Source organism: Aquidulcibacter sp. (assembly GCF_020253525.1).
Classification (GTDB): domain Bacteria; phylum Pseudomonadota; class Alphaproteobacteria; order Caulobacterales; family Aquidulcibacteraceae; genus Aquidulcibacter.
On record NZ_JADCBK010000032.1, the window covers coordinates 1 to 56,721 of the forward strand.

Annotated in this window: 50 protein-coding genes; 17 read left to right on the forward strand and 33 right to left on the reverse strand. The window is 56.3% G+C overall.

Annotated elements, in window-relative coordinates; all coding sequences use genetic code 11:
* Positions 1–296 precede the first annotated feature (296 nt).
* Entirely contained in the window at positions 297–968 is a 672-nt protein-coding gene (locus IOB61_RS04235) for an MBL fold metallo-hydrolase (protein ID WP_290812689.1), read from the reverse strand.
* A 70-nt stretch (positions 969–1,038) separates the two neighbouring features.
* On the opposite strand from IOB61_RS04235, the gene IOB61_RS04240 reads away from it, so the two are divergent.
* A complete protein-coding gene (locus IOB61_RS04240; protein ID WP_290812692.1) occupies positions 1,039–2,322 on the forward strand; it encodes a hypothetical protein in 1,284 nt (427 codons plus the stop codon).
* 22 nt (positions 2,323–2,344) lie between these two features.
* Here IOB61_RS04240 and murC read toward each other — a convergent pair whose 3' ends face one another.
* The 11 genes from murC to IOB61_RS04295 form a co-directional block, all read right to left on the reverse strand.
* Positions 2,345–3,745 (reverse strand): UDP-N-acetylmuramate--L-alanine ligase, encoded by a 1,401-nt coding sequence (murC, locus tag IOB61_RS04245; RefSeq protein WP_290812695.1) that lies wholly within the window; start codon positions 3,743–3,745, stop codon positions 2,345–2,347.
* A 40-nt stretch (positions 3,746–3,785) separates the two neighbouring features.
* Positions 3,786–4,883, reverse strand: coding sequence for a glycosyltransferase (locus IOB61_RS04250; RefSeq protein WP_290812698.1), 1,098 nt, complete (start codon positions 4,881–4,883; stop codon positions 3,786–3,788).
* Positions 4,884–4,995: 112 nt separating this feature from the next.
* A complete protein-coding gene (locus IOB61_RS04255) occupies positions 4,996–6,165 on the reverse strand; it encodes an FtsW/RodA/SpoVE family cell cycle protein (RefSeq protein WP_290812701.1) in 1,170 nt (389 codons plus the stop codon).
* 29 nt (positions 6,166–6,194) lie between these two features.
* Positions 6,195–7,634 (reverse strand): UDP-N-acetylmuramoyl-L-alanine--D-glutamate ligase, encoded by a 1,440-nt coding sequence (murD, locus tag IOB61_RS04260; protein WP_290812703.1) that lies wholly within the window; start codon positions 7,632–7,634, stop codon positions 6,195–6,197.
* A gap of 19 nt (positions 7,635–7,653) precedes the next feature.
* Positions 7,654–8,739: a phospho-N-acetylmuramoyl-pentapeptide-transferase gene (mraY, locus tag IOB61_RS04265; protein ID WP_290812706.1), complete on the reverse strand. Its 1,086-nt coding sequence runs from the start codon at positions 8,737–8,739 to the stop codon at positions 7,654–7,656.
* Complete coding sequence (gene murF, locus IOB61_RS04270) at positions 8,739–10,142, reverse strand: UDP-N-acetylmuramoyl-tripeptide--D-alanyl-D-alanine ligase (RefSeq protein ID WP_290812709.1); 1,404 nt, start codon at positions 10,140–10,142, stop codon at positions 8,739–8,741. Before murF ends, mraY begins: the two co-directional genes overlap by 1 nt.
* Entirely contained in the window at positions 10,135–11,586 is a 1,452-nt protein-coding gene (locus IOB61_RS04275) for a UDP-N-acetylmuramoyl-L-alanyl-D-glutamate--2,6-diaminopimelate ligase (RefSeq protein WP_290812712.1), read from the reverse strand. The genes murF and IOB61_RS04275 overlap by 8 nt, the downstream gene beginning before the upstream one ends.
* Positions 11,583–13,325: a penicillin-binding protein 2 gene (locus IOB61_RS04280; protein WP_290812715.1), complete on the reverse strand. Its 1,743-nt coding sequence runs from the start codon at positions 13,323–13,325 to the stop codon at positions 11,583–11,585. Before IOB61_RS04280 ends, IOB61_RS04275 begins: the two co-directional genes overlap by 4 nt.
* Positions 13,322–13,756: a hypothetical protein gene (locus IOB61_RS04285; RefSeq protein WP_290812718.1), complete on the reverse strand. Its 435-nt coding sequence runs from the start codon at positions 13,754–13,756 to the stop codon at positions 13,322–13,324. Before IOB61_RS04285 ends, IOB61_RS04280 begins: the two co-directional genes overlap by 4 nt.
* On the reverse strand, positions 13,753–14,730 hold the full coding sequence (gene rsmH / locus IOB61_RS04290; RefSeq protein WP_290812721.1) for a 16S rRNA (cytosine(1402)-N(4))-methyltransferase RsmH: 978 nt from the start codon (positions 14,728–14,730) through the stop codon (positions 13,753–13,755). Before rsmH ends, IOB61_RS04285 begins: the two co-directional genes overlap by 4 nt.
* Positions 14,727–15,209 (reverse strand): hypothetical protein, encoded by a 483-nt coding sequence (locus IOB61_RS04295; protein ID WP_290812724.1) that lies wholly within the window; start codon positions 15,207–15,209, stop codon positions 14,727–14,729. The genes rsmH and IOB61_RS04295 overlap by 4 nt, the downstream gene beginning before the upstream one ends.
* 329 nt (positions 15,210–15,538) lie before the next feature.
* Here IOB61_RS04295 and IOB61_RS04300 point away from each other — a divergent pair, with 329 nt between their 5' ends.
* The 5 genes from IOB61_RS04300 to IOB61_RS04320 all read left to right on the forward strand — a co-directional run bounded on the left by IOB61_RS04300 (position 15,539) and on the right by IOB61_RS04320 (position 20,811).
* Positions 15,539–16,756 (forward strand): pilus assembly protein TadG-related protein, encoded by a 1,218-nt coding sequence (locus IOB61_RS04300; RefSeq protein WP_290812727.1) that lies wholly within the window; start codon positions 15,539–15,541, stop codon positions 16,754–16,756.
* A 189-nt stretch (positions 16,757–16,945) separates the two neighbouring features.
* On the forward strand, positions 16,946–17,413 hold the full coding sequence (gene rplM / locus IOB61_RS04305; protein ID WP_085338284.1) for a 50S ribosomal protein L13: 468 nt from the start codon (positions 16,946–16,948) through the stop codon (positions 17,411–17,413).
* Positions 17,413–17,895 carry a 30S ribosomal protein S9 gene (gene rpsI / locus IOB61_RS04310; protein WP_085338283.1) on the forward strand — a complete coding sequence of 161 codons (483 nt, stop codon included), beginning with the start codon at positions 17,413–17,415 and terminating at the stop codon, positions 17,893–17,895. Before rplM ends, rpsI begins: the two co-directional genes overlap by 1 nt.
* Positions 17,896–17,982: 87 nt before the next feature.
* Entirely contained in the window at positions 17,983–19,032 is a 1,050-nt protein-coding gene (argC, locus tag IOB61_RS04315; protein ID WP_290812733.1) for an N-acetyl-gamma-glutamyl-phosphate reductase, read from the forward strand.
* Positions 19,033–19,128: 96 nt separating this feature from the next.
* Positions 19,129–20,811, forward strand: coding sequence for an endonuclease/exonuclease/phosphatase family protein (locus tag IOB61_RS04320; RefSeq protein WP_290812736.1), 1,683 nt, complete (start codon positions 19,129–19,131; stop codon positions 20,809–20,811).
* A gap of 16 nt (positions 20,812–20,827) precedes the next feature.
* Here the strand turns inward: IOB61_RS04320 and IOB61_RS04325 are convergent, their stop codons facing one another.
* From IOB61_RS04325 to IOB61_RS04360, 8 genes are all read right to left on the reverse strand, one after another.
* Complete coding sequence (locus IOB61_RS04325) at positions 20,828–21,673, reverse strand: squalene/phytoene synthase family protein (protein ID WP_290812739.1); 846 nt, start codon at positions 21,671–21,673, stop codon at positions 20,828–20,830.
* A gap of 63 nt (positions 21,674–21,736) precedes the next feature.
* The gene (locus IOB61_RS04330; protein ID WP_290812742.1) at positions 21,737–22,357 is read right to left on the reverse strand and encodes a urate hydroxylase PuuD; all 621 of its coding nucleotides are present in this window, start codon (positions 22,355–22,357) and stop codon (positions 21,737–21,739) included.
* Between the two features lie 61 nt (positions 22,358–22,418).
* The gene (locus IOB61_RS04335) at positions 22,419–22,820 is read right to left on the reverse strand and encodes an MTH938/NDUFAF3 family protein (protein ID WP_290812745.1); all 402 of its coding nucleotides are present in this window, start codon (positions 22,818–22,820) and stop codon (positions 22,419–22,421) included.
* Positions 22,821–22,825: 5 nt separating this feature from the next.
* Positions 22,826–23,770 (reverse strand): protein translocase subunit SecF, encoded by a 945-nt coding sequence (gene secF / locus IOB61_RS04340; protein WP_290812748.1) that lies wholly within the window; start codon positions 23,768–23,770, stop codon positions 22,826–22,828.
* Positions 23,771–23,781: 11 nt separating this feature from the next.
* Positions 23,782–25,431 carry a protein translocase subunit SecD gene (gene secD / locus IOB61_RS04345; RefSeq protein ID WP_290812751.1) on the reverse strand — a complete coding sequence of 550 codons (1,650 nt, stop codon included), beginning with the start codon at positions 25,429–25,431 and terminating at the stop codon, positions 23,782–23,784.
* 59 nt (positions 25,432–25,490) lie between these two features.
* Positions 25,491–25,841 carry a preprotein translocase subunit YajC gene (gene yajC, locus IOB61_RS04350; protein WP_085338275.1) on the reverse strand — a complete coding sequence of 117 codons (351 nt, stop codon included), beginning with the start codon at positions 25,839–25,841 and terminating at the stop codon, positions 25,491–25,493.
* A gap of 186 nt (positions 25,842–26,027) precedes the next feature.
* Entirely contained in the window at positions 26,028–26,579 is a 552-nt protein-coding gene (locus IOB61_RS04355; RefSeq protein WP_290812756.1) for a histidine phosphatase family protein, read from the reverse strand.
* A gap of 22 nt (positions 26,580–26,601) precedes the next feature.
* Positions 26,602–27,183, reverse strand: coding sequence for a VOC family protein (locus IOB61_RS04360; protein WP_290812759.1), 582 nt, complete (start codon positions 27,181–27,183; stop codon positions 26,602–26,604).
* A 141-nt stretch (positions 27,184–27,324) separates the two neighbouring features.
* Between IOB61_RS04360 and IOB61_RS04365 the strand changes: the two genes are divergently transcribed.
* Positions 27,325–28,680 carry an amidohydrolase gene (locus tag IOB61_RS04365; RefSeq protein ID WP_290812762.1) on the forward strand — a complete coding sequence of 452 codons (1,356 nt, stop codon included), beginning with the start codon at positions 27,325–27,327 and terminating at the stop codon, positions 28,678–28,680.
* A 26-nt stretch (positions 28,681–28,706) separates the two neighbouring features.
* Here the strand turns inward: IOB61_RS04365 and IOB61_RS04370 are convergent, their stop codons facing one another.
* The 4 genes from IOB61_RS04370 to miaA form a co-directional block, all read right to left on the reverse strand.
* On the reverse strand, positions 28,707–29,462 hold the full coding sequence (locus IOB61_RS04370) for a histidine phosphatase family protein (RefSeq protein WP_290812764.1): 756 nt from the start codon (positions 29,460–29,462) through the stop codon (positions 28,707–28,709).
* Positions 29,459–30,553, reverse strand: a complete 1,095-nt coding sequence (locus tag IOB61_RS04375; RefSeq protein ID WP_290812767.1) for a CaiB/BaiF CoA-transferase family protein — start codon at positions 30,551–30,553, stop codon at positions 29,459–29,461. Before IOB61_RS04375 ends, IOB61_RS04370 begins: the two co-directional genes overlap by 4 nt.
* Before the next feature lie 94 nt (positions 30,554–30,647).
* Entirely contained in the window at positions 30,648–31,325 is a 678-nt protein-coding gene (locus IOB61_RS04380) for a class I SAM-dependent methyltransferase (RefSeq protein WP_290812770.1), read from the reverse strand.
* On the reverse strand, positions 31,322–32,191 hold the full coding sequence (gene miaA / locus IOB61_RS04385) for a tRNA (adenosine(37)-N6)-dimethylallyltransferase MiaA (RefSeq protein WP_290812773.1): 870 nt from the start codon (positions 32,189–32,191) through the stop codon (positions 31,322–31,324). The genes IOB61_RS04380 and miaA overlap by 4 nt, the downstream gene beginning before the upstream one ends.
* Positions 32,192–32,261: 70 nt before the next feature.
* Between miaA and serB the strand changes: the two genes are divergently transcribed.
* Positions 32,262–33,125 (forward strand): phosphoserine phosphatase SerB, encoded by an 864-nt coding sequence (gene serB / locus IOB61_RS04390; RefSeq protein WP_290812776.1) that lies wholly within the window; start codon positions 32,262–32,264, stop codon positions 33,123–33,125.
* 105 nt (positions 33,126–33,230) lie between these two features.
* A complete protein-coding gene (locus IOB61_RS04395; RefSeq protein ID WP_290812778.1) occupies positions 33,231–34,607 on the forward strand; it encodes an alpha/beta fold hydrolase in 1,377 nt (458 codons plus the stop codon).
* Between the two features lie 25 nt (positions 34,608–34,632).
* On the opposite strand, the gene IOB61_RS04400 is transcribed toward IOB61_RS04395, so the two are convergent.
* Together IOB61_RS04400 and IOB61_RS04405 are read right to left on the reverse strand one after the other, a co-directional pair.
* Entirely contained in the window at positions 34,633–36,303 is a 1,671-nt protein-coding gene (locus tag IOB61_RS04400; protein WP_290812781.1) for a phosphate ABC transporter substrate-binding/OmpA family protein, read from the reverse strand.
* 88 nt (positions 36,304–36,391) lie between these two features.
* On the reverse strand, positions 36,392–37,762 hold the full coding sequence (locus IOB61_RS04405; RefSeq protein ID WP_290812784.1) for a trypsin-like peptidase domain-containing protein: 1,371 nt from the start codon (positions 37,760–37,762) through the stop codon (positions 36,392–36,394).
* A 94-nt stretch (positions 37,763–37,856) separates the two neighbouring features.
* Here IOB61_RS04405 and IOB61_RS04410 point away from each other — a divergent pair, with 94 nt between their 5' ends.
* A complete protein-coding gene (locus IOB61_RS04410) occupies positions 37,857–40,043 on the forward strand; it encodes a TonB-dependent siderophore receptor (RefSeq protein WP_290812785.1) in 2,187 nt (728 codons plus the stop codon).
* Between the two features lie 16 nt (positions 40,044–40,059).
* Here the strand turns inward: IOB61_RS04410 and IOB61_RS04415 are convergent, their stop codons facing one another.
* The 3 genes from IOB61_RS04415 to kdsA form a co-directional block, all read right to left on the reverse strand.
* Positions 40,060–41,841 carry a peptide MFS transporter gene (locus IOB61_RS04415; RefSeq protein WP_290812786.1) on the reverse strand — a complete coding sequence of 594 codons (1,782 nt, stop codon included), beginning with the start codon at positions 41,839–41,841 and terminating at the stop codon, positions 40,060–40,062.
* A gap of 122 nt (positions 41,842–41,963) precedes the next feature.
* A complete protein-coding gene (locus IOB61_RS04420; RefSeq protein ID WP_290812787.1) occupies positions 41,964–43,808 on the reverse strand; it encodes an ABC transporter ATP-binding protein in 1,845 nt (614 codons plus the stop codon).
* Positions 43,809–44,142: 334 nt separating this feature from the next.
* On the reverse strand, positions 44,143–44,988 hold the full coding sequence (gene kdsA / locus IOB61_RS04425; protein WP_290812788.1) for a 3-deoxy-8-phosphooctulonate synthase: 846 nt from the start codon (positions 44,986–44,988) through the stop codon (positions 44,143–44,145).
* Positions 44,989–45,164: 176 nt separating this feature from the next.
* Between kdsA and IOB61_RS04430 the strand changes: the two genes are divergently transcribed.
* The 3 genes from IOB61_RS04430 (at position 45,165) to IOB61_RS04440 (ending at position 46,713) form a co-directional block, all read left to right on the forward strand.
* Positions 45,165–45,362, forward strand: a complete 198-nt coding sequence (locus tag IOB61_RS04430) for a hypothetical protein (RefSeq protein WP_290812789.1) — start codon at positions 45,165–45,167, stop codon at positions 45,360–45,362.
* Between the two features lie 63 nt (positions 45,363–45,425).
* Positions 45,426–46,175 (forward strand): DUF6065 family protein, encoded by a 750-nt coding sequence (locus tag IOB61_RS04435; RefSeq protein WP_290812790.1) that lies wholly within the window; start codon positions 45,426–45,428, stop codon positions 46,173–46,175.
* Between the two features lie 106 nt (positions 46,176–46,281).
* Positions 46,282–46,713: an MmcB family DNA repair protein gene (locus tag IOB61_RS04440; RefSeq protein ID WP_085338301.1), complete on the forward strand. Its 432-nt coding sequence runs from the start codon at positions 46,282–46,284 to the stop codon at positions 46,711–46,713.
* Here the strand turns inward: IOB61_RS04440 and IOB61_RS04445 are convergent.
* On the reverse strand, positions 46,710–47,390 hold the full coding sequence (locus tag IOB61_RS04445) for a DJ-1/PfpI family protein (protein ID WP_290812791.1): 681 nt from the start codon (positions 47,388–47,390) through the stop codon (positions 46,710–46,712). The two genes, IOB61_RS04440 and IOB61_RS04445, sit on opposite strands and share 4 nt — an antisense overlap.
* A 164-nt stretch (positions 47,391–47,554) precedes the next feature.
* Here IOB61_RS04445 and IOB61_RS04450 point away from each other — a divergent pair, with 164 nt between their 5' ends.
* Positions 47,555–48,247 carry an SCO family protein gene (locus tag IOB61_RS04450; protein WP_290812792.1) on the forward strand — a complete coding sequence of 231 codons (693 nt, stop codon included), beginning with the start codon at positions 47,555–47,557 and terminating at the stop codon, positions 48,245–48,247.
* Between the two features lie 243 nt (positions 48,248–48,490).
* Complete coding sequence (locus IOB61_RS04455) at positions 48,491–49,771, forward strand: polyhydroxyalkanoate depolymerase (RefSeq protein WP_290812794.1); 1,281 nt, start codon at positions 48,491–48,493, stop codon at positions 49,769–49,771.
* Here IOB61_RS04455 and IOB61_RS04460 read toward each other — a convergent pair.
* Both IOB61_RS04460 and IOB61_RS04465 read right to left on the reverse strand, forming a co-directional pair.
* Complete coding sequence (locus tag IOB61_RS04460; protein ID WP_290812796.1) at positions 49,750–51,786, reverse strand: hypothetical protein; 2,037 nt, start codon at positions 51,784–51,786, stop codon at positions 49,750–49,752. The two genes, IOB61_RS04455 and IOB61_RS04460, sit on opposite strands and share 22 nt — an antisense overlap.
* Positions 51,787–51,897: 111 nt before the next feature.
* The gene (locus IOB61_RS04465; RefSeq protein WP_290812798.1) at positions 51,898–54,066 is read right to left on the reverse strand and encodes a transglycosylase domain-containing protein; all 2,169 of its coding nucleotides are present in this window, start codon (positions 54,064–54,066) and stop codon (positions 51,898–51,900) included.
* Positions 54,067–54,202: 136 nt separating this feature from the next.
* On the opposite strand from IOB61_RS04465, the gene IOB61_RS04470 reads away from it, so the two are divergent.
* On the forward strand, positions 54,203–54,565 hold the full coding sequence (locus IOB61_RS04470; protein WP_290812800.1) for a hypothetical protein: 363 nt from the start codon (positions 54,203–54,205) through the stop codon (positions 54,563–54,565).
* Between the two features lie 19 nt (positions 54,566–54,584).
* Here IOB61_RS04470 and ppa read toward each other — a convergent pair whose 3' ends face one another.
* Positions 54,585–55,136 (reverse strand): inorganic diphosphatase, encoded by a 552-nt coding sequence (gene ppa, locus IOB61_RS04475; protein ID WP_290812802.1) that lies wholly within the window; start codon positions 55,134–55,136, stop codon positions 54,585–54,587.
* 304 nt (positions 55,137–55,440) lie between these two features.
* Here ppa and IOB61_RS04480 point away from each other — a divergent pair, with 304 nt between their 5' ends.
* Positions 55,441–56,529: a fatty acid desaturase gene (locus tag IOB61_RS04480; protein ID WP_290812804.1), complete on the forward strand. Its 1,089-nt coding sequence runs from the start codon at positions 55,441–55,443 to the stop codon at positions 56,527–56,529.
* Positions 56,530–56,721 lie beyond the last annotated feature (192 nt).

A 56,721-nucleotide genomic window follows, 5' to 3' on the forward strand; every position in this document is an offset into this window, starting at 1 on the left:
CGGTTCGCGTCGTATTCGGGCCAGTCCGTTAATCTGGCCCACTTCATTGACGCGCTCTTAGCGCCCCGGCCCTCCTGCCCTTATCCCAAGGGCAAAAGCCGAACCCCCGGAGGTCTTTCCTCGCGGGGCTATAGGTGTTGGGTGTCATTCAAAGAAACGATGTCATCCCGGACGGCGCAGCCGATCCGGGACCTCCTGCCGCAAAGTCCCATGGGGTCCCCGCTCTCCACTGCGTTCCGGCGGGGATGACATCGTGGGGGTGGGGAGAGTTTTTATCTAGAAGCGTTTTGGTGCCCCTACCCGCGCCCGAGGGCCAAGTCGCTCACATAGGGGTTGGTTTTGCGTTCCCAGCCGAAATTGCTGATCTCGCCATGGCCCGGCACGAAATGGACATCATCGCCAAAAGGCCAGAGTTTGCCGGTGATGGAGGCAACCAGATCGTCGAAATTGCCTCTTGGGAAGTCGGTGCGGCCGATGGAGCCCTTGAACAGCAGGTCGCCGACAAAGGCGAGCTTGGCGTCCTTATTGATGATCGCGACATGGCCGGGCGTGTGGCCGGGGCAATGGACGACATCAAATTGATGCCCCGCAAGCTCTAGCTTGTCGCCATCTTTCAAATAGCGGGTCGGGACGCAATTCTCATAGCCAGAGGTCTGCCCATATTTGGCCCATTGCGCCACGATATCATCCAAGAGCCATTGGTCGTCCTCATGCGGGCCAATGATGTCGACGCCCAAGGTGCGCGACAATTCCTGCGCACCACCGGCATGGTCTAAATGGCCATGGGTCAACCAGATCGCGACCACCTTTACCCCCAAATGCTTCACCGCCCCCAACAAGCGCGGCACCTCGCCACCTGGATCGACAAACACCGCCTCTTTCGTGGCCTGCGACCACAGAAGCGTTGTGTTCTGCTGAAACGGCGTGACAGGGATGATGGAGGCTTGCAGGTCAGATGGATTGGGCATGGTGGGGTTTATGAAAGAAGCGAGGGCGGGTGGCAAGCAGGAAGGGCGATATCAGCGTGGAAATCGGGAGTTGAGCAGAGATGATTCATGCCTTAGGATAATGCCTCTGCATGGGCTTATCGGAAGTCAAAATGGGGGAGGACTGGCTGTGATCCACACGTGGTTTGCCAAAGCTGGATTAGCACTTCTGCTCCTCGCCTTGACCACAACACAGGGCCAAGCCCAATCCTTAGATTCCGCTGATATTGATGCTTTTCAAGTCGCAGACCAAGTGGGCACGCGTGACTCCTACCAAGCCTATCTGAATAGATTTCCAAACGGCATATTCCGTGTCGTCGCACAAGAACGAGTGCGGCCACCGCTTCTAACAGACCTCCTGCCGCGACTAAGCCCTAGAAGTCAGTGGCCAAGGCCATCGCAAAAAGTATGGGAGGAGGCGTGGAACCGCGTGAGGGCGAGCGATACTGAAGCAGGCTATCTTGAATATTTAAGCATTCAAACACCGAACAATTTTAAGAGGCCCGGGGAAGACGTCGCGCTCGCAAGATATGAAGAGCTAACCCAGCTTCATGCTGCCAGTGTTCCAGCGACCGTTTCTTGCTCCATAAAGGAGGCAGACCCGAAAGTCGCTATTCCTGTCAAAATCGAAAGTTCATTCCCCCAAAAGGCCATCGACAGGGGGGAGTCAGCGATCATTCGCGGCTATCATGTCGTTTCGCCCAATGGTCTTCCCTTGGCCTATGTAACCTTATTCTCCACGAGTCCACTCTATCTCGACTGGAACAGAAATCTTGCGATGCAGATGGGCTTTTACCCGGCGCGGCGCAACTGCGTGAATGTAGCCGCGCGCCATATGTTCGAACCCCGATATCGTCTTTTGTTCGGCGACTGGGATTATGGTGACGAGGGGAAAATCAAAGATAGCCGACCAACACGAGAGAAATCGATTGGCCTACTTGCGATCGATGGCGGGGCTTATGAAATCAATTTACCGGCCGACAAGGCCCTTATTGCCGACTTACCGCCCGTGCCCAAGGACCGCAACCAAATCTGGAGGTTCCAAATATGGTCGAATATACCTATCTTTGTCAATGTGTTAGATGGTGCTGGACAACCCCAAAATCTATTGGTCGAAGGCTTGATCCTGGTTCCGTCCGGTTGTCAAAGTTTTAGGCTTCGCTTTAGCGCGCCGGATAATCCTGCACCCTATGCGGAATCGTACAAAAAAATGACATGGAATGGGCAACCGCTGTCTGGCAAGTTTAAGATTGCCTTGAGTCTTGCCTACGATGGCCCTGCAATCCCAAGGGTTACAGGTCCACCGCCAAACTGCAGCACAAAGAAGCCATCCTAACGCGCTGAAGCCAGCCCACGCCTCACAACTTCGCCTGCAGGCCATTGGCCCAAGCGGTGATGTCGCCCGCGCCGAGGCAGACGAAGATGTCGCCAGCGCTGCATTCGGCCTTAAGGAGGGCGGGAAGATCGTCGGGGGAAGCGAGTTTCAAGGCGCGCTTATGGCCATGATCGCGGGTGGCGCGCACCAAGGCATCAGCATCCACCCCCTCAATCGGGGCCTCGCCCGCGGTATAGACGTCGGCGATGGCAACAACGTCAGCATCGTTGAAACAGCGGGCAAAATCTTCAAACAAGGCTTGCAAACGGCTAAAGCGGTGCGGCTGGACCACGGCGACAACTTTGCCAGTCGTGACTTGGCGGGCGGCTTTGAGGACGGCCGCAATCTCGACCGGATGGTGGCCATAATCATCGATAATGCGCACACCCTGCCACTCACCCACTTTGGTGAAGCGGCGCTTGACGCCTTCAAATTGATGCAAGCCTTTGGCGATCTGGGCATCGCTTGCGCCCAATTCCCGCGCCACACTGATCGCGGCCAAAGCATTGGTGACATTGTGGAGGCCGGGCATCGGCAAGTGTAGGCCATCGATCTGGTGGGCTGGGCTGCCGCGCTTGGCGGCAAAAGCGACACTAAAGCGGGAGCCGTCTGGGTCGGCTTCTAAGTTCAGAGCCCGCACATCGGCCTGCGGGTTAAAGCCATAGGTCACGACGCGCCGATCGGTGGCCCGCGCCACAAGGCCTTGCACGCCTGGATGGTCGATACACATGACGGCAAAACCATAAAATGGCACAGACGCCACAAAGGTCTCAAAGGCTGCCTCCATCGCCTCGGCCGTGCCATAAAAGTCCAGATGCTCGGGGTCCATATTGGTGACAATGGCGATGGTGGGGCGCAATTTGGTGAAGGTGCCGTCGCTCTCATCGGCTTCAACCACCATCCAATCGCCCGAGCCCACGCGCGCATTGGTGCCATAGGCATTGATGATGCCGCCATTAATCACGGTGGGGTCCTTATCTGCCGCATCGAGAAGGGTGGCGACCATGCTGGTTGTGGTGGTCTTGCCGTGGGTACCGCCAACCGCAATCGTCCAGCCCAAGCGCATAAGTTCAGCAAGCATCTCTGCGCGGCGCACCACGGGGATGCCGAGATCGCGGGCAGCCACAACTTCCACATTATCAGGCTTTACCGCTGAAGAGATCAGCACAATCCCGGCCTCGGCCACATGCGCCCCTTCATGGCCGACAAAGACTTTGATACCTGCCTTGCGCAAGCGGTCGAGATTGGCGCTGTCCTTAGCGTCCGAGCCCTGAACCTTATGGCCCCAATGGGCAAGCACTTCAGCAATCCCACTCATCCCAATCCCGCCAATGCCGACAATATGAATGGCGCCGATATCAAGAGGGATGGAATTGGTTCGCATGGCTTAGGACTTTCAGTCAAATCAGAGGGGGTACTTGGGGTTAGGCAGCTTTTTCAGGCACCATTGTGATCGCACGATAGACCAGATCGGCCAAGGCTTCTGCCGCATCGGGTTTGCCGACGCCTCGGGCGGCTTTGGCGCGCTTTTGCAACTCATCAGGAGCGGTCAGGCGGTTTTCGAGCAATTGGGCCAAGGCATCGACGGTGAATTCCGACTCCTTGATGACATCGGCTGCACCCACACTCGCCAAGGCTTCGGCATTGTAGGTCTGATGGTCATTGGTTGCCCCGGGCAGCGGGACCAAAATGGCAGGTCGACCGACGACCGCCGTCTCTGAAATGGTTGAGGCCCCTGCCCGGCCGATCACCAAATGACATTTGGCCAGACGGTCAGCCATATCTTTGAAGAAGGGCCAAACCTCACACTGAACGCCAGCCTCGGTATAGGTGTCGCGGGCAAAGTCGCATTGCTCTTCACGTACTTGGTGGGAGACGAACAAGCGGGCGCGCAAATGCTCTGGCAAGGACGCAATGGCTTGCGGCACAATGCTGCCCAAAACGCGCGCGCCTTGGCTGCCGCCCGTCACCAGAATGCGCAAATTGCCGCTGGAGAGATCGGGATAGCCGTCCAGACGCGCATCGACGATCGGCTGGCGCACGGGATTACCCACAACGGCGTGTTTGTCGGGATGCTCCAACCCGTCCAATTGGGCAAAGCCAGAAGCAATCGAGACAGCCTTGCCTTGGAACAATCGATTGACGCGGCCTAGGACGGCATTTTGCTCATGCACGATAACAGGCACTTTGCCGCTGGAAAACAGGACTGGAAAGGTTGGATAGCCGCCAAAACCCACAATGGCGGAGGGGTCGTGACTCTTGATAAAGGGGCCAACAAGGTTGAGGCTTTTCATCACGGCAAAGCCTGCATCAATCTTGCCCTTAATCCCGCCTTCATCGGCATTGGTCACCGGCAAGATCAAAACTTCTTCGGCGGGAAAGCCTTCGGTATAGCGCTTGCCCCGTGGGTCGGTCACCAAAGCGACGCGGCCACCTCGGGCGACAATTGCATCAGCAAAAGCGCGGGCAGGAAACATATGACCGCCCGTGCCACCGGCAGCAATAATAATTAGAGGACCCATGCGTGTACTCAATCCTTGGAAAGGTAATTAGCCCGTTCTTTAGGGCGCTTTGAGTACAGATTGAAGCGATTTGGGCGGTGAGTGACTGCTGAATAAGGTGGGTCCTGCGTGCCTACCAGCCGACCCAACCCGTTGCCTTGCCATTGCGCAAATCTTGTCCGGGTCGCTTGCGGGTCAAGGCGAGCGCCAGACCAATGGTAACGGCAGAGCCCAGAATGGACGAGCCGCCATAGGAAATGAAGGGCAAAGTCATGCCCTTGGCCGGCATCAGATTGAGGTTCACCGCCAGATTGATCGCAGCCTGATAGCCGATCAAGGCGAACAGGCCTGTTGCGGCCAATTGTGGGAAATTCTCGCTTTGGCGATTGGCAATCAGAAGGCCGCGGACCACCAGTGAGCAGAACAGAACCACAAGACCCACACTGGCGATCAGCCCAAACTCTTCAGCCGCGACCGAATAGATAAAGTCGGTATGGGCGTCAGGCAGGAAGTGTTTGATTTCGCCTTCACCAGGCCCTCGCCCCAAAAAGTCGCCGGCAGCAATGGCATCAAGGGCGCGGTCAGTTTGATAGGTTTCGCCCGCTTCCGGGTTCAAAAAGCCCTGAACGCGCTTTTGCACATGTTCAAAGGCAAAGTATAAAACCCCGCCGCCAACCACTGCTGCACTGGCAAAAGCGGCAATCCAAACCCACGACATGCCAGAGATCAAAAATACTGTCAGAAAAGCCATGGTCAAAAGACCAGTCTGGCCAATGTCGGGCTGGGCAATCAACAGCGCCACCGGCAGCACATAGAGCGCCATGCCAATGCGCGCTGCGGGGAAGGAAGGGTTCTCCATCCGCTTGGAGAACAACCACGCTGCCAAGACAATCAAGGACGGTTTGAGGATCTCTGAAGGCTGGAACGAGAAGCCGCCAATGCGCAGCCAACGTTGCGCCCCTTTGGCCTCATGCCCAAACATCAGAATATAAATCATCAAGGCAATGGCCAGCAGATAGAAGAGCCCAGCAGCCCGTCGCGCGCCGGTGGGACTTAAGAAAGACAAAGCCACCACAACGCATGCGCCAATGGTCACAAACATGGCTTGGCGCAACACAAAGAAATACTCATTATTGAAGCCAAGCCGACCGGTTGCAGCGCCGGAGGAGGCAAAACTAAACACCAGCCCCATCGTCATCAACACGGCCGCGATCAAGACAACCGGGCGATCAATGGTGCGCCACCAGTCCGAGATAAAGGAAAATTCAGCGCGTGGCAGTCTGACAGAAGCGAGCATCGCCATTGGGTGGCTCCAAAAAGGACGTGGTCGCGCTAAGCCGTTTCAGCGGCAGGCAGCGCTTGCGCCGATAGGCCATCATCAGGGTTAATGAGTCCTTTCACACAGGCTGTAAAATGCCGCCCACGTGCTTCAAAATCTGGAAATTGATCGAAACTGGCGCAGGCCGGTGACAGCACGATGATTTCTTCACTCATCGTCTCTTGCGCATCGGCATAAGCACGCGCGGTTGCTACTTCGATTGTGCCGCATCGCTCAAACTCGATATGGCCTTCCAACGTCTTGGCAAAGGCCTCACTAGCCTCGCCAATCAGATAAGCCTTGGTGACATGGTCAAACAAAGAGGCAAGACTGTCGATCCCACCCACCTTGGCTTGTCCGCCGACGATCCAGCGCAGCTTAGGAAAGGCAGCTAAGGCCTGTGCGGCGGCATCCGCATTGGTGGCTTTAGAGTCATTATAAAAGCGGATCGGGCCGATTTGACCAATTTCCTGCAGGCGGTGTTCAAGGCCCGGAAAGCTGATCAGTGCCTTGGTGATCGCTTGCGCGCTGAGGCCCAAGGCGCGCGCTGCGGCATAGGCTGCTGCGGCATTTTGAGCATTATGAGAACCGGGAAGCGCATGGGCATGAGCGAGGTCGACCACCATTTGGCTGCGACCATCCAAGTTATCCCACAGCATCGAACCCAAAGCGCAAACGCCTTTGCCGAGGGCTTGGCAGGCAGAAACCGGCACGACAACGCGTTGGGCACCCGCGTTCATACGCGTGCACAAAGCCATGCCCCAATCATCATCGACGCCAACAATCGCCCAATCGCTTGCCACCTGATTGTTGAAAATGCGCCGTTTGGCGGCGGCATAGCGTTCCATCGTGCCATGGCGCTCAAGATGGTCGGGCGTCAGATTGAGGTGGACGGCTGCCTTGGCACGCAGGCTTTCGACCAGATCAAGCTGATAAGAGGAAAGCTCCAGCACATAAATGGCTTCTGGGCGAGGTGGATCTAGCGCGAGCACGCCGGTACCAATATTGCCGCCCATCCGGACATCTTTGCCATTGGATGACAAGATATGGGCGATCAAAGCCGTGGTGGTAGATTTGCCATTCGTGCCTGTTATGGCGACAACCATCGGGCGTTGGCTTTCAGGAATAGCATTAAGCTCACGCGCAAAAAGTTCCACGTCCCCAATCACAGGCACTTTGGCTTCATTGGCTTTGGTTACGGTCCAATGCTGCTTTGGGCCATAAATCGGCACACCTGGGCTCATGACCAGCGCGGCTATATCGGCAAAATCCGTGGTTGACAGATCAATGGGTATCAAGCCTTGCGCACTAGCTGCTGCCCGGCCCGCCTCGCCATCGTCCCAAGCCAAAACCTGCGCGCCACCAGCCTTCAAAGCCAAGGCTGCCGCAATCCCTGTGCGAGCCAAGCCGAAGACGGCAACTTTTTGGCCTTTGAACGTGGTGACAGGGAACATGGGCTTCGGTCCTTAAGTTCTAACGCAGCTTCAATGTGGTCAGACCGATCAAGGCCAAGATGGTGGCGATGATCCAGAACCGGATCACCACAGTAGGCTCACTCCAACCCAATTTCTCAAAATGGTGGTGGATGGGCGCCATACGGAAGACCCGTTTGCCGGTTAGCTTAAAGCTGGTGACTTGTACGATGACTGAGACCAATTCTAAGACGAACAGGCCGCCAACAATGGCGAGGACAAACTCATGCTTAGTCGCAACCGCGGTGATGCCCAATAGGCCGCCAAGCGCCAATGAACCCGTGTCGCCCATAAAGATTTGGGCAGGCGGCGCATTCCACCACAGAAAGCCTAGGCCCGCGCCCAAGACCGCACCAAGGATAATGGCAATCTCGCCCACACCTTGGACAAAATGAAGCTGGAGATAGTCCGCGAAGACAAAATTGCCGACGAGGTAAACGATGAGTCCAAAGGTAGCCGAGGCAATCATGACAGGCATAATGGCTAAGCCATCAAGGCCGTCGGTCATGTTAACGGCATTGCCGAAACCAACCACTACAATCATGCCAAAAATCAGCGTGAACCAGCCCAAGTTCAAGAGCAAATCCTTGAAGAAGGGAAAGGCAATCGAGGTCCCAAAGCCCGGGGGCGCATTATCTCCGGCGTTTTGCAGCTGGGCGACAAAATAGACCGCAATGAAGGCGATCACAAACTCCCCCGCCAATCGGAACAGCGAGGAAACACCATCGGTTTTTTGCTTGGCGACTTTGGCATAATCATCCAAAAAGCCTATAAATCCATAGCCGCCAGTGACGCCTAAAACGATCCAGACATAGGGGTTCTTTAGGTCAGCCCACAGAAGCGCTCCAACAAAAATGGAGAGCAAGATCATCGCCCCACCCATAGTTGGGGTTCCGGCTTTCTTAAAGTGCGTCTCAGGCCCTTCGGTCCGGATCGGCTGGCCCTTGCCCTGCTTAACCCGCAACCAGCCAATCATCGGCTTGCCAAACACAAACATGATGAGGGCCGCCGTCACCACAGCACCTGCCGTACGGAAAGTTAGATAGGTGAAGATGTTAAAGTGGGGGTGCAGCAATTCGTACAGCATCAGCTCTCTCCAGCGGGGGCTTCAAGTGCTTGCAGCGCACGCACAACTTCGGCCATCTTCGACCCATTTGATCCTTTGACCATCACAACATCCCCCGCTTGGACCGCTTGGGCGAGCACAGGGGCAAGCTCTGCAGCGGTGGCGGCATAGGCCCCGCGCTGTGCTTCTGGCAGGGCATCCCATAAGTGCCTCATGCGCGGACCCGCGCAAAAGACGAGGTCAATTCCAGCGCGGATAACGTCTTCAGCAATCTCGGCATGATAGGCGTTTTCGCGAACGCCCAATTCCAACATGTCGCCCAAAGCTGCAATCCGGCGCAGGCCGGCGCGGCTAGAAAGCGTAGAAATGGCTTCAGCCATCGAAGCAGGATTGGCATTATAGGCTTCATCCACCAGCACGAAGAAGCCGCCCGAAGCGAGCTGGATTGGCCGAGACACGCCGCGACCATCAATCGCGCCAAATTGCGACAGGGCCGCCGCTGCGGCTTGCCCGTCGCCACCGGCTAGCACCGCCAATGTCAAAGCACACAAGCCATTATGCACCCAATGCGCACCCGGCTCTTGAATGATCCAGCTCAATTGCTGCCCCAAGATGTCTGCGGTCACGCGGCGGCCCTGCTCCATCTCGTCAATCGATACAATATGGGCATCAAAGCCGGCCTGCATGCCAAACGTCAAAATGGAGATACCATCGCGGTCGCGCGCACGGGCGGCCAGCCGGGCGGCGTGGCGATTCTCGCCGGGGATCAGGGCTGTCCCACCCGCATCAAGGCCTAAGAAGATTTCTGCTTTGGCATCGGCAATGCCGGTCTCATCGGCAAAATGCTCGATATGCACGGGTGCGACCATGGTGATGGCAGCAATATGGGGTCTGACTTGTGGCGACAGGCGCGAGATTTCCCCGCCATGGTTCATGCCGATCTCAAACACGCCAAAGCGGGCGTCCCCCGGCATCCGGGCCAAAGTCAAGGGCACGCCCCAGTGGTTATTGTAGGATTTAACCGATCGGTGGGTTTTAGCGGTAGCCGACAATGCCATCGCCGTCATTTCCTTGACCGTCGTTTTACCAACGGAACCGGTGATGGCGACGCGGGTTGCAATCACATTACGGCGGCGGGCTTGGGTGCCAAGGTTCTCAAGCGCCAACAGCGTGTCGGGCACTATCAACAAGGGCGCACCGGCATCCGCACAAGTCGGATCAACGACCATGGCAGCAGCAGCACCAGCTGCCAGCGCATTGCGCACAAAGCTATGGCCATCGCGTTCGGCTTTGAGGGCCACAAACAAATCGCCCGGCTCTACCGCACGGCTATCAATCGAAATGCCATTGACGGCCCATTGGCCTTGCGCCTTACCCGATACCGCCAAGGCGGCAGCCGCCGAAGTCCAGAGGGGATCAGTCAAGAGTACCTCCCCGCGCCAAAAGTGCCGAGGCGGCAGCTTCTTGATCTGAGAATGGCAGAACTTGGCCCATGACCAATTGCCCGGTTTCATGACCTTTGCCGGCGATCAACAAACAATCGCCTTTCTTGAGCAGGCCGACGGCATGGGCAATCGCCTCGCCCCGGTCACCAATCTCCAGCGCATCGGGGCAACCGACCATGACTTCTTTGCGGATTTGAGCCGCATCTTCAGTACGGGGATTATCGTCTGTGACGATCACGACGTCGGCGAATTTGGCCGCTAAGCCGCCCATCAATGGCCGCTTGCCCTTATCGCGATCCCCGCCGCAGCCAAAAACCAGCACAACGCGACCTGGCGCATGCGGACGGGCGGCGCGCAACAGGACATCGAGGCCGTCTGGCGTATGGGCGTAATCGACAAACACATGGGCCCCGTCTTCGGTACTGCCAATATGCTCCATCCGACCTTTGACCGTTTTAAGGCCAGCTAGACCCTCAAACACTTTCGTCGGATCTTCGCCCAGGGATAGAGCAAAGCCCGCTGCCATGACGGCATTCAGCGCCTGAAACTCGCCAATCAGCGGAATTTCGACAGGATAGGTCTTGTTTGCAAAGCGCAAATCTACGCGTTGGCTGGCAGGCTTGGGCCAAAGCTCTTCAATCTTGAGGAAATCTCCGCGCCACCCGACGAGCTTCAGATCCAAGGATTTGGCTTTCGCGGCCTCTTCAAAGGCTGGTGCTTCAGCTGCATCGGCATTGACAATGGCGGGCTGGCCTGCGCTCAACAGATCGTTGAACAGCCGCAGCTTTGCTTGGCGATACTCCGCCATGGTGCCGTGATAGTCCAGATGGTCTTGGGTCAAATTGGAAAAACCGGCTGCCGCCAAGCGCACACCATGCATGCGGCGCTGGTCCAAGGCATGCGAGGAACTTTCCATCGCAATATGGGTGATGCCATCATCTGCTAGGCTTTGAAGCGTGGCATGCAGGGCGATCGGGTCGGGGGTTGTAAAGCCCAAATCAATCCGGCCCTTTGGACCAATGGCGCCTAAAGTGCCGACACTGGCTGCTGCCCGGCCCGCATGGGTCCAAATCTGACGCAAGAAATCAACCGTTGAGCTCTTGCCATTGGTGCCCGTAATCGCAACCACACAGCCTGGCTGGCGGGGATAAAAGCGCGAGGCCACCGTGGAAAGGGCAGCCCGCGCGTGGGGCACTTCAATCACAGGCACGCCACACTCGGCCAATCCAGGCTCTGCCAGAATGGCAACAGCACCCGCGGCAACCGCTTGAGACACGAAGGCGCGGCCATCGCTTTGGATACCGGTTAGGGCGGCGAATAAGTCCCCTGGCTTGGTCTTGCGACTGTCGGATGAAAGGCCAGTAATGGTGAGGTTTGCAGCTGGATGTCCCGACTCAAGGTCGAGGAGATCGGCGAGTTTCATGGCTCCCCCTGCGTCGCTTTCTGCGACGGATTGGTCTTTGGTGGTGGCGCTGACACTTGGGTCGGCGCGCGCGGCGGCTCCATCTGAGCTAACGCGCGCGTTGGCGCAATCCCCAGAAGCGGTGCAGAGCGTGCAACAATTCGCGAGACAGAGGGTGCAGCCGCATAAGCCGCTGTGGCAACACCGCCAGATTGCGCATTGCCCTTTGGCTCATCCAATAAGAAAACAATGGCGTAACGCGGGTCTGAGGCCGGGAAGACACCCGCAAAGCTCGACACCCGACGGTTTGAGTCATAGCCGTTCGGCCCTGCTTTCTCTGCCGTCCCGGTTTTGCCGGCAACCTCATAACCTAGGGCATCGGCATTCTTGCCTGTGCCATTGGTCACCACTTCCCGCATCAGTTTCACGACGGTCTTAGACGTGGCAGGCGTGAGCACCGCGCGACTGGAAACCGGCACGGCTGGGTCGCGCGCAATAAAGGTCGGGCGGATATAATGGCCGCCATTGGAGACAGCCGCATAGCCGCCTGCCACCGCCATCGGCGAAACAGCAATGCCATGACCGAAGGAAGCGGTTGCGGCTGTAATTTCACTCCACCTTTTCGGTAAAAGCGGCCGCGCATTTTCAAAAAGTTCGCCACCCGCGGCTTCCATCAGCCCGAGACGCGAGAAAAACTCCCGCACGCGCGGTGCACCAACAGAGCGCGCGATGCGAACCGTTCCGATGTTAGAAGAATGCGCCAAAATCTCAGACACAGAGACAATCTTATTCATCGCGTGAAAGTCTGAAATCATTTCAGAGCCGATCCGCATTGGGGCGCGGGCGTCAAACACCGATTCTGGCGTAATAATATTGTCTTCAAGGCCAATAGCGACGGTGAAGACTTTAAAGGTCGAGCCCATTTCAAAGCGCGAATTGGTCACCCGATTATTCTGTTGATTGGGCGTATTCGCCTCGGGCCGGTTTGGGTCCATGAAGGGCCAAGAGGCCGAGGCAATCACCTCACCTGTTCTGGCATCCAACATCACCGCAGCCCCGCCATCGGCGCGGAAAGCGGTAGCCGCCTCGCCCAATTCGCGCTCAAGAATGTATTGAATGCGCATATCGAGCGAAAGACGAACCGGTTCTGTGCCCGCCCCGGTAGTAAGGCGGTCATTGAGGGCTCGTTCAATGCCATTAATCCCCGAACCATCAGGGTGCATGGAGCCAATCACATGGCCTGCCAAATGGCCCATGGGATAAATGCGCTCGGACTCTTCGATAAATTCCAAACCAGGCTGAGCCAATTCCCACACGGCTTGCTTCTGTTTGGGCGTTAGACGGCGCTTGATCCAGACAAAGCGCGAGCGGCTGGAAAGCTTTTCAACCAATTCCGCTTCATCCATTTCTGGGAAGACTTTGCGTAAGGCGCGCGCGGCCTCCACTGGATCCCAAACTCGTTTAGGGTCGGCATAAAGGGAATGGGCAACCAGCGAAGTTGCCAGCAATTGACCATTTCTGTCGACAATATCGGCGCGTTTTGAAGGCGGGGCGACAGCGGCACGTGCAGCGGTAGCAGCCTCATCGACGGGGCGGAATAGACCGATTTGGACAGCCCGCAGGCTCAACAAGCCAAAACCTGCACAAAAGGCTACAGCCAAAGCGATGGTCCGCCCGCGCATGGTCCCGATGCCGCCTTGATCCCGTGGGGCGGGGCGGGGCCAATCGAAGCTGGGCTCTGGGCGGCGCGGGTCGCTCATCGGCCAACCACCGTAGCAACTGGGGCAGGTTTTGCAGCAAGGGCCTTAGACGCGTCGGCGCCAGAGTCTGCTGGTTTTTCTACGACGGCGGCGGGTGCATTTGGCTTTCCGCCAGAGTCCGGGGTTGGGGCTGGCGAGGCTGTGCGCAAAGGCGCTATTTGATCCATCTCGTTTAAGGTTGCGATACGATCTGCCGTCAACGGCACAAGGCCTAGATGCCGTTTAGCGGCAGCCTCCAAACGATCTGGGCGCTCAACCCAGGTCAGCTCCGCTTCCAATGTTCGCACAGCGCGGCGTTCATTATCGACTTCTTCTTGCAGGGCGATAACTTTTTCGCGCACGGCTTGGGCCTCTGCTTTCGCCCAATAAAGGGCAAAGGCCAAAGCCACGAGGCCGACAAATCCAAACAGATGGGTTCGGGTCAGTGTCATGCGGCCCTCTTAATCTGATCAAGGGTTGGAACACCGCTAAGGCCGGTAACCCGCCCAGCCCGTGCGGGCGCACTTGTCCGGATGGCCGCCCGCAATTTGGCAGAGCGCGCGCGTGAGTTGCTTGCCACTTCCGCCTCAGTTGCACTTAAGGGCTTGCGATTAATCAGCGTGAAACTTGCCGCTGGACCCGCTTGAGCTGGCGCATGGCGAGAGCCTGCTGCCTCCTTGCTGCGATCATTGAAAAAGGTTTTGACGGCGCGATCTTCTAGTGAATGGAAGGTTACCACCACCAATCGACCCCCGGGCGGCAGGACTGCCTCTGCCGCAACCAGAGCCCTTTCCAACTCACCAATCTCATCATTGACATAGATGCGCAGCGCTTGGAAGACGCGGGTGGCGGGATGAATATGGTCTTGGTGCTTGCGACCGATCACGCGCGAGACGACGCCCGCCAGTTCCGATGTTCGCAGATAGGGCGTGGCAACCCGGTCTGTCACAATGGCGCGTGCAATTCGGCGCGCTTCACGCTCTTCGCCATAGACATGAAATAAGGTGCTGAGCTCTGCCTCGCTCAAATGCGCGACGACATCGGCGGCACTGGGGCCATCCTTGCCCATGCGCATGTCGAGTGGGCCATCCTGCATGAAGGAAAAGCCCCGCTCTGGCTGGTCGATCTGAAAGGATGAGACGCCAATATCCAGCACAATTGCATCAATCGGGGCTTGCAGCTCGTCCAGTTTGGAAAACTGCGTCTCGATTATGGTGAAGCGACCGGGCATTTCCTGCTCAAGCGCTTTCCCTCGCACCACGGCGTCGGGATCGCGATCAAGGCCAATGACCTGACAGGGAGCCGCTGCAAGAATGGCGCGTGTATATCCGCCACCGCCAAAGGTCCCATCCACAATCACCTGACCCGCTTGTGGGGCGAGGGTTTCCAGCACTTCAGCTAACATGACGGGGAGATGGCCGCTCATTGCCCATCCCCTTCCCGCACCTTGCGCCGGGCCATGGCAAAAATCTTGGCTTTGGTCGCCGCCGTCCGATCCCGCGCAGCTTGCGCCATGCGCCCAGCTACTTCAGGGCTTGCAATACGGAAGTAAGGTCCAAGACCGATGAAACTAATGCGCTCACCGAGGCCCGCATGAGACACAAAGGCTTCCGGCAGAACGATCCGGCCAGCCCCATCCAAAGCCAACTTCCGAGAGCCACCCAAAATCGCCAAGGTGGCAGCCTCAGCAGCTTCTGGATCATCTTGCGCCAAATCTTCAGCTGATTGCGACAGCGCCGCTATAAACCGGTCATCGGCACCTTCCAGCCAGTCGCCATCACCGGGCCATACGCGCACATGGTCCTGCGCATCACCTTCAGCTTTCAACCCGGCGCGGAAGTCAGCCGGCAGGGTCACCCGCCGCTTGTCATCCAATCCCGCGTCATAGGTCGAAACAAAACGCATAGAGCCCCCAATGCAATCAGCAAATGGGATAACATGGGATTTGGCCCCATTCAATGGGATTATGTGGATTCAACGCTACTGAATCTGCGCGGCTCGCAGAGGGGACCGCCAATCTGGCCAAACTACACTTTCACCGCAAAATTTTGGGCAAGAAAAAGATGCCCTAAACTTGTTAGTTAAAAGTGTAGATCCATTGTTTTGATAAAACCCATGAAGAGTAATTAAAGTTTCGCCAATTTGTCTCTGATACAACTTTACCCCGGTTGGGAGTGAGTGTTTTGCGTTTTCGGGACAAGTTCCTTTCGCGTCCGATCAGGGCAGGCCGTCCTGTGCAGTCACGCGGCAACCTGACTATCATGACAGGGCTCTTGGTGTTGCCGAGTGCGATTGCGGTGGTCATGGCTGTAGAAATGGTAGCCTTGACCAATGAGCGAGCCTTGATGCAATCGGCAGCCGACGCGGCAGCACTGGCAGGTGCACGCGATTTGATGGTTTCGGGCTCAAGCCAGCGCAGCGCCAAAAACTTTGCTGAGCATTTTGCTATGACCCAAGTCGGCAATTACACCCAACGCGCCCGCGTGGCCTTTAGCGCACGCGTGGAGAGAGAAGGCGTCTTCGCCGTTGATGGCTTTGCGGTTCGTCCATCGTTTTTCGGAAATTTGGTCCCCAAAGGTGGCTTTAAGATCCGCGTGCGCGCCGTGGCAGAAAATATGGTCCGCCAACCCCTGTGCATACTCGGCCAAAATGAAGCGATCGGCGAAAATGCCATATCCGGCGACGGCACCAGCGGCTTGGTGGCCAAAGGCTGCGTAGTACACGCCAATGGCGACATCGTCCTGAAGGATCGTGCAAATGTCACGGCAGGGACGGTACGGACGAGTGGATCAAGCCAAGGCGGTACGATCTCGCCTACCCCAAATGTCGGTGCCCTGAAAATTCCTGACCCCTTCTTGGACCGCGCGATTAGCCCGCCCAAAGCTTGCAGTTCAGTTCCTCATGGCGGCACAGATGTTTGGACAAAGGGCACGCTGACATTGTCACCTGGTATGCACCGCACACAATTTGTCATGCGAGGCACCTCGACGATGAAGCTTCTGCCCGGCGAGCATTATTTTTGTTTGCCAAGCATCTTCAGCGAAAACTCGCGCCTTGAAGGGCAAAATGCGGTCATGATGCTGATTGAGGGCGAATTGACGGTGCGCGCACCAGCCTCAACTTCCCTTAAAGGCCGCGAGACGGGCCCGTGGGCAGGATTTGTCATTGTGGCAAGCCGTACTAACGCCAGTTCGGTCAGCTTTCTTTCGCCCAATGTCGATGAGCTTTTGGGGACAATTTATCTGCCCAACTCACATCTATTGGTGAATTCGCCCGGAACCGTGGCGGAAGCCTCGCAATGGAGCGTGATTGTCGCTTATCGCCTCATCGTCAATAATGCCGCCCAATTGGTCATTAATTCTGACTATGAAGGCTCCCCCGTGCCTGTACCGACGGGCGTGGGCAGCAATGTGGGCGGGGCCAATGACATTCCCTTGCGGTTGCGGCAATAAGGTGAAATTGCCAAATGCGGGCCGAAAGACGCCACTCCATTCATACGGTAACATAATACCATATATCCAATACTCTGTTTTTAAACCAATTTCAGCAAGGCTGTTGACATTGATTGGCCCGCCGCCTAGAAGCGCCGCTCTCAAGTGGCCGCCCCTTTCGGGCGGTCGCGTTCATTTGGAACAAACTCCATGAAGACCTTCAGTGCCAAGACGCACGAAGCCGACCGTAAATGGATCGTGGTAGATGCCGAAGGGGTGGTTGTTGGCCGCCTCGCGACCTTTATCGCCATGCGTTTGCGCGGCAAGCATCGTCCAGATTTCACGCCTCATGCTGATGTTGGCGACCATGTTGTCGTCATCAATGCAGAAAAGGTTGTTTTCACCGGCAACAAGCTGCGTGACAAAGTTTATTATCGCCACACCGGCTATGCTGGCGGCATCAAGGAAACCACAGCTGCGCGTTTGCTCGGCGGTCGCTTCCCAGAGCGCGTGCTGGAAAAGGCCGTTCTGCGCATGTTGCCAAAGGAAAGCCCCTTGGCTCGCTCGCAATTCGGCAAGCTGCGCGTTTACGCCGGTGCTGAACACCCACATGAGGCCCAATCTCCAGAAGTGGTAGATTTCAAGGGTCGTAACCGCAAGAACGTCGGGGCCGCATAATGGAAGAAGTAGCAAAGAGCTTCGAAGACCTCGCCTCCATGGGCACCGGTGAAGGTGTTGTGGAAGTCGTCGTTCGTGAACCCGAAATCGACTCCTTGGGTCGTGCTTATTCGACCGGCAAGCGCAAGAACGCGATTGCACGCGTTTGGGTAAAGCGCGGCACCGGCAAAATCACCATCAATGGCAAAGACCAAGGCGCTTATTTCGCGCGCCCTGTGCTGCGCATGGTGATCAACCAGCCAATGCAAGTAACCGACCGCGCCACGGAATTTGACGTGATCGCTACCGTAAAGGGCGGCGGTCTGTCGGGCCAAGCTGGTGCCGTTCGTCACGGCATCGCAACCGCTTTGACCCGCTTTGAGCCAGGTCTGCGTCCAGTTCTGAAGCCATTTGGCTATCTGACCCGTGACAGCCGTGTGGTTGAGCGTAAGAAGTATGGCCGCGCGAAAGCACGCCGTAGCTTCCAGTTCTCCAAGCGCTAAGACCTACGCGTCGAACATCTCCATGTTTCAAGCGGGCGGCCTTAGCGGGCCGCCCGTTTTTCGTTTTGGACTTTGAAGGCAAATCCCATGACCACCCAGACCTTGAATGCCGTAATCCTTGGTGCCTCTGGCTATACGGGGGCGGAGACCATTCGCCTGCTCGCCCACCATGGGAATGTCCGCATCGGCGCGATTACGGCCAATGCGCAGGCTGGGCGATCCTTGGGTGACCTCTTCCCACACCTTCACCCTTTTGCTGATCGCACGTTGGTGAAGGCCGAAGACGTCAAGTGGGATGGTGTCGATGTCGCGTTTGGCTGTTTACCGCACGGAGCCAGCGAAGAGCTATTGGGGGAATTGCCTGCTCATGTGACGGTGATTGATCTGTCGGCCGACTTCCGGTTCCGTGACCCAGACGCCTATGCGAAAGTCTATGGCCGCAACCATCTGCACCCCGAAAAGACCCGCAACGCCGTGTATGGCCTGACCGAGTTTGCGCGCAATGAACTGGCTCAAAGACCCGCTATCATCGCTTGCCCCGGCTGTTATCCTACTGCGACGCTCTTGGCCGTGAAGCCCTTGGTGGCTGCTGGAATTGTGCTGCCCAACGACATAATCGTCGATGCAAAGTCGGGCGTGTCAGGGGCCGGGCGCGGTCTCAAAGAAGGCAATCTCTTTTGTGAAGCGGCTGAAGGCCTGCATGCCTATAGCGTCGGCAACCACCGCCACGCGCCAGAAATTGAGCAGGAATTGTCTCTTGCGTCAGGCAGCGAAGTTTTGGTGAACTTCACGCCACATCTGGTGCCCATGGCGCGCGGGGAACTTGTAACCTGCCATCTGAAACTGGCTGATGGCGCAACCGTGGACGATGTGCGTGCCGCTTTGGCCAAAACCTATGAGGGCGAGCGCTTTATCAAGCTTGCAGCCAAAGGGGCTTCGCCAGATACGCGTTGGGTCCGGGGTTCGAACCTATGTATCCTCGCCGTCTTCCCTGACCGCATCCCGGGCCGGGTGATCGTGGTCGGCGTGATCGACAATTTGGTCAAAGGGTCTGGCGGGCAAGCCATTCAAAACATGAATGTTGCCTTTGGCCTGCCTGAGTCACAAGGATTGACGATGGAGCCTTTGTTTCCGTAAAGGAGACCTTGGCTCTGCGCGAGCCTTGATGGGTGCACGCCACAGATTGCGCGCAAGCTTTTAGCCTTGTTTGGCGGATGAGAGAGTCGGGCAAATATGGCAAAACCGATCCTGCGACTGGGGCCTGTTGATGAGCTGGACGACGAGTTCGACCCGCTTTTGGGCCGCACTGTCCGCGACGAGCCGATGCCCGTAGCCACCAGTCCTGCCGCGCCGCTGGACCCAGATCAGAGCATATTTGACGAGCCAGAACCTGTCGTCGCACCGAGTTTGGTTGAGGCGGCGAGCCAAGCGCCTGCAAAGCCAACCAAACCGTCCGATCAGCCAAGCCTATTAGACTGGATGGAAAATCCGGTTACCGACAAGACCTCGTCTGCGGACGCAGTGGAAGTCCTTGAGGCTGAAATCGAAAATCAGCGCGAAGTCCAGAATGATCCAGAACCCGTTGAATGGGTGCAGGACGTAGCAAGCCCAGTCGAAGCTGATGCTGCCACACATGAAGCTGAGCCTCAGCCTGAGGCCACAATGGCCGAGCCAGTGCCGGAAGCTGCGACGCCCCTGCCGCCAAGTGAGCAAATTGAGCGTGTGGATGAAGTTGCACAAGCGTCATGCCTTGAAGAAAACGCTCTTCTTGTGGAGCCAAAGCCAGAACCAGAAATGGGCTCGCCCCGCTACGTCCACATAGATGAGCCTGTGGCAGTGGCCGAAGCCCGCGAGTTTGACGCGCCTAGTTCTGAGCCAGACCGCCCACCCTTCCACGAAAACATCCAAGCTGGTGCGGCGGCAACCGTCACAGCCAGGGGGCTGTCTCGGGCGGCACAACGTCGCGCCACCATGAAGCGCAGCCCCATTGGGCGTCGCAAGGCGGCACAAAAGCTGGCCGCGACCGTGGCAGGAACAACACTTTTTGCCGTCGCCCTGTTTTTCACCTTGTTGTCGTTCCTTGCGCCATTAGGCTATCCGTTTGATGCCGTATCCAGTTATCGCTGGTATTGGACCCTTTTGGCTCTCGCTGCCGGATTGTCATGGGCGGTCGTTCGCGGCCGCACGATGATGATTGCGTCTGCCTTGGTTGGTGCCATCAATCTACTGGTTGTCGTGCCGGCTCTGGGCGCTGCTCCAAAAGGCGGGCAAATCTCAAATGCCGTGGTTGCTTGGGCGAACGTAGCAGGTGAGGAAAAGGCACTTGAGAGAGTCTTAAGTGAGGCAGAGCGACAAAAAGCTGGCCTTGTGTTGATCGCGAAGGCACCCAGAAGCGTGGTGACCCCACCTTCGGGATGGAAGTTGATTGAGGCACCAAACTTTGCAGATCCCACCAGTATTGCCGTTTTATCGCGCGGTCGTTGGCAGTCTTCGACGATCCCGGGCGAGCCAACGATTGCGCGCACCGCGGCTGGTGACCTGACCATCATCGCCACCCTGCCCCCACCCTCCAGCGGCGGTAACGGCGCTGGCGCAGCGCGCGAGTCGCAGCTGAACCGGGCGGCCGTTCGCGCAGGCGATCAAGATGGCCCCGTTGCCGTATTGGGCGACTTTGGCGTGGCACCTTGGGACGGCGCGATGAGCCAGTTCCGCAAATATGGCAATGTGACGCGGGTGCGGTGTGGCGGCTTTATGGGCACAACGGTCAGCCAAGCCTTTGGTCTGATTGGCGTCACCCATGACCATGCCTATGTACGCGACGTGAAGGTGACCCATTGCCGCTTGGGCAGCTCGTTAGCCGGTGGAGGCCATCGCGCAATTTATTTGTATCTCGCGCCCCTCGATACGGCAAAATGAATGGGCCCAGCAACTTTCAGAGCCGTTGGCGGGCAACCGACCAAACAAGGCGCACCTGGCGTTCGAGCAAGCTTAAGCTGACGACTTGGCGAAACGGGTCATTCAGGGTTTGAAACGCTTTCGCATAGGGCAAGCCGAGCGTAGCGTAGGCTATAGCGGGGAACGCCTGCCCGAAAGCGGCTTTCCGACAAGCTTGGTTGGTGGCTTTGTGGGCCGACACGACATGGTGGTGAGCCTCTCTCAAGACACGGGTAAGTTCAGGGCTGGTCTTCCCAGCGAAAACAGCCTCAAGGTCTAGGCCCGCTCGCGCCTCCACAGGTAGCCACAACTGACGGCGATGGGTCCAGCGCGGCCATTGGGCCATGAGGTCGCAGATGCGCCATAGAATACCCGCCTGACGGGCTGCTTGGTCTAGCGCAGCGGAAATAGCAGGGGCACCCGCGATCAAGAGGGCGAGGCGATTGAAATTGCCATAGGTCTGATCGCTGTGGTCAGCCAGTTCCGCCCAAGTTTCAAACGGCACGTCATCTTGTTCAATACCAAACCCATCCACGAGGGCATCCAGCCGCGCTCGAGGCAGATCAAACATATGGATCGTTGCAGATAACGCTTGCGCCGTCGGCTGGGCTCGGAGGGTCTTGCCGGTATAAATCTCGTCCAGCGCCTCACGCCACCATTGCAGTCTTATGGCTGCCAGCATGGGCTCTGAGACAACTTGGCGGGCACGGGCGACTTCATGCGTAAACAAGATCAGCGCGATCATCCCGGCCCGCGCCTCTGGTGCCAGAAAGCTTGTTGCCAAAGTCTGGTCTGGAGCGACTTGGGCAGCTTGTTCAATCATGTCAGGACTAAGAGGGATCATAGCGGCTCTCATACAAAAGCGGCCCGCACGAGGGCGGGCCGCTTTCACACAATGGAAATGGGCTTAACCCCACATGGTTTGGCGCATCGTCATGGCGACCAGCATGGGCAGCGACAACAAAAGATTGGTGCGCGAGAACAACATGGCGGTGCGTGCAGCCTTTGGCTTGGCTTCAGCTGGGGCTTCAACCAAGCCCAATGCGATTTTCTGGTTTGGCCAGATCACGAGCCACACATTGAGGAACATGATGATGGCAAGCCACATACCGATGCCAATGAAAACATGACCATCGTCGAGCGCGAAGCCATTCGCAGCGTTCAGCGTCATGGCTTGAACCAGATAGCCACGTGCCCAAGCAACCAGAATACCCGTAACCAGCGTGCCAACTGCAGCCCAACGGAACCAGAACAATGCTTCAGGCGCGATGAACTTACCGATAGCTGGCTTCAGCTCGTCTGGGATTTTCGGCATGGTGCGGATCTGTACGAAGTTGAAATAATAAAGCAGCCCGATCCACAAAATGCCGAAGAAGACGTGCAGCCAGCGCATCGCCGCGTGGCCCATTAATTCGTGCATATTGCCGGTTGTGTTATTGGGTTGACCGGCGAAGACGGCGATCAAAACAATTGCCAGCACCACACTGACGATGAATGTGTTTCTGAAGTTAGAGAGAAGCGCGCCCATAGTTTCCCCTTTAAGTACGGTTGCCTCGACTAGCCTCTATGTAGCCTATTTCCGCGCCATGTCACGTGACAGGTAACATTGCCACTGCAAAGTGACGGCCCTCGGTCGCTAAGTGATTATAGGTACGACAAGCCGCAGGCGTTGCCATAAGCTCCAGACCGATGCCCGCCCCCTTTAGCAGGTCGCGTAAGCCAGAGGGTGGGGGTACCAGATCAGGGCCGGTGCCCAATAACAGGAATTCAATTTCGCCCGTGAGCGCCAAGATTGGTGCCACATGGTCGGCCAAATTCCCAGCCATCAGGTCCGCCATGGTGAGAGGGCCCCAAGCAGAAGGAGTATCCGCTAAGATCAGAACTGAACCCTCAAGCCGCACATCGCCTGTCTCCAGACCAAAGCGAAAGCCACCCGCGCCATAAGCCGTAATGAGTGGGCGGCCTTTGCCAGTTGCGGGTACTAATTGCATGGTTCCTAGGGCCGCGCGTCAGCTTCAGTTCTGGCTGCTGCCTTTTCAGCGCCGCGCTTGGGCGGCCATAGGATAAGCACGGGTGCGGCGACATAGATCGACGAATAGGTACCGATGAAGACGCCAAACAGCATGATGACCGTAAACACCTGCATGGTTTCACCGCCCACGACAGTTAGACCCAACAGGGCGAGGAAGGTGGTCAAAGCGGTAATGATGGTGCGCGACAACGTCTCATTGGTCGACAGGTCAATAATGTCACCTAAGGGCATCTTCTTATATTTCCGCATGTTTTCACGCATGCGATCAAACACCACGACGGTGTCGTTCATCGAATAGCCAATGATGGTCAACAAAGCGGCAATCGTCGTCAGCGAAAAGTCGAGCTGGGTGATCGACATAAAGCCAAGGGTGAGAATGATATCGTGCGCCAAAGCCACGATAGAGCCAAAGCCCATCTGCAATTCAAACCTGGTCCAGATGTAAAGAACAACCAGCAAAATCGCGATGCCAAGCGCCAAAGCGCCATTGACACCCAATTCTTCAGAAACCTTGGGGCCCACGACTTCTACACGCGGGAACTTTACGCCCGGCATAATCGCACGCAACTCTGCTTTCACCGCATCAACTGTCGCCGAAGCGTCCGCCCCTTCAGGTGGCAAGAAGCGGATCATGGCTTGGTTCGGCTCTTGGAAGTCTTGTACGCCGACGTCGCGCAAATTCATATTGCCTACGCGTTCGCGAACTTGAGCCAAATTGATTGGCTTATCCCAAACTGCCTCAACCACCGTGCCGCCCTTAAAGTCGATCCCGAAATTCAGCCCGAGGGTGAAACAGGAAACCAGTGAAGCGATACATAGAACCACCGAGACGATGGCTGCAGGCATAGAAAAACGAACAAACCCGAACTTGGTGTTCTTAGGGATGAGCTTGATAAAGGGCCATTTCATGTTCGTATTCCTCAGATCGGCAGGCGCTTAGGTTTGGTCTGCCGATACCAGGCAGCAACCAGAACCTGCGTCATCAGGATGGCGGTAAAGAGCGACGTGATCACGCCGATAGAAAGGGTCCAAGCAAAGCCGCGGACGGGGCCTGCACCGAAGTAGAACAGGATCAATGCGGTCAAGAGGGCTGTGACGTTGGCATCCATGACAGTCACAATGGCTCGTTTAAAGCCGGCATCAATCGCCAAGGCCGTAGATCGGCCCGCCAATTCCTCTTCTCGCATGCGTTCATAAATCAGCACGTTGGCGTCCACAGCCGCACCAATGGTCAAGATAAGACCAGCGATACCGGGCAAGGTCAGGGTAGCCCCCACCATGGTCATGGCTGCCAAGATCAAGATCAAATTGACGGCCAGCGCCAGAATAGCAATCCCGCCAAAAATGAGGCCATAGGCCAAGATCATGAAGGCGACGATCAAGAGCATGGCGATGATACCAGCCGTCGCGCCCGCATTGATGGAATCGCGACCTAGTTCAGGACCAACTGTGCGCTGTTCCATGACTTTCAGCGGCGCAGGCAATGCCCCCGCCCGCAGCAAGGTCGCCAATTCATTGGCGCTTTCAATGGTGAAGCTGCCGGAAATCTGGCCATTGCCGCCCAAAATAGGCTCGCGAATGGTCGGTGCGGACAATACTTTATCATCCAGCACAATAGCAAAGCGCTTGCCGACATTCTCGGTAGAAGCCCGCGCAAAGGCCCGTGCACCTGCGCCATCAAACTGGAATGTAACCGCCGGCTCGCCAGTCTGCTGGTCAAAGCCAGGGTCTGCTTTGGTGAGGTTATCGCCGGTTACGAGCGCGCGGCGACGCACCAGAACTTGGGGTTCGCGCGGTTCGCCTGGTTGCTCCAGCAAGACAGATCCAGGCGGTATCCGACCAGCTGCTGCTTCTGCAGGCGAGACGGTTTCATCGACCATTTGGAACGTCAGACGGGCGGTTTGACCGACCAAGCGCTTGAGCTTTTCAGGATCGCTCTCACCCGGGGCTTGCACCACAATCCGGTCAACGCCTTGCCGCGTGATGGCGGGTTCTTTCGTGCCTGTCTCATCAATTCGGCGACGGATAACTTCGATCGACTGGCTGACTGCGCGGCGCGTCATCGAGGTTTTTGCTTCTTCGGTAAGACGGATTTCGATTACATTGCCGGGCACGGCTTTGACGTCCAAATCGGTCCGCCCGGTTGGGCCGGTAAGGCCAATTACGGGAGAAGCCAAGGATTCGATGCGCTTGATCGCTTCAGGAATATCAGCCGGGTTTTGGATCGTCACGCGCGCGACTTGACCATCTGGGGTCAAACCGCGACCAGCGAACAAGATGGGGGTCTTAGCAGAACCCAATTCACCTGGGCGGCGCTGGCCTCGCAATTCCCGCGAAAGGTCGTCTGCGACAGCCTCCAAGCGGGCCTTATAGACCACTTGGCTCTCCACCTCGAACATCAGATAGGAGCCGCCTTGAAGGTCTAGACCGAGATTAACCGTTTTGCTCGGCAGGAAGCTCGGCATCGAGTCGCGGACCGATTGCGGCAGCGCATTCGGCAGGGCGTAAATCAAGCCCAAAAGAGAAACGATGATAACGGCGAGAACCCGCCAGCGCGCAACATGTAACACGTCTATCTAGCCCTTCGGCAGAAGCAGACCCTCTTGGGATGGGCCTGCACTGATCTCAATTAGGATTTTGCGTCATTGGCGACGACAGGTTCGCCCTTGCCTTGCACCTGGCTCACGGTCGACTTGATGACACGAACCGCAACATTGGGGGCGATTTCCACCGTCAATTCATCGTCTGCAACTTTGGTTACTTTACCAATAATGCCACCTGAGGTGATGACGCTGTCGCCGCGACGGATCGCAGCCAACATCTCTGCATGTTGTTTCATGCGCTTTTGCTGTGGGCGGATCAAAAGAAAATAGAAAACCACCAAAATCATCACGAGTGGCAAAAGTTGCATCATAATGACTTCTGGGCCTGCTGGGGCCGCAGCGCCGGCAGCTTGAGCATAAGCGGGGGTGGGGAACATAAGGACCTCAAAGTTTCTGTTGAACAGAAGAATAGGCGGTTGATCGGTGCGCTGCAGGTAAGGACGCCTAACCCGAATGGCAAGGCACACCGCAGCAAGGCCGGGGAGTTAGCATGCTCGGGACCTCTGCGGCAATGAAACTTGACACATTGCCGTGATCTCGCGGCCTTGTGACTGATCTTGGGCTTAGGTCAGCCGGATGGGTGCCTCTTCGCCAAGGCTTTCCACGTTTAGAATGCCGCCCGTATTGCGCAAAATCGTCATCGAGGCATGCCCCGGCTTGAAACAAGTCACCCGGTCTGACTGGCTTGCAAGACCTACGGCGGCGTTGATGGCGACAAAGTGTGAAAAGACCAAAGTGTCCTCGGTGATTTCCAAGAGGGCTTGACCGATTTGATCGCGCCAATCCCGTAGCCGCGGATCTACATGACTATCCTGCCACGACCCGCTCATCACTTGGGTCAGCCAAGCTCGGTGATCGACTACATCTGCGGGGACCGGAATTTCGGCAACGCGCGATTCTATATGCGGCACACACCCAATAGCCTCGGCGGTGGGGCGCGCCGTTTCCTGACAGCGCGCGAGTGGAGATGTCCAAAGCGAACCCGCCCCTACACTTTTAAGAGTCTGGGAGGCTGCTTTGGCTTGCTGATGACCCAATTCGGATAAGCCTGGATTGGGGTGAGCCCCCCAAGTTGCGGCAGGCTCTGCGTGACGCACCAGATAGATCAAGGACATAAAGGCTCCTAGCCAAAATATTTCAGGACTTTTGCGCCGCGTTTAGGGCTTTCTGCGCCGCAGTGCGTGCTGTCCAAGCCGCAATGATTTCAGCAGCATTAGCGGATTCTTCGGCCATAATCTCATCATGTTTCGGATCACGACAGGTGATCTCGACATTGATGCCATTGGGGTCATAAAAATAGATGGAGTGGACGAAATGGTGATCGATCGGGCCAAAGCAGGGGATGCCCGCTTGGTCGAGCCGCTCTTTAAAGGCCATCATGGTCGCGTGGTTTTCAGCTTCCATCGCGAAATGCAAATCCATGCCCCATTTCATTTTGAATTTGCCGCTATGGGCCCCTTCGGGCACGTCAAAGAAGGCGACATAATTGCCGTCGCCCAATTCAAAGAACAGATGCATATAGGGAATTGGGCGACCTGAGCCCGGCTCTTCTTCAAACACTAGGGCAGCTTTGAGGGGCAGGCCCAGAATATCTTCATAGAATTTGCGCGTCTCTTCAGCATCGCGGCAACGAAACGCACTGTGGTGGACACCCTTTAGAGCCGGAGCCGGATTGATTGCTTTGGCTTTGTTCGCGGCTTCTGCAAAGTCGATTGCCATGGCGATTTCCCCGAAACATTTTGCGTCGCATCCTAGTTTATCGAAGTTTTGGCAGAGGGATAGCCAGAAGGCTGTTGAGCCTTTGCGGCCATTGCTCCAGGCGCAGTTGACAGACCCTCGGTTCCACATAACGTTCTCGTGATGAGAAACTTGACCCCTACCCGCATCGCCAGCCTCTTTTTGGCTCTTTCCATGGTTTCAGCAGCGAAAGCACCCGCCCCCATCTCTGCAGCGGAGATTAATGCTGCCGCGGATGCGATGGCCCCAAAGGTGGTGGCGTGGCGACGAGATATTCATGAACATCCAGAGCTTTCGAATCGAGAGTTTCGCACGAGTGCTTTGGTAGCCGCGCATCTGAAATCGCTTGGCCTTGAGGTGCGGGAAAATGTCGCCAAGACGGGCGTTGTCGCCATTTTGCGTGGTGGGCGTCCGGGCCCGGTCGTCGCACTGCGGGCGGATATGGACGCTTTACCGGTCCTAGAAACCACAGGCCTTCCTTTTGCTTCCAAAGCGGTTGGGGAATATCTCGGCAATAAGGTTCCCGTCGCCCATGCCTGCGGACACGACGCCCATACCGCCATGTTGATGGGAGCCGCTGAAGTGCTCACCAAGATGAAAGACCGGATCCCAGGCACCATTGTCTTTATCTTCCAGCCGGCCGAAGAAGGTGCACCTCCGGGCGAAAAGGGCGGTGCGTCGCTGATGATCGAAGAAGGTGCGCTGCAGAACCCGGCCCCATCCGCTATTTTCGGCCTGCATGTTTTTCCAGGCCCCCCCGGCACAATCCATTATCGTCCCGGTGGCTTTATGGCGGCTTCCGATAAGTTCCAAGTCTTCATCAAGGGCAAGCAAACCCATGGTGCCGCACCCTGGGCCGGTATCGATATCATGTCGCTGCAAGCAGCCATTATTCAGGACTTCAACCGCTTGGCAGCCCGCACGGTCGATGTAACAGCGACACCGACCATCATCACTACCGCCATGGTCCATGGTGGCGTGCGCTACAACATCATTCCAGACACGCTGGAGATGGGCGGGACGTTGCGCACCTTCGACAATGCACAGCGCCAAGACGTCAAGAACAAAATGGAAAAGACGGTCCTAGCTCTCGCGTCTGCCTATGGCGCGGAAGCCAAAATCGCCTTCAACAGCGGCGACCCCTATGGCGGCAATAATGTCACTTTTAATGACCCAAATTTAGCTCGCGCCACCCAGTCGGCCTTGGCTGAAGCGGTTGGTGCCGACAAGGTGAATATCAACCGTCCGCCCGTCACGGGCGCAGAGGATTTTGCCGACTACCAAGCGGTAATTCCCGGCGTCTTCTATCACTTGGGTGCCAGTAAAGCGGGCGTGCCGGAATCAGAATGGACCATCAATCACGCGCCTAACTTTGATACCAATGAGGACGTCCTGCCTATTGGCGTCCGCACCCATGTGCTGACCGCCATCCGTTACTTGGAACGCGGCGTGCCAGCGGTTCGATCAAAGGGGAATTGAGGGGCTAGCACACGCCGGCCCTGAACTTATTCCTCCAGCTCATCCTCAAGCTCTGGGGCGGTGAAAATCGCCTCAAAGCTGGTTTGGTGCATGCCGGCTTTCAGCCAACCATATGGCGTGACATTGGTTGCTTTGATGATGCGGCGCTCAATCCGGCTAATGGGGCCATCATCTTCTTCTGGCACCAGATCAAAGTCCAAAACATTCACGCAGGCCAAATCCTGCTCAAATGGCAGCGAGGCCGATGGCCCTGCCCCGCACATCCAGCCTAGCAACAGCCGGTTGATGCCTTCATGGGCGACCACTAGGGCGCTGCTCCAACCCGGACGATGCAGCAAAGCCTCAATCGAGGCGACAGCGCGCGCATAGGCGTCAGCGAATAATTCACCGCCCTCAAAGAAGGTCGCGCCTTCTTGGCCCGCTTGTTCAAAGGTGAAGGTCAGATAGGCGCTTAATTCCTCGCGGGTGGCGAAGGGGATGAACTTGCCAGAGTGTAGTTCAGTTAAGCCCGGCTCATCTTCCAAGACAGGCGGGGCCATATGTTGCGACAACACGATTTCGGCTGTCTCGCGCGTGCGACGGAGACCCGAGCAAATGGCGATATCTAAAGGCACATGGGCAAAGGCAGCCGCGGCAGCTTTGGCTTGCTCCTTTCCCAGAGGTGTCAAACGCGCAATCGTCGGATCTTGCGATTTGACGACTTCGCGTGAGCCATAATCGACATGCCCATGGCGCATAAGATAGATACGGCGGCGGCCGGTTGTGCCCTCTAATGCGCTCACGATGAAATACCCCAATCGGCCAAGATGTCTTGGCTATGTTGGCCGGGTTTTGGCGCGACAGAGCGAATGGTACCGGGCGTTTTTGAAAAGCGTGGCGCGGGCGCCGGCTGAGTGACGCCTTCGACCTCGACAAAGGTCTGACGCGCGACATTATGGGGATGTTGAGCAGCTTCTTCCCAACTCAAGACGGGCGCAAAGCACACGTCTGTGCCTTCCATGATGGCCGTCCATTCATCGCGCGTTTTGGTCTTGAAGATCACCGCGATTTTTTCAGACAAAGCGGGCCAGTTGGCGCGGTCAAACTGGTTCTGGAAGGCGGGATCGGTAATCTCCGCCTGTTGCAGCAAAAGGGCGTAGAATTGCGGTTCAATCGAGCCAATCGATACCCATTTTCCATCGCTGGTCTCGTAGCAATCATAGAAATGTGCGCCGCCGTCGAGCAAATTGGCGTCGCGCGCGTCCTGCCACATGCCACTAGCGCGCATGCCCCAGAACATGGAGGTGAGTGAAGCAGCCCCATCGGTCATCGCCACGTCGATCACTTGGCCTTCACCTGTCGCGCGGGCATGGATAACCCCCGCCAAAAGACCAAAGGCCAGATAAAGCGCGCCACCACCATAATCACCAATCAGATTAAGCGGCGGGGCTGGCGGTTCGCCTTGCCGACCGGTCGCCCAAAGCGCGCCTGTCAAAGCGATATAATTGAGGTCGTGACCCGCTGCTTTTGCCAAAGGCCCAAACTGGCCCCAGCCAGTCATGCGGCCATAAACCAGTTTTGGATTACGGGCCAAAACAACATCGGGCCCAAGACCTAATTTCTCCAGCACCCCGGGGCGATAGCCTTCCAGCATGGCATCGGCCTTTTCCAAGAGCTTCAGGCAGGTTTCAACATCCTCGGGATTTTTCAAGTCCAGACTGATCGAACGACGACCGCGCCCGGTGACGTCTTTGGCCCCGCCGCCAGAGCGTGACCTTGGGCCATCAATGCGGATGACGTCTGCACCCAAGTCAGACAACAACATGCCGCAAAAAGGCCCCGGACCAATTGCTTCAAACTCGACGACTTTGACGCCACTTAATGGACCCGACATGACTTTCCCCTTGAGCTGTTGATTGCGGCCCTTCATGAACCTTTGGCGAGTGTGTTGCGACAATGCGGGCAAAAGCGCAATGGCGAAAGCCACTTCAGGCCGGGGATAAAGTCCAGTCCACTACCCACGGCCAATCCAGCCCGCGGCGCAAGATTTTCGGCGGCGCATCTGGACCCAAATCACGCGCCCGCCATTCTTTCAGACCATCCAAACGAAGACCTGCCTCAGTGAAGGCCGCCAACCAATCCTGAAAAGGATGGGCAAAGGCTGGCATAGTGACTTCGATGCCATCCTTGGCTTTAAAATGCGCCGATATGCCCTGCATCGATACGAAAGGATGTATCTCGATAATCTTGATTGTGCCGCCGGCCCGCAAGAGGCGGCGCGCCTCTCGCAAGGGCGGCTCCAATTCAGCCACATGTTCGAGGGTCAAGGAAAACAAAATAAAATCGGCACTCTGATCGGGCAATGGAATAGCAACGCTCATATCCGCCTCAAACAAGGTCCAGCTCGTATCTCGCTTACGCGCTTCAGCCAACATCGCCCCAGACAGATCAAAGCCAATCAGCTTTGCCGCGCCCCCTGCGGCCAGAGCTGCAAGATTACGTCCAGTGCCGCAGCCAAATTCCAAACACGTCTTTTGTGTCAACGATAGCGACGCTTGGCTGAGTGCGTGACCGGCTGCAAAGACCATGGGATTGTCAAAACCATCATAGTCTGACGCCCACAAATCATAAGCCGCAGCAACACCAAGCGTCGTAGGCCCACTCATACTGGAATAATCCTCCAATCCGCGGCGCGGTTACGGATCCAGGTCATCTGCCGCTTGGCATAATGGCGGCTGTCGAGGATGGAACGTGAAATGGCTTCCTCATAGCCGCATTGTTCTTCAAAGAAGTCGATCAAACCGGGCATGCCCACGGCTTTCATCACCGGCAAATCAGGCTCAAGCCGGCGCTGGTAAAGTGCATGGGCTTCGTTCAAACCACCCTCTTCCATCATGCGTTCAAAGCGCGCTTCAATACGCGCATAAAGGACATCGCGCTCTGGCATCAGGGCAACGCCCTCCCAGCTGCCCTCGGCCAGAATAGGGGGTTGGGGGTCCTGGTGCCAATCCGATAAGGGCCTGCCTGTTGCTTCAAAAACCTCCAGGGCGCGCGCAATGCGTACGGCATCTTTGGGCTCAATCTTGCGGGCAGCTTTTGGATCAACTTGCATGAGGCGTGCATGGGCCGCACGGGGATCAGCGCCAACCAAGCGGCGGGTTGAGGCGCGAACGTCAGGTGGGACAGGCGGGGTAGGCACTAAGCCTTGCGTGAGGGCATGGGCATAAAGGCCCGTGCCCCCAACTAGAATAGGTTTACGACCGCGAGCTTGGATGTCTGCAATTGCAGCTTCAGCCTCAGCCAGCCAAGCCCCCGTTGAATAGGCAACTGCCCCGTCAACATGGCCAAACAAATGATGCGGCACTTCACCCATTTCGGCCGCACTGGGCCTTGCGGTCAAAATCTCTAAATCTGCATAGACTTGCATCGAGTCCATGTTGATGACTTCACCATTTTGCTGGATAGCAGCATCAATGGCATAGGCAGTCTTGCCCGAAGCCGTGGGGCCGAGAATAAGGAGGGCACTTTGCATCGCCTGCCTCTATCCCAAGTTACGGCGCACCGCCAATAGTCTGATGCGAATAAGCTGAATGGAGTCCCAATTGCCTTCCCTGATCCTCGTAAGCCCCACTGGCGAAAAAGTCCTTGAAGAAGCGGTTGCGCGGATCGAAGCCCTGTGGGGCGAAGTTGCCTTACGGACGATTCAAGCCGGTGAGGCGCTGCACATCGAGGCAAGCGATGGCGATGTGGAAGAAGCCATTTCCTGGTTAGACGGGCTGCCACTCGATATTTCTTCCAGACCGCCAATGCGCATGGGTCTGTTGGTCGCAGACATGGATTCCACCATCATTGGCTGCGAATGCCTCGATGAATTAGCCGACTTTGCCCATAAGAAGGCTCAAGTCTCGGCCATCACCGAACGCGCAATGGCGGGGGAGCTCGATTTTGAAGGCGCACTGACAGAGCGGGTTGCCATGTTGGCGGGATTAGAGCTTTCCGCCTTACAAGCCTGCTATGAGGCCCGCGTGGCACTGAACCCCGGTGCCGAAGTCTTTGTAAAGACGATGGCGCATTTAGGATCTCATTGTGCGCTGGTCTCAGGCGGCTTTAGCTTCTTTACCAGCCGCGTTGCCGAGCGTGCTGGCTTCCATACCAATCGCGCCAATCAATTGCTCGACGACGGGACCCGCCTCACCGGGAAGGTCGGTCAACCCATCTTGGGCAAGGAGGCTAAACTTGCTGCCCTCAAAGAAGATGCGGCGCGTCTTCAGCTCGATTTGGCCCAGACCCTTGCCATTGGGGATGGAGCAAATGATTTGATGATGATTGAGGCGGCAGGCCTAGGCATTGCCTATCGCGCTAAGCCCATTGTTGCCGCCCAAGCCCCTGCCCGCATTGAGCATGGAACTTTAGAAAGCGCCCTCTTCTTTCAAGGCATCCCTCGAAGTGCCTTCGTGGCTGTCTAGAAGCCTATAAACCTTACCTCGAATTCATTTGAGTTATCCTCCCCTTACCGCTTAGGACGAGCGCGGGATTTAAAGGAGGGCGTGCGGATGACACGAGGAATTTTAATGGCCTCAGCCATATTAGCTGGGGTGTTGGCTGGTGGAACTGCTGTTGCAAGCCAAAGCACTGTATCGCCGATCACGGCAGAATTAACCCGACGCGCGGCTCTGGGTGTGGCGCTCGAAAATACCAGCGAAGGTCCAAAGGTGACTACCGTCACCCCGCAATTAACAGCAGCTTTGGCGGGCGTAGCACCAGGTGACATCATCCTTAGCCTGAATGGCAAGGCCACCAAAACCAATACCGAACTTGTTGCAGCCGCAGGCTTGTTGCGCGCCGGCGACACAACCACACTGACGATCAAGCGCGGCGCAGAAACCAAAAACCTCATCGCCAAGGCCACCCCCCGTCCTCTGGAAGTCATCCCGGATGCCGATGTCCGCTATGGCACAGTTAGCTTTAAAGACGGCAGATTGCGCGACATTTTGGTGACTCCGAAGAATGCCGCAGTCGGAGGCCCTGTAGTCTTTTTGGTACAAGGCTATGGCTGCGGCAGTGTCGAGGGGCCCGCCACCCATCCATATCATTTGTTGGCAAAGACGTTGGCAGAGGCCGGGATCGGGTCTTACCGGATTGAAAAGCTAGGTATGGGCGACAGCCTCACCAACACGCCCTGTCTCAAGACTGATTTTGCCTTGGAAATGGAAGGCTTTGAAGCGGGCTACCAAGCCCTCATCAAGGACCGAGGTATCAGCCCTGATCGCATTATTATTCTGGGCCACTCCATGGGTGGGATTCAAGCACCCCTGATTGCAGCCAAAGGGCCAGTCCCTCGTGGGGTGATGGTGTACGGCACCGCTCTGCGCAACTGGCAGGACTATATGCAAGAGCTGTTTGCCATGCAGGGTTTTCTGTCCGCAGGGGCCGATCCAGCCGAAGCCGAACAAGCGGCGAAGGCCTTCAGGCCATTGATGCAGCGGATTTTCAATGAAAGTGTAAGCCTCAAGACCATCGCGAATGAAAACCCAAATCATGAAGCCATGTTGCGTGCTGCATTCGCTTGGGACGGGGATGACTTAATCTTGGGCCGCAATCTAGCCTATTGGCGGGGCGTGGCTGCCCAAGACACAGTTGCCGCTTGGCGCGATACCAAGGCCCCTGTTCTGGCCATTTATGGCGAAGCAGACTTTGCGGCCATTGATGAGCGCGACCACAAGCGTATTGTTGATGTCGTCAATTTCTATCGTCCGGGCACGGCGACCTATCGCTTCCTGCCTCTAACTGGTCATGGCTTTGACTTACAGGCAAGCCGCGAAGAAGTTCGGGCCGCCAATCAAGCTGGCAAACCAGTAACCATCGCCCCTTATAATCCTGAGCTTACCAAGATCATGGCGGCTTGGATCAATAGCTTGCCTGCAAAAGCGCAGCCCGCTGCGAACTAATCGAAGTGTCTCTGCCGGAGGGCGATTAGCCCTTCGGCACCGGTTCACCTTCTGCCGGAGGGCGCGGCGGGCCCAAACGAACGCCCTGCGGAATTCCCCGCGTCGTGGTTTCGGCCTCAGCACCAAGATTGATCAGCGGACAAGCAGGTGGCGCACACAGCCAAATCTCGACCCGCCGATTTCGAATACGTCCACGCTCGTCAGAATTTGAGCCCACAGGCAAAGAGTCGCCATACGAGCGCACGACACCGGGTGTCACGCCAAGGCCTTGCAAAGCCAAAGCAACCGTTTCGGCCCGCGATTGGGCAAGGCCAATATTGGTAGCTCGGGCACCCACATTGTCAGCGAAGCCCAGAACGGCGATACGGCGCTTATCAATCTGGTTCTTATTGATAAAGGCGACAAAGCGTTTGAGATCTTCTTCCGCACGCGAGTCGGGCTGATTGGCCCCATCATAGAAGCGGATGTCAAAATTCATCCGCTCGGCAAACCGACCAAAGGTCCGGTAATCGCTGGGCGCATCTGGTGGGGTCAGAACCTTGACCGCGCCCAAGCGCAACGGCGTTATGCCCATACGCGCCACCAGTTCTTGGCCCGGCGGCGAGGTGGCAAAATCGGCAAAATCGCGCGCATTCGGGTCGCCACCAGAGGAGCCGACATAAACAAACAGGCGCTCGGTGAATGGATAAGTCTCTGTCGAAATGGAAAAGTCATCCGCACCGACTGAACGGGCACCACGCTCATTCAGCGCCAATGCCTTCACCCCACCCGTGCTACGACGCGTAATCCCAATCGCCTTTTCATCGCGGCTAACCGCATCGGCCACCGCAACAGGCCCTTCCAAAAAGGTAACGGTTTCCGGCGGTTCGCGGTCGCCCAACAGGCGCCCGGCTGGGCTTGCGTCAAAATCCGCACCGAGGTTTTCAAGCTTGATGACGATCTTGCCTTCAACCTCTTTAGAGACCTGATTCCAATCGGTGATTTCCCCGCTCAAGATTCGGCTCAAGGTTTCTGTATCAATTCGATTGAGTGGATTGTTCCGATTGACCACGACAAGGCTGGCATCAAGGCCAATGATCTTTTCGCTCGACGCATTGGTAAAATTGCCCAATGCCGACAAGCGATCAGCCTCTGCGGGCAAAACCTGTCGCAGAGACATCACAGCCTCGAGGCGTTGTTGGGTCAAAGCCTCAAATCCACCATGCGAAGAGGCGAGTGCAATGAGAACGCGCGCATTCTTGCCACCGCGTGAACCCTTGACCTCAATGACTTTATCGCCCTGCTCTGCTCTGACAGACGAATAGCCTCGAACCCGCATCCAAGCCGATACGAGGTCCATCATCACGGTCGACCCCATGCTGGACGAACCACCAATCCGAAACAACACGTCGGCAGGCTTTGGCTGTCCGGACGCAAAGTCTTCGGTAATCGGAATCTGGCCCTGATCCTGTGCTGTGACGCGTTGTCCTTCAGCTTGGAATAGCCAAGACATGTAGATAAGGACCAAGATCCCGACAACAATGATGAGGCTGGTTACAGCCATCAACCATCCGAACAGATCCAGTTTAAGCGTGAAGCGGGGCAACTTGGGCGGGGTCGGGCCCTTGCCAGGTGCAGGTTTAGCAGGCTTTTTGGTGGAATCCGGATTGATCACCTTATTCCAGTCATAAGGCACATCGTCGCGGCCGTCTGCCATCCAGAATTCCCCAGGTTTCCAAGTCTGCGATTACGCGTCCCAAGCGATAGTCGAGGCGGGCTGAAAGGTCTAGCTTTGCTGCCTGTTACTAACGCGTTGGACGCAGCGCGCGATAGATTGGCTTTCCATCGCGAAACAGACGGATAACCACGGCATCCCGCTTGCGAGCTGCAGCTTGCAAGGCCGCGCGTGCTTCTTGTGGACTAGAGACGGCCCGGCCTTGAACTTCCAGCAGACCATCGCCCGGGCGCACCTGATCCTTGCCGGGCCCGAAGGGGTCGAGGGCAGCGACGACCACTCGAACTTCCGGCGGCAACTTTGGACGATCTGACGGTGCAACTGAACGCAGCACAAGGCCCAAAACAGAAACCGTGGGCGAGGCTTGCGCCGTTGGCGCACGCGCCTCACTTGGCGCGCGTCCGACGGTCAGATTGGCAAAGATGGCTTGTCGACCCCGGAAACCCTCCAGCTTGACCCTTGCCCCAGCTGGCGCGGCAGCGACAAAGCGCGCCAAGGCGCGCGGGTCGGTGACGGGTTGGCCCGCCCATTTCAAGATCCGGTCTCCCATCCGAAGACCCGCTTTGGCCGCGGGCGAATTGGCCGCGACATCAGCAACGACGACTCCATTCTGTCCAGTACCGCCTTCTTCCGGCGTCAACAGACGCGCCCGCAAGCCGATCCAACCCCGCTGCACGCTGCCCGTCTGCAGAATGTCGGCGACAATTTTGCGCGCCAGATTCGAGGGAACAGCAAAGCCGACGCCGACCGAGCCACCTTGGGTCCCACCAGGTGAGACAATGGCGGTATTGACGCCAATCACTTCACCACGGGCATTGAACAAAGGCCCGCCAGAATTGCCGCGATTAATGGCAGCGTCGGTCTGCAAGAAATCATCATAGCGCCCGGCTTGCAGATCCCGGTTTCGAGCCGAGATGACGCCGACAGACAAGGAATTGCCCAGCCCGAATGGGCTACCAATGGCAATTGCCCAATCCCCGACCCGGGCGGCATCACTATTGCCCCACGGTACGCTGGCCAAGCGTTGTGTGCCTGTGGCCCGCAAGACAGCGAGATCGGTTTCGCTATCGCGTCCGACCAATGTCGCAGGAAGAACAGTGCCATCTACCAAGATGATCTCAAACCGGTCATTGCCTTCAATCACATGATTATTGGTGACAACAACGCCGCGCGGATCAATGACAAAGCCCGAGCCAGTTGAAGAGCCGCCTGCTGCGGCATGAACGGCATCGCGGGGGGCACCAACCAATGACCGCTTCGCACGGATCGCAACAACGGCTGGCTGCAATCGGGCTGATAGATCGGCAAATCCATTACCTAATCCTACCGCCGGCCCAGCAGAACTGGGAGCCGCTCCTTGCGCACCCGCAGGCGCAAGACCCTGCAGGCCAAGCCCAATGGCCGAAATCCATAAACAAGCAAGTAATCGTGCGATCCTCATAAAACAGGACTTAGACTGGAGCGGGCGTTTGGGAAAGTAACCCCGCCCCGCAAAGCGCACGCAATCACATAAGCCATTCAATTAAAAAAACTTCATGACAGCCTTTTCACGGGCAATTGAAGACGAAGTAAGAGATAGAAAGGGCCACACTTTGTTTTTGGGCGGGGAAACACCCATGGCTTTGGTCTCTTACCGCGCGCTTGCCTTTGCGCTCGCACCCTTTGTTGTTTGCAGCAGCCTAGCCTTTAGTTCGGCCTTGGCGCAGAATGCTGAAACCACAAGCCCGGCGTCTGGCTTCACCAATGCGCTGCCTGAACTTGTTGAGGGCAAGCGCACTTTCCTGCCCGCCTATTTTAACGACATTACCCCACAAACGGCTGCCGACATGGTGGTTCGCATTCCAGGCTTTAGCATTGATGATGGGGAGTCTGTGCGTGGGTTTGGTGCAGCCGCTGGCAATGTGCTGATCGATGGCTCACGCCCAACCAGCAAGAATGAAAGCCTCTTTTCCATTCTCGCGCGGATCCCTGCGGGCAATGTTGAAAGAATTGAACTGCTTGAAGGGGCCGCTGCTGGCGCCCTGGCACCGGGCAAAAGCCTCGTTGTTAATGTGGTCCGCAAAACGAATAACAAGGCGAGCGGCAAATGGGAGGTGCAAGCCACAGGCGTCGGCAGTGGCCGGATCAAGCCGAAGCTCGACACCTCCTACACGTCAAAAATCGCTGGCTTTAATGTAACCACTGGCCTGCATGCCGAGATTGAAAACGTCGAAGACTTTATCGGTTTTGAAGGCATTCTGTCGCCCGCTGGGGTCTATACCGAGCGCGGGCCGAATGATGACCGTCGCCGCTCCAAATATGCGCAAGCAACCTTCGCGCTCGATGGCAAAATTGGCGAAACTAAGCTCAACGCTAATGGTAGCTATATGGAAGGCAAATTTCGTCGCACTTGGGTACATGTGGCCTTCCGCCCCAATGCCACCCTGCCATTTCGGGTCGATGAGGGCCTTGAAACCAACAATACCCAGCGCTGGGAGATTGGCGGCGACTTAGAGCGCGACGTAGCCGGCTGGACGGGAAAACTAGCGTTGCTTGCTAAGGCAACTGAAGACGAAAACTCTGACCTTGCAGGCTTTAATGCTGTTGGACAGGCGAAAAATTTTGGCCGCTTTATCGCGAGCTCCACCAATGAAGAACGGGTAGGACGGCTCACGTTCAAAAGGAAGTTCGGGGCCCACCAAATCGAAACAGGCGGGGAAGTTGCTTTCAATCGTCTCGATTTCATCGGGCAATATGCGGAAGGCAATGGCACCATCTTTGTGGTCCGACCATCAGACATCTCATCCACCGAAGTTTCCGAGAACCGGAGGGAAGCTTTCATCAGCGATTCTTGGACGATTTCGCCCAAACTCACCCTTGAATCCACACTGACGGGCGAATGGTCCACGATTGAACAGACGGGGGCATCGGGCAAGAAACGGTCCTTCTTCTATCCCAAACCACGGGTCAAAGCTGCTTGGAAACCACAAGATGGCTGGACCTATCGTATTGAAGTAGAGCGCGTGGTGGGACAGTTAGATTTCGGTGCCTTTGCGGACTCTGCCTCTGTGGGTGACAGCAATCAGAATAGTGGCAATCCGGAATTAAGGCCTGAACAGATTTGGTCAGGCCTAATCGGCATCGAACGACGCTGGGGCAAACGCGGCGTAATTAATGCCTCGCTCGTACAAGAAAAGTTTGAAGATCAATTGACCCTTGTCCCCACCCGGAATGGTGGAGTTGCATTGGGCAATGTGCCTGAAGCCGAGCGCTGGGGCTATAATGTGACTTGGACCATCCCCTTGTCTGCACTGCTGACAGGGTTGGAGCTTGAAGGCAATTATCGCTGGCGCGATTCTGAGCTGATTGACCCGATCACCAACCAAGCTAGGCCCTTTTCCGGCTGGAACGGCAAGAATTTCAACACCAACATCAGTTATGAAATTCCCAAGAAGAAGTTGCGCATGGGTGCTTGGTATTGGCGTGGCAATAACAATCGGGAATACCGCCCCAACCAAACCTTTCAATGGGGCACGATCGACAGCTGGGGCGCATGGATCGAGACCAAGGCCTATAAAAATCTAAGCCTTGAATTCGGCGTTGAAGATCCCTTGGGAACGACCTTCAACCGTCTGCGAACCGACTTCACCCCCGACCGTCGGTCAGGGGTGGTGCGTCAGACCCAATATCGTGAACGCTCTAAAGATGGGACTTGGTATCTTCTGGTCAAAGGCACCTTCTGACCAAGAGACTCCAGCTTCATTTTACGCCGTGAGCGAGCTTCTTCAGAAGCGGTGACGCCAAAGCCATCACAATTCCAATCCCAATCGACCAAAGACCAATCGCATTGAATACTTCGAGCGACGTTGCCAAGGCCTTGGCAGGATCGGTCACTTGACCCGCCACGGTCTCTGTTGCGGTCAATTGCGCGATGATACCCCCTAGATATTGCGCGCCAGAGCTGGCCAAGAACCAGGTTGCCATCAGGGTTGAGAGGAGCTTAGGGGTAGATAACTTCGTCATCCAGCTCAGGCCTACTGGGCTTAAACACAGCTCCCCCGTCGTATGCAGGAGATAGGCCAGCGCCAAAAAGATGACTGGCACACGGGCTTGGTCATCTGCAAATTTTGCGCCCCAGACTAGAATCAAGAATCCTAAGCCCACTTGCACCAAAGCAATGGCGAACTTCATTGGTGCAGATGGGTCCATATTGCGTTGGCCCAGCTTCACCCACAGCCATGCAAACACAGGGGCGAAGATGAGAATAAAGCCCGAATTGAAGCTTTGAGTCTGGGGGGCGCTGATGCTGACAAAGCCGTTGTCGGGCAAGGCCACATTGGTGGCGGTAAACAGCGACAGCGACGAGCCTGCTTGTTCAAACAACGTCCAGAATACAACCGAAGCGGCGATCAAGACCAAAGCTAAGATCAAGCGACCAGCCTCTTCTTTGCTGCACGCTGTCACCATATGATAGACAATATAGATCAGCACGGCAGCCGAGCCGAGGGCGAGCATATTGCCAACCAATTGGTTGTTTTGCACCAAGAACCAAATGGCAGGAACCGAGACAATTGCCCCGATATAGATGGCGGTCTCCAAATTGATGGGCCCCAAAACCTTTTTCTTCAAAGCTTCGGGATCGGGTGGCTCGCCCTTGCCTTCCAAGCTGTCCTTACCACGTACAAAGGCAATATAGCCCGCCAGCATACCGACGCCGGCAAGTCCAAAGCCTGCCCACCAGCCAACAACTGTCCCTAAAGCCCCACACAGAATGGCGGCCCAAAAGGCTCCCAGATTGATACCATAATAATAGAGGGTAAAGCCCGGATCGCGGCGTGGGTCGCCTTCGGGATAGAGCTGCCCCACAATGGACGAAATACTGGGCTTCAAAAAGCCAACACCCAAAATGATCAAGGACAGGGCGATGTAAAAGATGATCTCAAAAGGACCCTCTGACTTCACCTTCTTCAATTCATAGCTGCCGGCTGGCAGCAGAGCTGGCACTGGGGCCGTGGCAGGAAGGTCCTTGATCTCAATGCCTTTTTCAGAAGCACTATAAGCATAGGCTTGTTCGCCAATCTTCAGCTTGGCAACATAGTCTTCATTGCGCCCTTCTGTAACAAATTCATATGTGGCGCCCTGATAGGTCAGGGTCTGGGTTGTGGGCTTGCCCTCAAAGCCCATCGCAAAGTGACCAAACACCAGCGCCAAAGCGCCAAAGGCGATGGCTTTACGTGTGCCCAAGAAGCGGTCTGCCAGCACCCCACCAACCAGCGGCAAGAGATAAACAAGCGTCGTATACGAGGAGTAGGTCTTTTGCGCGTCGGCTTGGTCAAACAAAAAGTGCTGCACCAAATAGACCGTTAGCAGGCCGCGCATGCCGTAATAGGAAAAGCGCTCCCACATTTCGGCAAAGAACAGCACGCGCAGGCCTTTGGGGTGATTTTTCATCTCTCTGGCGACTGGGAAAATCGTCCCCAAAGTCACCAAAAGCCCACCGGCAAACACGATGTTCCAAATAACACCCCAAAGATCCGACATGATCAAACTCCCCCTGAGTGCCGCTTATAACGGACCCGTGATCTGTGGCGCGCACATGATCACGGGATTGCGATCAGGGCAAGGGCAGTTAAGCGGCTGGCATTGCACGCTTATCAGTCAACTCAAGAGCTATGCTGGACAGGCAGCTCAGCATGTAAATCCAAGTCGCCACCCAATTTATCGCCAACCGACAATGCATTGAGACGGGCATAGGCCCCACCTTTTGCGACCAACGACTCATGGGTGCCTTGCTCGACGATACGTCCAGCCTCGAACACGAGGATTCGATCTGCCTCACGCACTGTCGAGAGACGGTGAGCAATAAGGATTGTCGTCTTGTCCTTGGCCAAGGCTTTCATCGCATCTTGAACATCGCGTTCTGTCTGCGTGTCGAGCGAGGATGTCGCCTCATCCAAGATCAAGATCCGCGCATCGGCTAAGAAAGCGCGGGCAAGGGCCACACGTTGCCGCTCCCCGCCTGACAGCTTAACCCCGCGCTCGCCCACTTGCGTGGCGAGACCCTTGGGCAAACGACCGATAAAGTCCGCCGCGCGGGCATCCCGCGTGGCTGCTTCCAATTCTTCTCGCGTGGCATCAGGCCGGGCATAGGCAATATTCTCGTGCAAGCTGCGGTGAAACAAAGCTGGGTCCTGCGGCACAAGAGCGATCGAGCTACGCAGACTATCCTGGCGGACGTGGCGCACATCTTGGCCATCAATGCGGATCGCACCGGCATCCACATCATAAAGCCGCTGCAGCAACTTCACGAAGGTCGACTTGCCAGAGCCTGTTTGACCCACCAGGGCCACCGTCTCCCCGGGTTGGATGGTCAAAGAGAAGTCATGGTACAAAGGCTCACTCTGACCGCGATAGCCGAAAGTGACTTGATCAAACACAATCTCGCCCCTGCCTTGCACAAAGGCTTTGGCGTTGGGTGCATCGGCGACGTCTTCGACCTCCAAGCTATAGGCCACCGCATCTTCGATATCGGCAAAGCCGCGTTGCACTTGCTGCACCGTCTCACCCAGATTGCGCAAATAGCTGGCGATCAGAAAGTAGCTGGTCAAAGCAAAAGTTGCGTCGCCGGGGCTCGCGCGCCCTTCTCGCCACTCTATCAAGACAAGGCCCAATAGCCCCACTTGTAAGGACCACAGGATGATGTTGGATACGGCCCAGCCGTCTGCATAGCGCATCCAAGTGGTGGCCACGAGACCGCGCCACTTTTCAACAACACCGCTGAAGCGGGCCTCTTCACGGGCTTCGGCTCCAAAAGCTTTCACCGTCGGGTTAGCCGAAACGGCATCAGCCAAGGCAGCGCCGATGGCGGTATCGGCCGAGTTAGAACGCTCATTGGCCTTTTGGATGTAAAAGCGTGCGATCAGAATGCTGGCGGTCGTAAACAGGGTGATCGACCCACCGACATAGAGGCCGACCATCGGCCAGGTCGCCAACATCATCCCCGTCAACCCCAACAGAACAATGGCGGCAGGCAGAATGAACCAGAGGAAATTGTCCGACAGCGTGTCATAGGCCCACATGGCGCGGCTTACCCGGCGCACGGTCGCGCCAGCAAAGTTATCGCTGTGCCACTGGCTGGAAAAGCGCTGCACATCTCGGAAGCTGGATTGGGTGATATTGGCCATATTGCGGGCCGCAAACAGGTTCCAAACCCGCACCAAAATATTGCGCAGGACAAACATGCCCGCCGCAATTGCCGCAAACAGCCAGAAGAGGTCGAAGGCATGATCGGCGGCTTGCGGGCCTTCCGTCAATTTCTCGACAATCCTGCCAGATAAAGCGGGCAAGAGCAGCTCGCACGCAGTTGAGGCCACCATCAGCACAACAACGGCTAAGAATTTCACCGGCTGGCTGGACCAATGCCGCCAGAGGTAAAGCATGATTTGGCCGATATGGGCCTTTTGCTGACGCGTCGAGGCGTCGTCTTCATCATCAAAAAAATCGGACATAGTTCACTCAGAGACAGAACAGCTAAGCACCAAGTGGCGTTGTTTGGGTGCGTGCTGTTTGAAAAAACTCAAGCAAGGCCGACAGACGGCAAAGCCACGAAGGAAGTGAAGTGCGACGCGCGTGGGTCGGCTCAAACAAATGAGACAAACCATCGTTGGATGGGCGGCGTCGGCAATCGCCCCGTGTCAGTACTCAGTCATGCTTAAGTAGGTCCCCTCAGTTCGTGAATGGTGTGGTTAACGATTGAAACCGCAAGGGTAAAGCCCGTCAAACTCAAATGGCACCTGCTTTGGCCATCTTGGCACAGACCTGTGGCCCGAAGGCCACAGAACCTCAATAGCCCTTGGTGATTTTGTCGTGGGCAATAATGCCCTTCAACACATCTTCCAACTCAGCAAAGGGCACCATGTTCGGCCCGTCTGAGGGGGCCTTATCGGGGTCTGGATGGCTTTCCATAAAGATCGCCGCCACACCCACAGCCGCTGCGGCACGCGCCAGATATTTGACCATGGTGCGATCCCCGCCCGAAGAATCTCCCTTGCCACCGGGCTGCTGCACCGAATGGGTTGCGTCAAACACAACTGGTGCACCAAAAGCCGCCATAGTAGGCAGGCCACGGAAGTCGGTCACCAAGGTATTATACCCAAAGCTGGCACCCCGTTCGGTCACCATCACATTGGGATTCCCAGAGCCGGTGACCTTGGCAATCACATGCTTCATATCCCAAGGGGCCAAGAATTGCCCCTTTTTGACATTGACGACTTTACCCGTCTTAGCCGCCGCAATCAGAAGATCCGTCTGACGGCACAAGAAGGCTGGGATTTGCAGCACGTCGACCACTTCGCCCACGATCCGGCAATGCTCTTCCGTGTGCACGTCGGTCAAAACCGGCAGGCCTAGCTTGTCCTTAATCTCTTGAAACACCGACATCGCATTATCGAGTCCGAAGCCGCGCGCACCCGTCAGGCTCGACCGATTGGCCTTGTCATAGCTCGACTTGTAAATCAGGCCCGCGCCCAATTTGCCATAGGTCTCTTTCAGCCATTGGGCAGTTTCAAGCGCATGTTCGCGGCTTTCCATCGCACAAGGTCCGCAGATGAAACTGATCGGCAAGCTATTGCCAACTTGAACAGCGCCAGAGCCAGCACCGACGGTGACGATGGGGGCGGGATTGGTCATCTTTACATCTCCGGCGGCTGGTTAGCCGCAACATAGTTTGACTGGCCTGATTGCAGGCAGGCGCGCGCCGCTTTTGGCATAGCTTCGCGCTGAAATAAACAGATAGGGATCAGGACGATGCCTTTCGATGGGGTTTGGTTAACACATGCATAAGGTTTCGCAGTTTTAATGGCTGTATGACCCAGCTAGAAACCCCTTTTCCCCGTAAGCTTGGACCGGTTACCCGACCGCCCGTGGCGATTGCGCGCGGCTATCGGGATAACGACCTCAACAAGCAAAAATGGTCGTGGCAGCAGACCTTGGCGTTCGCCGTTTTTGCCTCAACAATCTTGTGGGGTTTGATCTTTTTGGCGATCCGCGCACTGCTGGCTTAATCTGGCCCAAGATGAGCCATCAGGGCTGGACAAATCGCGTCTAAAGACCGAGGAAGCTAAGCCATGAAACTGATTTCCTATACCCTTGGCTTCCCTCCAACAGAGATGCGTCCAGGCCCTGCCCAGCGCCCCTGGATGGACTCCACCTCTGACCGCTTCGCCTATCGCTGCTTGCCGCTCAATATTGCCAATCAATATGGGTGGGAGTTGCTATGCCCCTGTTCATTTGAAGTAACTTGGGATGGCGGGCCAAGCCCGGATGCGATGGTGGTCGAAATCTTGGAAGATGGTTGGCCCCATCCAACCAGCCACTTCGGCCATGGCGTTTTGACCTTTCATGTGAACCAGATTTTCCGCACAGAGCCCGGTACCCAATTGATGACGACCGGGCCGATGAATAATCCCAAGGACGGGATTGCCGCTCTATCTGGCATTATCGAGACCGATTGGTCGCACTATACCTTTACAATGAATTGGGTGATGACGCGCGCTTTCCACCCCGTCCGCTTCCAAAAGGGCGAGCCGTTTGCCCATATCTTCCCAGTCAATCTGGCGGCAATTGAGCAGATCAAGCCCGAATTCAAGCCCTATGAGACCGAAGAAAACCTCAAGGAATCCTATGAGGCTTGGCAAGATAGTCGCAATATCTTCAATCAAGAGCTTGAAATTCCAGACTCCCAGGCCCGCAAGGACAAGTGGCAGAAATCCTATTTCCAAGGTCTGGGTCCCGATGCAAAGCCAACACAAAAGGGGCGCCATTGGACCAAACTCGACGTGCAGCCTTGGCCGGGCTCGAAAGCAAAAAAGAAATAGGGCCACTCGACAAAAGAACATAGATGGAACATGATGGGTTATGCTTGACCCTGTAAGTCCTGATCTTTTGTCCTATACCGCCACAGAAACAGTGGGTTCGGCTGCTATGCCAGCGGCACGGCCGGATGTCACTGTAGCCGTGCGTACTGGCGCGACGCGCTGTCTGATCCATGCCGGCTATGCCCCCATTTGGGAGTTTAAGCTCGCCAATAATCGCCGCGCCGACATTTGCGGTCTCAGCCAAAAGGGTGAGTTGGTGATTGTAGAGGTCAAATCCGGGGTGGAGGATTTCAAGACCGATATGAAATGGCCCGAATATGCGCCTTATTGTGACCTTTTCTATTTCGCCGTCGCGCCGGATTTTCCAATCGACTTGATCCCCGCCACCGAAGACCAAGCGCCGGGCCTGATTGTCGCCGATAGCTTTGGGGCAGAAATTGTGCGCCGCGCGCCACGCTTTGATCTGGCCCCAGCGCGGCGCAAAGCCGTGACCTTAAGTTTTGCCCGCCATGCAGCCGTGCGGGCACTGCGGATCTAAGTGCCAAACCGCTCGAACGCTTGGGTGACAGCGGGGCCAAATTCCAAATTGCGTTTGGCATAAAAGCCCGCAAGCCCTGCTAGAATATCGCCCGGCGTTGTTTGGGGAGAGCCGCCGACGAAAGGCGGGGCCGGATCATATTCAATCGACAATTGGACGCGCTGGGCCACGGCTTGCCCGGCGATTTCAGCGACAATGGTCAAGGCAAAATCGATACCTGCCGTCACCCCGCCGCCCGTAAAGACCCGCCCATCGCGCACGACACGGCCTTGAGTTGGGATCGCACCAACCTCCGCCAGTAGGCTATGATAGGCCCAATGCGTGGTCGCCTGCTTGCCCTTTAACAAGCCTGCTGCACCCAGAACAAATGCCCCCGTACAGACGCTGGTGATGTAGCGCGCGCTGCCTGCCTGCGCTTTCAGAAAAGCGATCAGCACGGGGTCTGCCATGGCCTGTTCCACCCCAAAGCCACCCGGCACACAGATCAAATCGAGCGGCGGACAGACGTCAAACGTCGTCGTCGGCACGAGCGACAATCCACAATCACTTGGCACCGGATCAAGGCTATGGCTGATGATATGAACTTGGGAATCCGGCAAGCGATGCAAGACCTGCAATGGCCCCGTGAAATCCAACTGCGTGACATTGGGAAACAAAATAAATCCGATTTGAAACATGGTGCCTCGCAGAGGGTTGATACGCCAAAATCCGTATCATGACGCGATGAAGCCTTAAAGACACATCCCATCACGCCTTGGCCATCACGCCTTGGACAAAGCGCCGCAGGGCAAACTGCCAATGCGTGCTTGCCAGCGCCAAGAATAAGTGGTGGATCACCGCCATGTCGAAACCCTCTGAAACGCCCCCCGCCAAGCCCTCGATCCCTTTGCCGCGCCTGATTGCGATTGGCGCGCTTGGCCTTGGCATACTGGTTCTGGGTGCGGCTTTCCTGCAGAAGAGTTTGGCGCCCAAACCTGTTGAAGCCGCCCTGCCAGAGGGCTGTAACGCCCGCGCCTTTGCCGAGATTGGCGGACCTTTCAATCTGGTCAATCAAGACAATGTGGCGGTCAGCGAGAAGACCTTTGCGGGCAAGCCAGCGCTGATCTATTTTGGCTTTACCTACTGCCCCGATATCTGCCCGCTCTCCTTGCAAACCATGCGCCTGGCTCTCGAAGAAGCCAAAACAGTGCCCGGTTCGAAATCGACCGACATTCAGCCGATTTTGATCAGTTTGGACCCAGAACGCGACACACCTGCTGCCATGAAAGCCTATGTGACATCGGCAGGCTTCCCCCAAGGTTTGCAAGGCCTGACCGGCACGCCCGAGCAAGTAAGTGCCGCGGCCAAGGCGTTTAAAGTTGGGTTTCGCAAGTCCATCCCCGAAGGCGGTAAAGCCGAGGATTATGTTATAGACCATACCTCCATCTTCTATTTGCTCGACCGTCAGGGCAAGCTTGCGACCTTCTTTTCGGCCGATCCAGACCCCAAAGCCATGGGCCAATGTCTGGCAGCCCTGTCAAAGAATGGGTTGTAAAGACTCAGCCTCTACCCGAAATCAGGCTTAAAGAGGCAAGAATTCAGTCCACCTATTGGTTGTGCACCCTGCACAACGCAGTTGCAGCATTTATTCAAACTTCTGTTTTTAAAAACAAAATTTACATTCCCCTACGGCAAGCGGGCAAAACATGCTGCGCGATATGGTTGCCAAATCTTCATAGATGCCATGCAATCATAGCTGATCTGGCTGCCATATGTGGTGCGTGCAGAGGGGGCGACCATGCTTTATTCGATCGTTGAGATGCAGCGTGCCGCGATGATGCCTTGGCGAGTTGCGGTCAATTTCCAACGCGCCTTGCTGGCCAACCCCTTAAACCCCATCGCGCAAACACCCTTTGGCCGCAACCTGAGCGCCGCGTCGGATTTGTTTGAGGCGATGACCCGCCGCTATGAGAAGCCCGCTTGGCGTATCGAGTCGACTGTCATCAATGGCATCAAAGTGCCGGTCACGATTGAGACGGTCTGGTCTTCTGCCTGGTGCAGCCTTGTACATTTTAAGCGCGATAAGCAAGCTTTGGCGGAAGCGCGTGGCCCAGATTGGGTTGAGCCTCGTGTTCTGATCGCTGCCCCCTTGTCGGGCCATTTCGCCACTTTGCTGCGCGGCACCGTGGAGGCCTTTATCCAAGATCATGACGTCTATATCACCGATTGGCACGATGCGCGCGATGTACCGATTGGCATGGGCCGCTTTGATCTGGACGATTATATCGAACATATCCGCGAAATGCTGGGCCAAGTGGGCCCCAAGGCCCATGTGGTGGCTGTATGCCAACCCGGCCCCCCTGTCCTTGCCGCCATCGCCCTGATGGCGGAGGATAAGGACCCTGCCCTGCCCGCCTCCATGACCTATATGGGCTCTCCTATTGATGCGCGGTGTTCGCCCACGGTGACCAATAAGCTGGCTGAGGAAAAGCCGTTTACGTGGTTTGAGTCCAAGATGATCCAAACCGTGCCACCAATTTTTCCGGGCGCTTTCCGCCGGGTTTATCCAGGCTTTGTGCAACTTGCCTCCTTCATGCAAATGAATATGGACCGCCACATTGATGCCCATCGCGACTTCTTCAACCATCTGGTGGCGGGTGATGGCGACGAAGCCGAAAAGCATCGCGAATTCTACGACGAATATCTGGCAGTTCTCGACCTGTCAGAGGAATTCTACCTGCAGACGATCCAAAAGGTATTTCAAGAATATCATCTCCCGCGTGGCATCTTGATGTGTCGCGATCGTTTGGTGAAGCCAGAGCTTATCAAAACGGTCGCGCTGATGACGGTAGAAGGCGAGAAAGACGACATCTCTGGCATTGGCCAGACCCAAGCCGCCCACGACATCTGCACCGGCATTCCCAAAAAGATGCGTTATGACTATGTGCAAGAAGGCGTCGGCCACTATGGCGTGTTCAATGGCCGACGCTTCAAGAGCGAGATCTACCCCCGCCAAAAGCAGTTTATCCGCACTTATTTCAGTGCGGATAAAGAACGTCAGTTTTTAGCAGGCGGCTGATTGGTAAAGGTGATACCGAGCCGAGTTGGCAGGTCTTTTGGGTCCGCCAAACTTGGAAGCTCAACCGGCACGGGCGGTTGCATAGCCGCTGTCATCACACCGCCAATCTCAATCCAGCGGGCCAAGGAAATCAGGAACTGACGTTCCATAATCGACTTGTTTTTCTCCGCCGCAGACTTGCGCAGGGGCTCTGCCCAGGATTGACGGACTTGAGCCACGGCTTGTGCATCCTGTGTGGCCGAACGGCTGGTCGCCCCTTTGGCTGGAGGTGCCATCATAGACGCAAACACCCCGGCAGCTTTGGCAATTCCACCCTGGTCGCGGAGTTCAAGCGCACCATTGAGGAAGCGCATGCCCTGATAAATCGCCAAGCTTTGCTTGAGTTGTGCCGTAGGGTCAGGCTTCTTAGCCCCTTTACCCTTGGGCGCATTCGCTTTCTTCAAATCCTCAGCCAAGGGTCCAATGAGGGCATCTACCGTTTGTTCGCGATAAAACTTCCCCAGCCCGTCCATGGCAAAGTCAAGGTTGACACCAGCCCAGCCTTTGAACGTGTAGTTCAAATCATTCAGGGTCGCGATATCGGTAACCGGGTCATATTTTGCCTCTGCCCCGATGACCAATTCAATCCCGTCAGACAAGAGAGGGGCAAACATCGCCATGGGACTATCTGGCTGGTTCAGCAAAGCTTCGGGAACCGTCAGCTTCATGGTGATGGGTTCCAATTTTGTGGCGGTAATGATGCCATCGCCGTTGCGCACCGCACGCGTCGCGATCCGATCAATGGTAAAGTTGAACCCCTGAAACCCGACCGCGAAATTCGACATATTGATCGCACCAATGCCGCCATCGAGAGGGCCACCGGGCAGCAAATCCTTCAGCTTCGGGCTGGGTGTGGCTGGCGCAGGTGCCGCCTTGCTGGTTGCAGCGACACTCGCGGATGTCGAAGCTAGATCAGCAAAGCCCATGAGAGCGGAGCGACCGGTAGGCTTTGGCTCCAAGTTTGGCACTATTTTCATAAAGGCACTGCCGAGTGCCCCAAAATACACAAGGTTGATGTCATCCAAGGTAAGGGAGTCTAGCCCCATATCTACGCGCTTTTCAGCCTCACCCGTTGTCACCTTCATACCCGAAAGGCTGAAGCGGCCGATGTTTTTCTCAGCCCAATTCGACAGCTCCATGCGGCCCATAGCGAGGTTAGACTTTTCAGGTTTTTCCTTGTCTGCGCCGGTTTCAAATTCCATGGAGAGGTTTTCCACCAACATGGAACCAAAGGACACCTTCTTGAAATCAAACTCTTTGGGCTCAAAGGTGCTGGCAGATTGAAGGGCCTCAAGGCCCGCCATCTTGAAGTCCGTCACCGAAATTCTACCAAGTTTCGCATTGCCGTCGGCTTCGAGAATTTCAAGACCCACAAGTTCCATAGATTTGGTGGAGCCACTATCTGGCGACAAGCGAACACCGACAAGATTGAGCGCGCCGATCTTGCCACTCCCCATCTGGCCGTCTTTGCCTTTCAGTTGCGAGACAATGTTTGAGACACGAATGTCCCCTTCAAACCCAGTTTGGCCCAATGTCGCAGCGCCGCGGGTTCCACCACGTGTGTCGCCGCCAACCCATCTGGTAAGCGCTTCAAGATTGGAAGCTTGCGTGAGGCCGGTTACTTCGATCTTGCCAAAGCTTGTTTTCTCGCCATCCTCGCTGAAGGTGGTGCCATTCTCAAAGGTGAGGCTAAAGCGGTCTGACTCCCCAGCCACGCCAGCAGCGGGCATGCGCTGAAGCACTAATTGGCCAAAGCTAATGTCGGATGTTTTTGTTTCCTTGCCCTTGAAAACCAGATTCTCAATCACCGCGCGGTCTTCGGTAACGCTCTTGGTTACAAATTGTGTTGTGGCGGTTGGCTTATCTAATTGCCAAGCTTGCAAAACATCGCGCATCTTTGGTGCGGTCTGCGCATAGGCAGGCGCGATCATAACCGAACATAGGGCTGTTGCAGCCAATAAAGACTTCAAATTCATCGATGGACTCCCCCAAAACACGGCGGCAAATTGGCATGATATGGCATCTCTGCCAACGGCAGAACTGTCTAACCCAAGATTACAAAAGTTTTAGTTTGCCGCAAACCAGACCTAACGCGGCGGCCCACTGGCCTCGACTGGACGAGCCTGCACATCCTTGACAATCTCGTCGAGACTGCGGGTTTCAGGCGCTGTGCGCGCGGGGGTGGGCGCTGTCGCAGCAGGTTGTGCTTCAGAGCCAGGCGCGGGAGGTACCGGCGAGCCGTCACCACCTAAAGTCACGTCGAGCGGGTCAACGGGCAAGGTCTCAACATTTTCGTCTGTCGGCTCGGCCAAAGCATTGGGATCGGGGGTCGGGGCAAGCGGCAGGGCAAAGCCACGTGGGGCCACCCCTTTCATCGTCGGGACCATGAAAGCGCGCCAAATCCGAGCTGGCGCAGAGCCGCCTGTGACGCGGTTGGTTTTGACAGTGAAGTCATCATTGCCAACCCAAACGCCTGCAACATAGCCGCCGGTAAAGCCAATGAACCAGGCATCGGCATAGTCACTGGTCGTTCCCGTTTTGCCGCCAACCGGACGGTCGGGCAATTGGGCGGCGCGGGCTGTCCCGGCAGAGACGACTTGGGCCAACATCAAATTCATATTGCGCAAGGGGCCATCTTCAATAGCACGACGCGGGGCTGGGGGGGTCCGCTCCCACAGGATTTTGCCAGAACGGGTCCGAATGCGCTTAAAGCCATAGGGGCTAACAGCCACCCCACCATTGGCGAAGGGCACATAGGCTGCGGTCAATTCAAGCGGGGTCAAGACCTCGGTGCCTAAAGCTAAGGTCGATTGCGGGTCGAGGCGTGAGCGAATGCCCAAACGGCGCGCGGCTCGAATAACGGAGTCGCGTCCAACTTCTTCGCCAAGGCCAACCGCAATGGTGTTGATAGAACGGGCAAAGGCACTGATCAGAGGCATGGGGCCCCGGAACTTGCCATCATAATTTTGCGGAGCCCATTCGCCGACTTTGATCGGCGCATCCACGCGCACAGAATAAGGCGTCTCGCCCCGCTCCATCGCGGCCAGATACACAAAGGGCTTGAAGGCAGAACCGGGTTGACGCTTGGCGTCAGTCACGCGGTTAAACTCGCTTTCTTGATAATTGCGACCGCCAACCATGGCGCGAACACCACCGTCGCCAGCAAAGGCGATGACGGCCCCTTGGCCCATGCGCATAGCCTTGCCATTCTGCCCCAGCTCTTGGGCAAGAGCGCCTTCAGCATTCAACTGAGCGGTGAGATCGAGGGTGGTTTCAACGATGATATCTTCTTCAGGCTCACCCACGATCGAGCCTACATCTTCCGCGATCCAGTCGAGGAAATAGGCTGCGCCACCACCGCGTGAGGTTGGCACAAAGCGCAATGGCTGGCTGACAGCTTGGAGGCGCTGGGCCTTGGTGATGACGCCTTGGGCTTCCATCACATCCAAAACCACCGTCGCCCGATCCGACGCACGCTGCGCGCTCGAGACCGGATTGAAGCGCGATGGGGCTTTCAATAGGCCTGCCAAAAGAGCTGCCTCGGAGATGGTCAGATTTTGCGGCGTTTTGTCAAAGTAGCGGCGTGCCGCTTCATCAATCCCATAAGCCCCTGAGCCAAAATACACGCGGGCGAGATAGAGAGCGAGAATTTCATCCTTGGTAAAGCGGCTTTCCAGCCAAACCGAAAGCAAGAGCTCTTGGGCTTTGCGCTTCAAGGATTGTTCTGACGACAAAAACAGGTTTTTCGCCAATTGCTGGGTAAGGGTAGAGCCGCCTTGAACCACACGACCGGCGCGCGCATTCACATAAAACGCCCGGGCCAAGCCTTCAAAGTCAAAGCCCCAATGGCGGTAGAACTTACGGTCTTCAATCGCCAAAACCGCTTGCGGCACATAGGGTGGCAAGCTCTTCAAGTCGATGGGCGGGGAATCAGGTGCACCACGCCGATCTACGACATTGCCACGAATATCGACATATGTGATCGAGGGCCGATCCGTCTTCTTCCACAGGGCCTCTGGGTCTGGCAGGTCCGAGGCGACCCAAATGAAGACACCTACGGCAAATACGCCCATCCACAAGACCATGACCGCCCCCCAATAGAAGAGGGTGCCAAAGAAACCGCGTCCTTTGCGGGGGCGTGCACCACTATTGGCCCGGGATGGACCGCGACGACGTAGTGGTGGACCATCTGGATAGCCGCCGCGACGACCGCCACCATTGGAATTTCTTCCATTGCCTGCCCCGCGCCCTGCCAAGATCGTAACCTTTCGTAAAGTCTCTCAGGATTGTCCTGCCTGATTGGGGTTAATCACAGGTGAATCTGGCAAATCCAAGGACGCTTCGAGACCACTCCAAGGCAAGTTTTGGCATTGTTTTTGCGCCCACAGGGCCATGAGCATCTTTTCGGGACAAATCATTCTGGTCGGCACCGCCGTATGCGAAGGCTATAATCACAAAGTGGCCAAAGGCGCACGTTGCGCCATGGTCTGTGTTTGCGACTGTGATCGCATGGAAGGCTTGGGCCTGCTTGAGCTTTATGAAACCGAAGACGGCCTTGATGCCGGTCGCCTGCTGGACGAGACCCTTGGCCGCCACGGTTGGAGCGACATCACGATCAAGGCCTGTATGCCAGTTGCCGATAAGACTGAGGGCTGGGAGCCGGAACTAGAGGCCTTGATCGGGGCAGCCAAGCGCCTTGGGGTGGCCCATATGGTGTTTGAACCAGAGTCAGACCGCCCCAAAGTCTTGCATTAGCTTAATGGAAGATCGGGCCCTAGCCGCCCGTATAACCAAAGCCCGAGGCATTGGCGCGTTCCACGCCTTCGAGGATCATTTTCTTTGCCACGTCGGCATCCTGCCAGCCCTTCAGCTTGGTCCATTTGCCGGGTTCTAAGTCCTTATAATGGGCAAAGAAGTGCTCAATTTGCGCGACTTGGATAGCAGGCAAATCCTTATAGCTGTCAACGCCATCATAAAAGGCGGTCAGTTTTGGAATGGGAACAGCCAAAATCTTTTCGTCTTCGCCGGCTTGATCTTCCATCAGCAACACACCGATGGGCTTCACCCGCAAAACACAGCCCGGGATCAAGGCGCGGCGGCCAATGCACAGGACGTCGACAGGGTCACCATCGCCCGACAAGGTGCCGGGGATAAAGCCGTAATTGGTTGGATAGCGCATAGGGGTATAGAGAAAGCGGTCGACGAACATCGCGCCGGAATCCTTATCAATCTCATATTTGATCGGCTCACCACCCAGCGGCACTTCGATCACGACATTCACATCATTAGGCATATCGTGGCCGGGTGGAATTTTCTTGATATCCATAGGGAGGATTCCTGTGTTCAAAAAGACAATCGTTTTGGCAAGGCGACATGGCCATTCTTTATGGCCCGAACCCGTGCGCGCGGGGGTTTAGACTAAGTGACGACACAAAGCCATCATTGGATGCAATCATTTCTCGACCAAATGAGAAAGCGCATCGCGCAAACCCCTCTGCGCCACCTTGTGCAGAAACTCTAATCGGCTCAACACTGCCATCTTCCCCATTCGGGCTACAGCCTTTAATCTTGTCTTCATTGGGTCTGTTGCAGGCTCACACCCGAGGCTAATAGTTTGGAGCGCCGGTGAGATGAGTGAAGACGTAAAGCGGCCGAAAAATCCCACGATTAAAAGCCATAATGACACTGAGACGCCCAATCCAATTCCGTTTTACCTTCTACATGTCTCTGCTTTTGCAGCCATTTTCACAGGTGTTCATGCGGCAGACCTTTGGCTCTGTTTGGGCCTTTATCTGTTGCGCATGTTTGGCGTGACCGCGGGCTATCACCGCTATTTTGCCCATAAGAGCTTTAAGACCAGCAGGGTCTTTCAATTCATCCTCGCCTTCATCGCCCAGACGTCCGCCCAGCGCGGAATCTTGTGGTGGGCCAGCCACCACCGCAACCACCACCGCTTTTCTGATACGGCACAAGACGTCCACTCTCCGGCCAGAACCAGCTTCTGGTATGCCCATTTTGGCTGGGTGATTGATCCGAAGAATCACGAGACCGACTATGACGGTATCGCCGATTTCACCAAATATCCCGAACTCGTCTGGCTTGAGCGCAACCCCTATGTGCCGCCTGTCATTTTGGGTGTGATCGTCTGGCTGTTTGCCGGCTGGTCTGGCCTTGTTGTCGGCTATGTGTGGAGCTTGATCGCCTGCTATCATGCCACCTTCTGCATCAATTCACTCGCCCATGTGCATGGCCGCCAACGCTTTGTGACGGGCGACCATTCGCGCAACAATTGGATCCTAGCCATCGCCACAATGGGTGAAGGCTGGCACAACAATCACCATGCTTTCCCCAATGCCGCCCGCCAAGGCTTCAAATGGTGGGAGTTTGATTTGAGCTTCCTGATCTTGCGCGTTTTGTCCTGGTTCGGGATCGTCTGGGATTTGCGCCACCCGCCTAAGGAGATGGTGCAGGGCATTCATCTGCCAGGCCCTGCCCTGATGGAAAAGGCCGCGCATCAATTGTTGCAGGACTTTGCCGACCGCCTCGCCAAAGCCCGCGAAGGCTGGCGCGTGCCGACCATCGAGGAGTTGCGCGCGATTGCCATCCGCAACATGCCCAAGAACCCGCACCTCGATGCCATTTTAGCGCGCGCAGAAGAGCTCGCCGCCGAATGGATGCCCGCTTGGCTCGCCCAACAAACGGCCCGCCAACCAGGCTAATTCCACCGCTACCCCCACGATGTCATCCCCGCCAAAACGAAGTGGAGAGCGGGGACCTCGTGGGACTTTGCGCTCGGAGGTCCCCGATTGGCTGACGCCATCGGGGATGACATCGCTTTTGGTTTCTTTCCTCTGGAAGGCTTTGGTGCAGGCCGTGCCTACACCAAAGGCCAACTTCGATTGTTTGTGGGC

Bases quoted from the DNA above. Each gene is read 5' to 3' on its own strand.
- miaA (WP_290812773.1), bottom strand. From the start codon at position 32,191: ATGCAAAGTGCCCTCCTTATTCTCGGCCCCACGGCTTCGGGCAAGACT.
- IOB61_RS04450 (WP_290812792.1), top strand. From the start codon at position 47,555: ATGTCGAAACCCTCTGAAACGCCCCCCGCCAAGCCCTCGATCCCTTTG.
- rsmH (WP_290812721.1), bottom strand. From the start codon at position 14,730: ATGAGCGGCCATCTCCCCGTCATGTTAGCTGAAGTGCTGGAAACCCTC.
- IOB61_RS04460 (WP_290812796.1), bottom strand. From the start codon at position 51,786: ATGAATTTGAAGTCTTTATTGGCTGCAACAGCCCTATGTTCGGTTATG.
- IOB61_RS04430 (WP_290812789.1), top strand. From the start codon at position 45,165: ATGACCCAGCTAGAAACCCCTTTTCCCCGTAAGCTTGGACCGGTTACC.
- murD (WP_290812703.1), bottom strand. From the start codon at position 7,634: ATGTTCCCTGTCACCACGTTCAAAGGCCAAAAAGTTGCCGTCTTCGGC.
- rplM (WP_085338284.1), top strand. From the start codon at position 16,946: ATGAAGACCTTCAGTGCCAAGACGCACGAAGCCGACCGTAAATGGATC.
- IOB61_RS04355 (WP_290812756.1), bottom strand. From the start codon at position 26,579: ATGTCCTTGATCTATCTGGTGCGTCACGCAGAGCCTGCCGCAACTTGG.
- IOB61_RS04360 (WP_290812759.1), bottom strand. From the start codon at position 27,183: ATGGCAATCGACTTTGCAGAAGCCGCGAACAAAGCCAAAGCAATCAAT.
- murC (WP_290812695.1), bottom strand. From the start codon at position 3,745: ATGCGAACCAATTCCATCCCTCTTGATATCGGCGCCATTCATATTGTC.
- IOB61_RS04250 (WP_290812698.1), bottom strand. From the start codon at position 4,883: ATGGGTCCTCTAATTATTATTGCTGCCGGTGGCACGGGCGGTCATATG.
- IOB61_RS04280 (WP_290812715.1), bottom strand. From the start codon at position 13,325: ATGAGCGACCCGCGCCGCCCAGAGCCCAGCTTCGATTGGCCCCGCCCC.
- IOB61_RS04420 (WP_290812787.1), bottom strand. From the start codon at position 43,808: ATGTCCGATTTTTTTGATGATGAAGACGACGCCTCGACGCGTCAGCAA.
- IOB61_RS04320 (WP_290812736.1), top strand. From the start codon at position 19,129: ATGGCAAAACCGATCCTGCGACTGGGGCCTGTTGATGAGCTGGACGAC.
- ppa (WP_290812802.1), bottom strand. From the start codon at position 55,136: ATGGATATCAAGAAAATTCCACCCGGCCACGATATGCCTAATGATGTG.
- IOB61_RS04480 (WP_290812804.1), top strand. From the start codon at position 55,441: ATGAGTGAAGACGTAAAGCGGCCGAAAAATCCCACGATTAAAAGCCAT.
- kdsA (WP_290812788.1), bottom strand. From the start codon at position 44,988: ATGACCAATCCCGCCCCCATCGTCACCGTCGGTGCTGGCTCTGGCGCT.
- IOB61_RS04410 (WP_290812785.1), top strand. From the start codon at position 37,857: ATGACAGCCTTTTCACGGGCAATTGAAGACGAAGTAAGAGATAGAAAG.
- IOB61_RS04395 (WP_290812778.1), top strand. From the start codon at position 33,231: ATGGCCTCAGCCATATTAGCTGGGGTGTTGGCTGGTGGAACTGCTGTT.
- IOB61_RS04455 (WP_290812794.1), top strand. From the start codon at position 48,491: ATGCTTTATTCGATCGTTGAGATGCAGCGTGCCGCGATGATGCCTTGG.
- IOB61_RS04255 (WP_290812701.1), bottom strand. From the start codon at position 6,165: ATGGCGATGCTCGCTTCTGTCAGACTGCCACGCGCTGAATTTTCCTTT.
- IOB61_RS04405 (WP_290812784.1), bottom strand. From the start codon at position 37,762: ATGAGGATCGCACGATTACTTGCTTGTTTATGGATTTCGGCCATTGGG.
- IOB61_RS04435 (WP_290812790.1), top strand. From the start codon at position 45,426: ATGAAACTGATTTCCTATACCCTTGGCTTCCCTCCAACAGAGATGCGT.
- IOB61_RS04470 (WP_290812800.1), top strand. From the start codon at position 54,203: ATGAGCATCTTTTCGGGACAAATCATTCTGGTCGGCACCGCCGTATGC.
- IOB61_RS04330 (WP_290812742.1), bottom strand. From the start codon at position 22,357: ATGGGCGCGCTTCTCTCTAACTTCAGAAACACATTCATCGTCAGTGTG.
- IOB61_RS04415 (WP_290812786.1), bottom strand. From the start codon at position 41,841: ATGTCGGATCTTTGGGGTGTTATTTGGAACATCGTGTTTGCCGGTGGG.
- IOB61_RS04400 (WP_290812781.1), bottom strand. From the start codon at position 36,303: ATGGCAGACGGCCGCGACGATGTGCCTTATGACTGGAATAAGGTGATC.
- IOB61_RS04335 (WP_290812745.1), bottom strand. From the start codon at position 22,820: ATGCAATTAGTACCCGCAACTGGCAAAGGCCGCCCACTCATTACGGCT.
- IOB61_RS04375 (WP_290812767.1), bottom strand. From the start codon at position 30,553: ATGTCGGGTCCATTAAGTGGCGTCAAAGTCGTCGAGTTTGAAGCAATT.
- IOB61_RS04440 (WP_085338301.1), top strand. From the start codon at position 46,282: ATGCCAGCGGCACGGCCGGATGTCACTGTAGCCGTGCGTACTGGCGCG.
- IOB61_RS04275 (WP_290812712.1), bottom strand. From the start codon at position 11,586: ATGAAACTCGCCGATCTCCTCGACCTTGAGTCGGGACATCCAGCTGCA.
- IOB61_RS04235 (WP_290812689.1), bottom strand. From the start codon at position 968: ATGCCCAATCCATCTGACCTGCAAGCCTCCATCATCCCTGTCACGCCG.
- yajC (WP_085338275.1), bottom strand. From the start codon at position 25,841: ATGTTCCCCACCCCCGCTTATGCTCAAGCTGCCGGCGCTGCGGCCCCA.
- IOB61_RS04365 (WP_290812762.1), top strand. From the start codon at position 27,325: ATGAGAAACTTGACCCCTACCCGCATCGCCAGCCTCTTTTTGGCTCTT.
- IOB61_RS04380 (WP_290812770.1), bottom strand. From the start codon at position 31,325: ATGAGTGGGCCTACGACGCTTGGTGTTGCTGCGGCTTATGATTTGTGG.
- mraY (WP_290812706.1), bottom strand. From the start codon at position 8,739: ATGCTGTACGAATTGCTGCACCCCCACTTTAACATCTTCACCTATCTA.
- secF (WP_290812748.1), bottom strand. From the start codon at position 23,770: ATGAAATGGCCCTTTATCAAGCTCATCCCTAAGAACACCAAGTTCGGG.
- rpsI (WP_085338283.1), top strand. From the start codon at position 17,413: ATGGAAGAAGTAGCAAAGAGCTTCGAAGACCTCGCCTCCATGGGCACC.
- IOB61_RS04295 (WP_290812724.1), bottom strand. From the start codon at position 15,209: ATGCGTTTTGTTTCGACCTATGACGCGGGATTGGATGACAAGCGGCGG.
- IOB61_RS04325 (WP_290812739.1), bottom strand. From the start codon at position 21,673: ATGATCCCTCTTAGTCCTGACATGATTGAACAAGCTGCCCAAGTCGCT.
- argC (WP_290812733.1), top strand. From the start codon at position 17,983: ATGACCACCCAGACCTTGAATGCCGTAATCCTTGGTGCCTCTGGCTAT.
- IOB61_RS04285 (WP_290812718.1), bottom strand. From the start codon at position 13,756: ATGACACTGACCCGAACCCATCTGTTTGGATTTGTCGGCCTCGTGGCT.
- IOB61_RS04445 (WP_290812791.1), bottom strand. From the start codon at position 47,390: ATGTTTCAAATCGGATTTATTTTGTTTCCCAATGTCACGCAGTTGGAT.